Here is a 57,671-nt window from a genome sequence, read left to right as displayed (position 1 = left end):
GCCGCCGGTCTTCAGATGCTGCCGGTCCAGCACGCTCAGCTCGTCGTGGATCGCCCGGACGACCGTCCAGCTGCGGAACTCGTGGATGCCCTTGACCGCGTCGAGGGGGACCAGCTCCTCCGCGAGATGCCAGGCGCCCCAGCGGGTACCCATCCCGAGGATGCCCTTCGGACCTGCGTAGAAGACGGAGTTGGACTGCTGCTCGGCGCTGAGCCGGGCCAGGGACTGCCGCAGCTGCTCGGCCGCGGCCTGGTCCGGGCTGGTCGGCACCGCCTCGGGGACCTTCGCGCCGACGCTGCCGCCGGAGAGCAGATCGCCCCAGCGCCCGCGCAGGTCCTGCGCGGTGCCCTCGCAGATCCGCTTGGCCAGGAACCAGCCGGCGACCGGGACCACGGCGCAGCCGCGCGCGTACCACTGCCAGAAGCCGGTGAACGGCGTCCGGATCAGGAAGATCACCGTGCCGACGCCGACGACGGCCAGCAGGAGCGTGCCGAGGCCCGAGACCCGCTTGTTGTCGTTCTTCAGCATCAGGGCCCGGAGCTGGAAGACGAGCAGCCACACCAGCAGGCCGGGCAGGAAGAGCAGGCCGCACAGCACCATGAGGGCGGTCAGCTTCGTGTCCCGCTCCCGGCGGATGCGGTTGGCCGCGAGACAGTGCTCGACGACCACCTGCGGCTCGCAGCCGAAGGACTGGATGAGCGGCTTCCTGTCGACGCCCAGCATGCGGTCGATCACCGCCTGGGCGTACGCCTCACCGAAGTTGGGCCGGAAGATCTTCGCCCACGAGCGGTGCTCGGTGACCGTCGACTGGTGCCATTCGTTGTCGGCCTTCTTGATCTCCTCCATCGGCGTGTCCCGATACGCTGCCGAGGCCAGGGCGAAGGTCGGAGCCTGCTCACCGCCGCCCGGCCTGGGCACCTGTGGCCCGAAGAAGTCCTCGAAGCTCATTCCCGCCCCCACTTGCCGCCGTCCCGCTCCTGCGGCCTTCCCGACTTCCGTACTCCGCACACCTGTTGATCAGGTCATCAGCGTATCCTCAGCCACCGACATACGGGGGCGGACGGCCGAAGCCGTCCGCCCGATCGGGGTGCGCCCCGCCGTGAACTACACCGTCTCGTCCGCCAGTTCGCGGATCCGCTCGGCGATCTGCGGCGGCATCGGCTCGTGCCGGACGTAGCTCCGGTCGAAGCGGGCCGTGCCGTGGGAGAGCGAGCGCAGATCGACGGCGTACCGGCCGATCTCGAACTCGGGCACCTCGGCCCGGACCAGGGTCCGCCCGGCGCCGACCTGCTCGGTGCCGAGCACCCGGCCGCGCCGGCCCGACAGGTCGCTCATCACCGCGCCCACGTAGTCGTCGCCGACCAGCACCGACACCTCGGCCACCGGCTCCAGCAGATGGATCCTCGTGTCGGCCGCGGCCTCCCGCAGCGCGAGCGCGCCCGCCGTCTGGAAGGCGGCGTCGGAGGAGTCCACCGAGTGCGCCTTGCCGTCCAGCAGGGTGATCCGCACGTCCACCAGCGGATATCCGGCGGCGACACCCTTGGCGGCCTGCGCCCGTACGCCCTTCTCGACGGACGGGATGAACTGGCGCGGTACGGCGCCGCCGACCACCTTGTCCACGAACTCGATGCCCGAGCCGCCCGGCAGCGGCTCCACCTCGATCTCGCAGATCGCGTACTGCCCGTGCCCGCCGGACTGCTTCACGTGCCGCCCGCGCCCGGACGCCTTGTGCGCGAACGTCTCCCGGAGGGAGACCCGGTGCGGGACGACGTCGACCTGGACGCCGTAGCGGTTGCGCAGCCGCTCCAGGGCCACGTCCGCGTGGGCCTCGCCCAGGCACCACAGGACCACCTGGTGGGTGTCCTGGTTCTGCTCCAGACGCATCGTCGGATCCTCGGCGACCAGCCGGGCAAGGCCCTGGGAGAGCTTGTCCTCGTCGGGCTTGCTGTGTGCCTGGATGGCGAGCGGCAGCAGCGGGTCGGGCATCCGCCAGGGCTCCATCAGCAGCGGGTCGTCCTTCGCGGAGAGCGTGTCCCCGGTCTCGGCGCGGCCCAGCTTGGCCACGCACACCAGGTCACCGGCGACGGCGTGGGTCACCGGGCGCTGCTGTTTGCCGAAGGGCATCGACAGGGCGCCGACCTTCTCGTCGACGTCGTGGTCCTCGTGCCCGCGGTCGGCCAGCCCGTGCCCGGAGACGTGCACCGTCTGGTCGGGGCGCAGGGTGCCGGAGAAGACGCGGACGAGGGAGACGCGGCCGACGTAGGGGTCGGAGGCGGTCTTGACGACCTCGGCGACCAGGGGGCCGTCGGTGTCGCACGGCGTCAGCTCGCGCCGTTTGCCGTCGATGGTGCTGACCTCGGGCAGCGCGTGCTCGAACGGAGTCGGACAGCCGCCGGTCACCAGCTCCAGCAGCTCGACCGTGCCGAGCCCCTGCTTCGCGCCCTCGGCGGCGGGGGCGGCCGCCAGGACGGGGAAGAACGAGCCGCGGGCGACGGCCCGCTCCAGGTCGTCGATCAGGGTCTTGACGTCGATCCGCTCACCACCGAGATAGCGGTCCATGAGGGTCTCGTCCTCGCTCTCGGCGATGATCCCCTCGATGAGCCGGTTGCGGGCCTCCTCGATGTCCGGCAGCTGGTCCGCACCGGGTTCGGACTCCTTGCGCTCCCCGGTCGTGTAGTCGAACAGCTTCTGCGTCAGCAGCCCGACCAGCCCGGTCACGGGCGCGTGCCCGTCGGGTCCCTCCGGGCCGCGCAGCGGCAGGTACAGCGGCAGCACGGCGTCGGGGTCGTCCCCGCCGAAGGCCTCCGCGCAGGTCCGGGTCATCTCCTCGAAGTCCGCGCGCGCGGACTCCAGGTGCGTGATCACGATCGCGCGGGGCATGCCGACGGCAGCGCACTCCTCCCAGACCATCCGGGTCGAGCCGTCCACCCCGTCCGAGGCGGAGACGACGAAGAGGGCCGCGTCCGCCGCCCGCAGACCGGCCCGCAGCTCCCCGACGAAGTCGGCGTACCCGGGGGTGTCGAGGAGGTTGATCTTGATGCCGTTCCATTCGACGGGCACCAGCGAGAGCTGTACGGAGCGTTGCTGCCGGTGCTCGATCTCGTCGTAGTCCGAGACGGTGCCGCCGTCCTCGACGCGGCCCGCCCGGTTCACCGCCCCCGTGGTCAGCGCGAGAGCCTCCACCAGGGTCGTCTTCCCCGAACCGGAGTGGCCGACCAGCACCACGTTCCGTACGGACGCGGGCCGGTCGGCCTCAAGAGCCCTGCCGGCGGCCCCGGGGTGGTGTGCTTGTGCCTTGTCGCCCATGATCCTGCCTCCCGTGCACGGTGAGGTCACTGTGGGCGCGGACACGCGGGATCCGCGTGTGGTGGCGGCTCCGGCGACGCCCGCGGTTATTCGAGCTTTCCACTCCCGTCACGTCGCGTCCATACGAAGGACGGCCGCGGAGGCCGATCGTGCCACGCACGCCCCGCGCACGGCGGTGCACGCCGGTTCGCGCCACGGGCTGCGGGTGCCCGCCCGCCGGGCACGCGCGCGCGTGACTACGATGGGCCAGCCGGAGGCCACCGGGGCCGCGGCGACACCGACCGTCGGGAAGGCCATGCTGAACAAGTACGCGCGTGCATTCTTCACGCGTGTCCTCACACCGTTCGCCGCGTTTCTCATCCGGCGGGGGGTGAGCCCCGACACGGTCACGCTCATCGGCACGGCCGGTGTGGTGGCGGGCGCGCTGGTCTTCTACCCCAGGGGCGAGTTCTTCTGGGGCACGGTCGCCATCACCCTGTTCGTCTTCTCCGACCTGGTCGACGGCAACATGGCCCGCCAGCTGGGCCGCACCAGCCGCTGGGGCGCCTTCCTGGACTCCACTCTGGACCGGGTCGCCGACGGCGCGATCTTCGGCGGCTTCGCGCTCTGGTACGCGGGCAACGGGAACGACAACGTCCTGTGCGCCGTCTCGATCTTCTGCCTGGCCAGCGGCCAGGTGGTGTCGTACACCAAGGCGCGCGGCGAGTCGATCGGGCTGCCGGTCGCCGTCAACGGGCTGGTCGAGCGCGCCGAGCGGCTGGTGATCTCGCTGGTCGCGGCCGGTCTCGCGGGCCTGCACACGTTCGGTGTGCCGGGCGTCCAGTGGCTGCTGCCGGTCGCCCTGTGGATCGTCGCCGCCGGCAGCCTGGTCACCCTGGTCCAGCGGGTCGTCACCGTCCGCCGCGAGTCCGCCGAGGCGGAGGCGGCGGCCGGGCACGACACCACCGAGGCGGCGAAGTGAGCACCGCCGACCGGCTCAGCGACGCGCTGTACGGCCTCGGCTGGAGCACCGTCAAGAAGCTCCCCGAACCGGCCGCGGTCCGGCTCGGCCGCGCCCTCGCCGACCTCACCTGGAAGCAGCGCGGCAAGGGCGTCCAGCGGCTGGAGAGCAACTACGCGCGCGTGGTGCCCGGCGCCACGCCGGAGCGCCTCGCCGAGCTGTCCCGCGCGGGCATGCGCTCGTACCTGCGCTACTGGATGGAGTCCTTCCGGCTGCCGGCCTGGAGCCGCGAGCGCGTGCGGACCGGGTTCGACCCCAAGGACATCCACCACCTCACCGACGGCCTCGCCTCCGGCCGGGGCGTGGTCCTCGCGCTGCCGCACATGGCCAACTACGACCTGGCCGGCGCCTGGGTCACCACGAAGCTGGAGACGCCGTTCACGACGGTCGCCGAGCGGCTGAAGCCCGAGACGCTCTACGACCGTTTCGTCGCCTACCGCGAGGGCCTCGGCATGGAGGTACTGCCGCACAGCGGCGGCTCGGCGTTCGGCACCCTGGCCCGGCGGCTGCGCGACGGCGGCCTGGTCTGCCTGGTCGCCGACCGTGACCTGTCCGCCTCCGGCGTCGAGGTCGACTTCTTCGGCGAGCGCACCCGGATGCCCGCGGGCCCGGCCCTACTCGCCCAGCAGACCGGCGCGCTGCTGCTGCCGGTCACCCTCTGGTACGACGAATCGCCGATCATGAAGGGGCAGGTGCATCCCCCGATAGAGGTACCCGAGTCAGGCACGCGCGCGGAGAAGACGTCCGTGATGACACAGGCGCTGGCCGACGCCTTCGCCACCGGGATCGCCGACCATCCGGAGGACTGGCACATGCTCCAGCGCTTGTGGCTCGCCGACCTCGACCCGGCGAAGGGGCCGTCGTGAGAATCGGGATCGTCTGCCCGTACTCCTGGGACGTGCCCGGGGGCGTCCAGTTCCACATCCGCGACCTCGCCGAGTACTTCATCCGGCTCGGCCACGAGGTGTCCGTGCTCGCCCCGGCCGACGACGACACCCCGCTGCCGCAGTACGTCGTCTCGGCCGGCCGCGCGGTCCCGGTGCCCTACAACGGTTCCGTGGCCCGGCTGAACTTCGGCTTCCTGTCGGCCGCGCGCGTACGGCGCTGGCTGCACGAGGGCAACTTCGACGTGGTCCACATCCACGAACCGACCTCGCCCTCGCTCGGGCTGCTGACCTGCTGGGCGGCGCAGGGCCCGATCGTCGCGACCTTCCACACCTCCAACCCGCGCTCGCGCGCGATGATCGCCGCGTACTCCATCCTGCAGGCCGCGCTGGAGAAGATCAGCGCGCGGATCGCGGTCAGCGAGTACGCCCGGCGCACCCTGGTCGAGCACCTCGGCGGGGACGCGGTGGTCATCCCCAACGGCGTCGACGTGGAATTCTTCGCCAAGGCCGAGCCGAAGCCGGAGTGGCAGGGCGACACGATCGGCTTCATCGGCCGCATCGACGAGCCCCGCAAGGGCCTGCCGGTCCTGATGAAGGCCCTGCCGGGCATCCTGGCGGCCCGCCCGCGGACCCGCCTGCTCGTCGCCGGGCGGGGCGACGAGGAAGCGGCCGTGGAGGACCTCCCGGAGGAGGCACGCGCGCGCGTGGAGTTCCTCGGCATGATCAGCGACGAGGACAAGGCGCGTCTCCTGCGCAGTGTCGACCTGTACGTCGCGCCGAACACCGGGGGCGAGAGCTTCGGCATCATCCTGGTCGAGGCGATGTCGGCGGGCGCCCCCGTCCTCGCCTCCGACCTGGACGCCTTCGTCCAGGTCCTCGACCAGGGCGAGGCGGGCGCGGTGTTCGCCAACGAGAACGCCGACGCGCTCGCCGAGGCGGCCGTACGGCTGCTGTCGGACCCGGCCCGTCTGGCGGAGCTGCGCGAGCGGGGCAGCGCCCACGTCCGGCGCTTCGACTGGTCGACGGTCGGCGCGGACATCCTGTCGGTGTACGAGACCGTGACGGCCGGCGCGGCGGCGGTCGCGGCGGACGAGCGCACGACGGGACTGCGGGCGCGGTTCGGGCTGGCGCGGGACTGACGGTTCCGGCCGGTCGGAGACGGGCACCGAGGGCGTCGGTGCGCAGCCGATAGCCTTCCGGCGTGACCCCAACCCTCATCTGGATCCTCGTCGTCCTCGTCGCGATCGGCGTGTACCTCAGCTGGACGGCCGGGCGGCTGGACCGGCTGCACGTGCGGATGGACGCCGCGCGGGCCGCCCTGGACGCCCAGTTGCTGCGGCGGGCCTCCGTGACCCAGGAGCTGGCCACCTCCGGTGTGCTGGACCCGGCCGCCTCGATCGTGCTGTACGAGGCGGCGCACGCGTCCCGGCAGGCCGAGGAGGAGCAGCGCGAGGTCGCGGAGAGCGAGCTGAGCCAGGCGCTGCGCGCGGTCTTCGCCGACCCGGCCCAGGTGGAGGCCGTACGGGAGGCCCCGGGCGGCGAGGCGGCGGCCCATGAGCTGGCCGAGGCCGTGCGCCGGGTCCCGATGGCCCGCCGCTTCCACAACGACGCCGTGGGCGCCGCGCGCAGGCTCCGCGAACACCGCAAGGTCCGCTGGTTCCGCCTCGCCGGCCACGCCCCGTTCCCACTGGCCTTCGAGATGGACGACGAGCCGCCCGCGGCCCTCGTGGAGCGCGACGCCTGAGCACGCCGGCTGAACCCCGGGTGAACCAAAAGGATCCACCGGCTTCCCATTGGCCCTTGCTGTGGCCTGGTCCATTCGCGTTTCCTCGGTGGGGCAGCAACCCTCTTCCCTTCAGTGAGGTCACCCGTGTCCACCACCGAGAACCAGGCTCCCGAGACCGGCACCGCGCGCGTGAAGCGCGGCATGGCCGAGCAGCTCAAGGGCGGCGTGATCATGGACGTCGTCACGCCGGAGCAGGCGAAGATCGCCGAGGACGCGGGCGCGGTCGCCGTCATGGCGCTGGAGCGGGTCCCGGCCGACATCCGCAAGGACGGCGGCGTGGCCCGCATGTCCGACCCGGACATGATCGAGGGCATCATCGACGCCGTCTCCATCCCGGTCATGGCCAAGTCCCGCATCGGTCACTTCGTCGAGGCCCAGGTCCTCCAGTCCCTCGGTGTCGACTACATCGACGAGTCCGAGGTCCTGACCCCGGCCGACGAGGTCAACCACTCCGACAAGTGGGCCTTCACGACGCCGTTCGTCTGTGGTGCCACCAACCTGGGCGAGGCCCTGCGCCGTATCGCCGAGGGTGCCGCGATGATCCGCTCCAAGGGCGAGGCCGGCACCGGCAACGTCGTCGAGGCCGTCCGCCACCTGCGCCAGATCAAGGGTGAGATCGCCAAGCTGCGCGGCTGCGACAACAACGAGATCTACGCCGCCGCCAAGGAGCTGCGCGCCCCGTTCGAGCTGGTCAAGGAGGTCGCCGAGCTCGGCAAGCTCCCGGTGGTCCTCTTCTCCGCCGGCGGCGTGGCCACCCCGGCCGACGCGGCCCTGATGCGCCAGCTCGGCGCCGAGGGCGTCTTCGTCGGCTCCGGCATCTTCAAGTCCGGCGACCCGGCCAAGCGCGCCGCCGCCATCGTGAAGGCCACGACCTTCTACGACGACCCGAAGATCATCGCGGACGCCTCCCGCAACCTCGGCGAGGCCATGGTCGGCATCAACTGCGACACCCTCCCCGAGGCCGAGCGCTACGCGAACCGCGGCTGGTAAGGCACCGACACACATGAACACCCCCGTCATAGGCGTCCTGGCACTCCAGGGCGACGTACGGGAGCACCTCATCGCCCTGGCCGCGGCAGACGCCGTGGCCAGGCCGGTGCGGCGCCCCGAGGAACTCGCCGAGGTCGACGCCCTCGTGCTGCCCGGCGGCGAGTCCACCACCATCTCCAAGCTGGCCGTCCTCTTCGGAGTGATGGAGCCCCTCCGCGCGCGCGTGCGGGACGGCATGCCCGTCTACGGCACCTGCGCGGGCATGATCATGCTCGCCGACAAGATCCTCGACCCCCGCTCGGGCCAGGAGACCATCGGCGGCATCGACATGATCGTGCGCCGCAACGCCTTCGGCCGCCAGAACGAGTCCTTCGAGGCCGCGGTCGACGTGCGGGGCATCGCGGGCGATCCTGTGGAGGGCGTCTTCATCCGCGCTCCCTGGGTGGAGTCGGTGGGCGCCGGTGCCGAGGTGCTCGCCGAGCACGACGGCCACATCGTCGCCGTCCGCCAGGGCAACGTGCTCGCCACGTCGTTCCACCCGGAACTGACCGGCGACCACCGCGTGCACTCCCTGTTCGTGGACATGGTGCGCGCGAACCGTACGGCCGAGTCCTTGTAGGATCTCTGGCGTTCGTTATGTAGAGGGTTACGCGAAGGAGACAGGCAGATGTCCGGCCACTCTAAATGGGCTACGACGAAGCACAAGAAGGCCGTGATCGACGCCAAGCGCGGCAAGCTCTTCGCGAAGCTGATCAAGAACATCGAGGTCGCCGCTCGCATGGGCGGCGTCGACCTCGACGGCAACCCGACGCTCTACGACGCCGTCCAGAAGGCGAAGAAGCAGTCGGTCCCGAACAAGAACATCGACTCCGCGATCAAGCGCGGTGGCGGTCTCGAGGCCGGCGGCGCCGACTACGAGACGATCATGTACGAGGGGTACGGGCCGAACGGCGTCGCGGTGCTCATCGAGTGCCTCACCGACAACCGTAACCGCGCCGCCTCGGACGTCCGCGTCGCGATGACCCGCAACGGCGGCAACATGGCGGACCCGGGCTCGGTGTCGTACCTGTTCAACCGCAAGGGTGTCGTGATCGTCCCCAAGGGCGAGCTGACCGAGGACGACGTGCTCGGCGCCGTGCTGGACGCGGGCGCCGAGGAGGTCAACGACCTCGGCGAGTCCTTCGAGGTGCTCAGCGAGGCCACCGACCTGGTCGCGGTCCGCACCGCCCTCCAGGACGCCGGGATCGACTACGACTCCGCCGAGGCCAACTTCGTCCCGACCATGCAGGTCGAGCTGGACGAGGAGGGCGCCAAGAAGATCTTCAAGCTGATCGACGCCCTGGAGGACAGCGACGACGTGCAGAACGTCTTCGCCAACTTCGACGTCAGCGACGAGGTCATGGAGAAGGTCGACGCGTAAGCGCCGCCGCGGGCTTCACCGGCCTCGCAGGTTTCACGGGCCGACGGGACACCCCGTCGGCCCGTCGCCGTACCGGGCGCCGGTGCGGGGCGTTGTCAGTGGCAACCGATAGCCTGCACAAACAGCTGATCGAGTCGGCGGAGGGAGGGGGCGCGGTGCGCGTACTGGGGGTGGACCCCGGGCTGACCCGGTGCGGTGTCGGCGTCGTCGAGGGGGTCGCGGGCCGTCCGCTCACCATGGCCGGCGTGGGCGTCGTACGCACGCCCGCGGACGCGGATCCGAGCCACCGGCTGCTCGCCGTCGAAGAGGGCATCGAGCAGTGGCTGGACGCGTACCGGCCCGAGTGCGTCGCCGTCGAGCGCGTCTTCAGCCAGCACAACGTGCGCACCGTGATGGGCACCGCCCAGGCCAGCGCCGTCGCCATGCTGTGCGCCGCCCGCCGCGGCATCCCCGTCGCCCTGCACACCCCGAGCGAGGTCAAGGCGGCCGTCACCGGCAGCGGACGGGCCGACAAGGCGCAGGTCGGCGCCATGGTCACCCGACTGCTCCGGCTCGCCGCGCCGCCGAAGCCGGCCGACGCCGCCGACGCCCTCGCGCTCGCCATCTGCCACATCTGGCGCGCCCCCGCACAGAACCGGCTCCAGCAGGCGGTCGCCCGCCACTCCGTCCACGCGCCAAGAACCCAGGCAACGAAAGGCCGTACGGCATGATCGCCTTCGTCAGCGGCACGGTCGCCGCGCTCGCCCCCGACGCCGCGGTCGTCGAGGTCGGCGGCGTCGGTATGGCCGTCCAGTGCACGCCGAACACCCTGTCCACGCTCCGCACGGGCCAGCCCGCCAAGCTGCACACCTCCCTCGTGGTCCGCGAGGACTCGCTGACCCTGTACGGCTTCGCCGCCGACGACGAGCGCCAGGTCTTCGAGCTGCTCCAGACCGCGAGCGGTGTCGGCCCGCGGCTGGCCCAGGCGATGCTCGCCGTGCACACCCCGGACGCGCTGCGCCGTGCCGTGGCCACCGGTGACGAGAAGGCCCTGACCGCCGTCCCCGGCATCGGCAAGAAGGGCGCGCAGAAGCTGTTGCTGGAGCTGAAGGACCGGCTCGGCGAGCCGATCGGCGCCCCCGCGGTCGGCGCGCCGGTCACCCAGGGCTGGCGCGACCAGCTGCACGCGGCCCTCATCGGCCTCGGCTACGCCACCCGCGAGGCCGACGAGGCCGTCGCCGCCGTGGCCCCGCAGGCCGAGGCCGCGGGCGGCGCCCCGCAGGTCGGCCTGCTGCTGAAGTCCGCCCTCCAGACCCTGAACCGCGCCCGCTGACCCACGGCGCCGACCCACGACGATCGAGGCACACGCATATGAACTGGGACGACACCACCGACACCCCCGCCCCCGAGCGGCTGGTCGGTGCGTCCGCCGACGGGGAGGACCAGGCCGTCGAGGCCGCCCTGCGCCCGAAGGACCTCGGTGAGTTCATCGGCCAGGAGAAGGTCCGCGAACAGCTCGACCTCGTGCTGCGCGCCGCACGCGCGCGTGGAGCCACCGCCGACCACGTGCTGCTCTCCGGCGCGCCCGGCCTCGGCAAGACCACGCTGTCGATGATCATCGCGGCCGAGATGGGCGCCCCCATCCGCATCACCTCGGGTCCCGCCATCCAGCATGCCGGCGACCTCGCGGCGATCCTCTCCTCCCTCCAGGAGGGCGAGGTCCTCTTCCTCGACGAGATCCACCGCATGTCCCGGCCCGCCGAGGAGATGCTCTACATGGCGATGGAGGACTTCCGCGTCGACGTCATCGTCGGCAAGGGCCCCGGCGCCACCGCCATCCCGCTCGAACTGCCCCCCTTCACCCTGGTCGGCGCCACCACGCGCGCGGGCCTGCTGCCGCCCCCGCTGCGCGACCGCTTCGGTTTCACCGCGCACATGGAGTTCTACGAGCCGCGCGAGCTGGAGCGCGTCGTGCACCGCTCGGCCGGTCTGCTCGACGTGGAGATCGAGCCGGACGGCGCCGCCGAGATCGCCGGGCGCTCCCGCGGGACGCCCCGCATCGCCAACCGCCTGCTGCGCCGCGTCCGCGACTACGCCCAGGTCAAGGCGGACGGCCTGATCACGCGGGAGATCGCCGGGGCCGCCCTCGCCGTGTACGAGGTCGACGCGCGCGGCCTCGACCGGCTGGACCGCGCCGTGCTCGAAGCCCTGCTGAAGCTGTTCGGCGGCGGCCCGGTCGGGCTGTCCACCCTCGCCGTCGCGGTGGGGGAGGAGCGGGAGACCGTCGAAGAGGTCGCCGAGCCGTTCCTGGTCCGGGAGGGTCTGCTCGCCCGCACCCCGCGCGGCCGGGTCGCCACGCCCGCCGCCTGGGCGCACCTCGGCCTGACCCCGCCGCGCGGGCCGGCCGGGGGAAAGGGACAACAGGACCTGTTCGGGACCTGACGCCCCGCTGACGGCGCCGCCGGGGCGCCGTAGGGGCTGTGCACTCGGTGACGGCGGGAGCACGGCGAGGGCATTGTGGCCGTGGCAGGAACCCAGGTGCCATGCTGAGCGTTGTTCCATGCACGCGGACTCGCTTAGACTCCGCCGATGCCGCCCTTGTGGGTGGCGCCGACCACACCCCCGTCAACAGGCCGCTCTCCGTCGCGGTCGCGCGAAGGAAATTCCGTCCCGTGAATGCCTTTACCCTTCTCCCTTTCATCGTGCTCATCGCGGCCATGTTCCTGATGACACGTTCGGCCAAGAAGAAGCAGCAGCAGGCCGCCAGCATGCGGAACGAGATGCAGCCCGGCTCCGGTGTCCGCACGATCGGGGGGATGTACGCGACGGTCAAGGAGGTCCATGAGGACACGGTCCTCCTCGACGCCGGTCCCGGTGTCGAGCTCCTCTTCGCCAAGAACGCGATCGGCGCCGTCCTCACCGACGACGAGTACAACCGCATCGTCCACGGCATCGAGCACGACCTGAAGTCCGACGCCGACATCGTCCCGGACGACGTGTCCTCTCTCACCGAGACCGACGAGGCCGACTCGCCCGCTGCCGCCGCCTCCGACGACAAGGCCGTCGACCTCGGTAAGAAGGACGTTGCCGAGGAAGGCACCGAGGCGGCCGAGGCCGCCGAGGCCAAGGCCGACGACGAGCCGAAGAAGACCGACGGCGACTCCGACGCGAAGTAGTCACGCCCCGGTGGTGCGCCACACGGCATAGTCACGCCGCGCACCACCGGGCGCGTCTGTTTCACGGGAGCCCGACACCATGTCATGGCCGACCGCGCCGACCGGGCGCGGGACGGCCCGAGAGGGAGTACGAGAAGGTGGCAGCACCTAAGAGGGGCCGGAGCGCGAGCGCCCAGAGCAAGCCAGGGCGCTCGCTGGCCCTCATCCTGATCGCCATCGTGGCGCTCACCGGAGGCATGTTCCTGTCCGGGAACACCACTCCGCGTCTCGGCATCGACCTCGCCGGTGGTACGAGCATCACGCTCAAGGCGAAGGCCGACCAGGGGTCCGCGATCAACAAGGCCAATATGGACACCGCGGTCGACATCATGAACCGCCGCGTCAACGGCCTCGGCGTCTCCGAAGCGGAGGTGCAGACCCAGGGGAACGACAACATCATCGTCAACATCCCCAAGGGCACCAACTCCAAGGAGGCCCAGCAGCAGGTCGGCACCACGGCCAAGCTGTACTTCCGGCCGGTCCTGGCCAGCGAGCCCAGCGCCGCCACGCCGAGCCCCTCGCCGAGCACGTCCTCCAGCGGCGGCTCCTCGCCGAAGCCGGGCGCGAGCGCCAGCCCCTCCGCGAGCTCCTCGTCGAAGGAGAAGGCCTCCTCCGGCTCCTCCGCGTCCCCGACGTCCTCCGCGACCTCCCAGGGCCGCGCCGTCACCGACGCGCTGAAGGCCGGCTCCACTCCCCCGCCCAGCACGTCCGCCTCCGGCAGCCCCAAGGCGTCGGCCACTCCCTCGGCCACCCCCTCCGCCTCGGCGAGCGGCGCCGCCGCGGACGCCGCCAAGCTCCAGGCCCGGTACGCGGCGCTGAACTGCACCAAGCCCGCGGACCGCGCCAACGCCGGCAAGAACGCCAAGCCGGGCGACCCCACTCTGGCCTGCGGCCAGATCCGCGGCACCTGGTACAAGTACGTGCTCGGCCCGGTCGCCGTGGACGGCACCGAGGTCTCGAAGGCGCAGGCCGTCTTCGACACCCAGGGCGCCTCCGGCTGGCAGGTGCAGATGACCTTCACCTCCAGCGGTTCCAAGAAGTTCGCGAACGTCACCGGCACGCTGGCCAAGAACCAGTCCCCGCAGAACGAGTTCGCCATCGTGCTGGACGGCGACGTCGTCTCCAGCCCGTTCGTGCAGTCGGCCATCACCGGCGGCCAGGCGGAGATCTCCGGCAGCTTCACCCAGCAGGAGGCCCAGAGCCTCGCCAACATGCTGTCCTACGGCGCCCTGCCGCTGTCCTTCCAGGAGCAGTCGGTCACGACCGTCACCGCCGCCCTCGGCGGTGAGCAGCTGCACGCCGGTCTGCTCGCCGGTGCGATCGGTCTCGCGCTGGTCGTGCTCTACCTGGTGGTCTACTACCGCGGTCTGTCGCTCGTCGCGATGGCCTCGCTGCTGGTCTCCGCGATCCTCACCTACGTGATCATGTCGCTGCTCGGCCCGGCCATCCACTTCGCGCTGAACCTGCCGGCCGTCTGCGGTGCCATCGTCGCCATCGGTATCACCGCCGACTCGTTCATCGTGTTCTTCGAACGCATCCGGGACGAGATCCGCGAGGGCCGCTCGCTGCGCCCCGCCGTCGAGCGGGCCTGGCCGCGCGCCCGGCGCACCATCCTCGTCTCCGACTTCGTGTCGTTCCTCGCCGCCGCCGTCCTGTTCATCGTCACCGTCGGCAAGGTGCAGGGCTTCGCCTTCACGCTCGGCCTGACCACCGTGCTCGACGTCGTGGTGGTCTTCTTCTTCACCAAGCCGCTGATGACGCTCCTCGCACGCCGCACGTTCTTCGCGAGCGGTCACAAGTGGTCCGGTCTCGACCCCAAGGGCCTGGGGGCCAAGCCGCCCCTGCGCCGTACCCGCCGTCCCGCCGGTCCCGCCGCCGGCTCTGTCGACCCGAAGGAGGCCTGAGCGATGTCGAAACTCGGTAACCTCGGCGCTCGACTGCACCGCGGCGAGATCTCGTACGACTTCGTCGGCAAGCGCAAGATCTGGTACGGCGTCTCCATCCTGATCACCATCACGGCCATCCTCGGCCTGGCGGTGCGCGGGCTGAACATGAGCATCGACTTCCAGGGCGGCGCGGTCTTCACCACGCCGACCGGGATGAGCACGTCCGTCGCCCAGGCGGAGACGTACGCCCATGACGCCTCCGGGCGGGAAGCCGTCGTCCAGAAGCTCGGCAACGGCAGCCTGCGCATCCAGGTCGCCGGCATCGACACCGGCAAGGCCGACCAGATCAAGACGAAGCTGGCCGACGACCTGAAGATCAACCCCGAGAAGCTCGCCGCCGACCTGGTCGGCCCGAGCTGGGGCCAGGAGATCGCCAACAAGGCCTGGGAGGGCCTGGCGATCTTCATGGTGCTCGTGGTGATCTACCTGGCGATCGCCTTCGAGTGGCGCATGGCGGTCGCGGCCCTCGTCGCGCTGATCCACGACATCACCATCACGACCGGCATCTACGCCCTCGTCGGCTTCCAGGTCTCGCCCGGCACGGTCATCGGTCTGCTCACCATCCTCGGTTACTCGCTCTACGACACGGTCGTCGTCTTCGACAGCCTCAAGGAGCAGACGAAGGACATCACCAAGCAGACCCGCTTCACCTACAGCGACATCGCCAACCAGTCGATCAACGGCACCCTGGTCCGCTCCGTCAACACCACGGTCGTCGCCCTGCTGCCGGTCGCCGGCCTGCTGTTCATCGGTGGCGGCTTCCTCGGCGCCGGTGACCTCAACGACATCTCGCTGTCGCTGTTCGTCGGCCTCGCGGCCGGTGCCTACTCCTCGATCTTCATCGCCACGCCGCTCGTCGCCGACCTCAAGGAGCGCGAGCCCGCGATGAAGGCCCTCAGGAAGCGGGTCCTGGCCAAGCGCGCCCAGGCCGCCGCCGAGGAGGACCTCGCGGCCGACCGCGCCGCCGGGGCGGACGACGACTCCGAGGACACCCCGGCCGTCGTGGGTCCCCGCAACCAGCCCGCGTCCCGCACCCGCGGCCGCGGCCGATCCTCCGGGAAGCGACGATGACCGACATTCAGGAACTGCTGCTCAGCCGTATCCGCGACGTCGCCGACTACCCCGAGCCGGGCGTGATGTTCAAGGACATCACACCGCTCCTCGCGGACCCGGCCGCCTTCACGGCGCTCACGGACGCGCTGGCCGAGATCGCGGCCGACACCGGCGCGACCAAGATCGTCGGCCTGGAGGCCCGGGGCTTCATCCTCGGCGCCCCGGTCGCCGTCCGCGCGGGCCTCGGCTTCATCCCGGTCCGCAAGGCGGGCAAGCTGCCCGGCGCGACCCTGCGCCAGGCCTACGACCTGGAGTACGGCTCGGCCGAGATCGAGGTGCACGCCGAGGACCTGACCGCCGGCGACCGCGTCCTGATCGTGGACGACGTCCTCGCGACCGGCGGTACGGCGGAGGCGGCGATCCACCTCATCCAGCGGGCCGGCGCCCAGGTCTCGGGTCTGGCGGTCCTCATGGAGCTGGGCTTCCTCGGCGCCCGCGCCCGCCTGGCGCCGACGCTCGCGGGGGCCCCGCTGGAGGCACTGCTCCAGGTCTGACAGGCCCTGCCCCGTTCGTCGTACGGCCGTCCCGGCACCGCTCCGGGACGGCCGTACGCATGCGGCGGGCGCCCGCGACGACCACGTTCCGGTCACCCTGCGCACGCCCCCCGCACACCCGCGATCCACCTCCCGGAATCCAGCGCCGGCCTCCGTTGTTTGCCTGGTAGACGGTCCTCACAGCCGACTGAAGGCGATGACCAGCCGCAGGATCGCTACCATGGGGTCTCCGGAGCCTGACCGGGGGACCCGGATCGCGCACGAGGAGTCCTCTTGCCAGACGAGGCCCAGCCACTGACCGCCGCCAAGCCCGAGCCCGCCTCGGCGCCCGCGGCCAAGCCCGCGCCGCACGCGTCCGACGCGAAGAACGACACCCGCGGGCCGATCGAGCACGCCCAGTCCGCGCCCGTCGAGAAGGCTGCCGAGGCCACCCGTCCCAAGCCGGCCCCGCCCGAGCGTCCGGTGCAGCCGCCCGTGGTGCGCCAGCCCGCCGTGCAGAGCGCGCGCACCGGCTCCTCCAACCGCGTCCGCGCCCGCCTGGCCCGCCTCGGCGTCCAGCGCGCCAACCCGTACAACCCGGTCCTGGAGCCGCTGCTGCGGATAGTGCGCAGCAACGACCCCAAGATCGAGAACGCCACACTCCGGCAGATCGAGCGCGCCTACCAGGTCGCCGAGCGTTGGCACCGCGGCCAGAAGCGCAAGAGCGGCGACCCGTACATCACGCACCCCCTCGCCGTGACCACGATCCTCGCGGAGCTGGGCATGGACCCGGCCACGCTGATGGCCGGCCTGCTGCACGACACCGTTGAGGACACCGAGTACGGCCTGGAGGACCTGCGCCGCGACTTCGGCGACGTGGTCACGCTGCTCGTCGACGGCGTCACCAAGCTGGACAAGGTCAAGTTCGGCGAGGCCGCGCAGGCCGAGACCGTGCGCAAGATGGTCGTGGCGATGGCCAAGGACCCGCGCGTCCTGGTCATCAAGCTCGCCGACCGCCTGCACAACATGCGCACCATGCGCTACCTCAAGCGCGAGAAGCAGGAGAAGAAGGCGCGCGAGACGCTGGAGATCTACGCTCCGCTCGCCCATCGCCTCGGCATGAACACCATCAAGTGGGAGCTGGAGGACCTCGCGTTCGCGATCCTCTACCCCAAGATGTACGACGAGATCGTGCGTCTGGTGGCCGAGCGGGCGCCGAAGCGCGACGAATACCTCGCGATAGTGACCGACGAGGTCCAGGCCGACCTGCGCGCCGCCCGCATCAAGGCGACCGTCACCGGCCGCCCGAAGCACTACTACAGCGTCTACCAGAAGATGATCGTCCGCGGCCGTGACTTCGCGGAGATCTACGACCTGGTGGGCATTCGTGTCCTGGTCGACACGGTCCGCGACTGCTACGCGGCCCTCGGCACCGTGCACGCGCGATGGAACCCGGTCCCGGGCCGGTTCAAGGACTACATCGCGATGCCCAAGTTCAACATGTACCAGTCGCTGCACACGACGGTCATCGGACCCAACGGCAAGCCGGTCGAGCTGCAGATCCGCACCTTCGACATGCACCGCCGCGCCGAGTACGGCATCGCCGCGCACTGGAAGTACAAGCAGGAGGCCGTGGCCGGCGCCTCCAAGGTGCGCACCGACGTGCCCAAGGCCGGCAAGGGCAAGGACGACCACCTCAACGACATGGCGTGGCTGCGGCAGTTGCTGGACTGGCAGAAGGAGACCGAGGACCCCGGCGAGTTCCTGGAGTCCCTGCGCTTCGACCTGTCCCGCAACGAGGTCTTCGTCTTCACCCCCAAGGGCGACGTCATAGCGCTCCCGGCCGGGGCCACCCCGGTCGACTTCGCGTACGCCGTCCACACCGAGGTCGGCCACCGCACCATAGGAGCACGGGTCAACGGCAGGCTCGTACCGCTCGAATCCACTCTGGACAACGGCGACTTGGTGGAGGTCTTCACCTCCAAGGCACCGGGCGCCGCGCCGTCCCGCGACTGGCTGGGCTTCGTCAAGTCGCCCCGCGCCCGCAACAAGATCCGCGCCTGGTTCTCCAAGGAGCGCCGGGACGAGGCGATCGAGCAGGGCAAGGACGCCATCGTCCGGGCGATGCGCAAGCAGAACCTGCCGATCCAGCGCATCCTCACCGGCGACTCCCTGGTCACGCTCGCGCACGAGATGCGCTACTCCGACATCTCCGCGCTGTACGCGGCCATCGGCGAGGGGCATGTCTCCGCGCAGAACATCGTGCAGAAGCTCGTCCAGGCCCTCGGCGGCGAGGAGGCGGCCACCGAGGAGATCGACGAGGCGGTCCCGCCGTCCCGCAGCCGCGGCCGCAAGCGCCGCTCCAGCGCCGACCCGGGTGTCGTCGTCAAGGGCGTCGACGACGTGTGGGTCAAGCTGGCCCGCTGCTGCACCCCCGTGCCCGGCGACCCGATCATCGGCTTCGTCACGCGCGGCAGCGGCGTATCGGTGCACCGCAGCGACTGCGTCAACGTCGAGTCGCTCTCGCGTGAACCGGAGCGCATCCTCGACGTCGAGTGGGCGCCCACCCAGTCCTCGGTGTTCCTGGTCGCCATACAGGTCGAGGCACTGGACCGCTCCCGGCTGCTGTCGGACGTCACGCGCGTCCTGTCCGACCAGCACGTCAACATCCTCTCCGCGGCCGTCCAGACCTCCCGCGACCGGGTGGCCACCTCCCGGTTCACCTTCGAGATGGGCGACCCGAAGCACCTCGGCCACGTCCTGAAGGCCGTACGGGGCGTGGAGGGCGTGTACGACGTGTACCGCGTGACGTCGGGACGCAGCAGGTCGTAGCCGGCCGGTCGTCGTCACGATCACGGATTCACGAATTCGCGGGTTTGCGGATTCACCGACAGACGAAAGGGCCCCGTACGCGCGTACGGGGCCCTTTCACGTTAAGCAGCGGGGATTCAGCCGCCGAACTCCTGGAGGCCCTTCAGGGCCTGGTCCAGGAGCGCCTGGCGGCCCTCCAGCTCACGCTCCAGCTTGTCGGCCTTGGAGCTGTTGCCCTGGGCGCGGGCCTGCTCGATCTGCGCCTTCAGCTTGTCGACGGCGGCCTGGAGCTGACCGGTCAGCCCCGCGGCACGCGCGCGTGCCTCCGGGTTCGTCCGGCGCCACTCGGTCTCCTCGGCGTCCTGGATCGCCCGCTCGACGGCGTGCATCCGGCCCTCGACCTTCGGCCGCGCGTCCCGCGGGACATGGCCGATGGCCTCCCAGCGCTCGTTGATCGAGCGGAACGCGGCCCGCACGGACTTCAGGTCGCCGATCGGCAGGAGCTTCTCGGCCTCCCCGGCCAGCTCCTCCTTCAGCTTCAGGTTCTCGGACTGCTCCGCGTCCCGCTCGGCGAACACCGAGCTGCGGGCGGCGAAGAAGACGTCCTGGGCGCCGCGGAAGCGGTTCCACAGGTCGTCCTCGTGCTCGCGCTGGGCGCGGCCCGCGGCCTTCCACTCCGCCATCAGCTCGCGGTAGCGGGCCGCCGTCGGACCCCAGTCCGTCGACCCCGACAGCGCCTCGGCCTCGGCGACCAGCCGTTCCTTGGTCTGGCGGGCCTCCTCGCGCTGCGCGTCCAGCTGCGCGAAGTGCGCCTTGCGCCGCTTGGAGAACGCCGACCGCGCGTGCGAGAAGCGATGCCACAGCTCGTCGTCGGACTTGCGGTCCAGACGCGGCAGGCCCTTCCAGGTGTCCACCAGGGACCGCAGCCGCTCACCGGCGGCCCGCCACTGGTCGGACTGTGCCAGCTGCTCCGCCTCGACGACCAGGTCCTCCTTGGCCTTGCGGGCCTCGTCGGACTGCTTGGCACGCTGCTGCTTGCGCTCCTCGCGACGCGACTCGACGGTCTTCACGAGCTTGTCCAGCCGCTCGCGCAGGGCGGCCAGGTCGCCGACCGCGTGGTGCGCGTCCACCTGCTCGCGCAGGTGGTCGATCGCGGTCTGGGCGTCCTTCGCCGACAGGTCGGTGGTCTGCACTCGCTTCTCGAGGAGGCCGATCTCGACAACCAGGCCCTCGTACTTGCGCTCGAAGTAGGCAAGCGCCTCCTCAGGGGAGCCTGCCGCCCAGGAACCGACGACCTGCTCGCCGTCGGCCGTACGCACGTACACGGTCCCCGTCTCGTCGACGCGGCCCCACGGGTCGCTGCTCACAGCGCCTCCTCCACATGATGCCTGGCGGGGGGTTCGGGCCCCGGGCATCGTCCACAGTTTCGTCACGGCCAACATAGGCGACCGGCGGGGATGCTGTCCGCATCCAGCGCGACCGAAATTTGGCAGCCGACAGGTCAGTCCTTCTTCACCGTCACGGTCTGGACCTTCACGGTCTTCTTCGGAGCACCGTCGCTCGGGCTCTGACCGCCGGAGGCCACACCGTTCTTGGCGATGTCCTCGACGGCCTTCAGTCCGGCCGCGTCCATCTTGCCGAACGGCGTGTACGACGGAGGCAGCTTGCTGTCCTTGTAGACGAGGAAGAACTGGCTGCCGCCGGTGTGGGGCTGACCGGTGTTCGCCATCGCCACGGTTCCGGCCGGGTACGTGACCGAGCCGTCCGAGCCGGCCTTGCCGAGCCCGTTCAGGTTCTCGTCCGGGATCGTGTAGCCGGGGCCGCCCGCGCCGGTGCCCTGGGGGTCGCCGCACTGCAGCACGTAGATGCCCTCGGTGGTGAGCCGATGACACTTCGTGTTGTTGAAGAAGCCCTTGTCGGCGAGGTACTTGAACGAATTGACGGTGTGCGGCGTCTTGGCCGCGTCCATGGCGATGTTCACATCGCCCTGGTTCGTCTTGATCGTCATCGTGTACGTGGCCTTCGCGTCGATGGCCATCTTCGGCTCGGGCTTCTCCGTGGAGGAGACGCTCGGGCTCGGGCTCGCCGTGGAGGCCGCCGACGTGTCCTTCTTGTCGTCGCTCTTGAAGGCCCCGGCGGCGTACGCGCCACCAGCGCCCAGGACGGCCACCGTGAGTACGGAGGCGATCACGGTGTTGCGCATACGAGCCTTGCGGCGCGCCTGGGTGCGCCGCTGCTGCTGCCGCAAGAACTTCTCCCGGGCGAGCTGACGCCGCCGCTGCTCCTGGCTGACCACCGGGTTCTCTCCTCATGCGTGTCGTGTGTCGACCGGTACGCGTGCGGCTGCGTGACTCTCGTGGGCCGACCGCCGCGTGTAGCCCCGTACCGTATATGGGTTCGCTGAGGAATCGGCAGCGCCGGTAGGCTCTGACTGCGGTTGACGCCGCCGGCAAGCCTCCCGCGAGCCGTCCGCAAGCCGTACCCCATCGACACAACGAAGGACGATCGTGCTCATTGCCGGGTTCCCCGCCGGGGCCTGGGGGACGAACTGTTATCTCGTCGCCCCCGCCCCCGGTGAGGAGTGCGTGATCATCGACCCGGGCCACCAGGCCGCCGAAGGCGTCGAGGAAGCACTGAAGAAGCATCGGCTCAAGCCCGTCGCCGTCGTCCTCACCCACGGCCACATCGATCACGTGGCCTCGGTCGTCCCTGTCTGCGGGGCCCACGACGTACCGGCCTGGATCCACCCCGAGGACCGGTTCATGATGAGCGACCCCGAGAAGGCGCTCGGCCGGTCCATCGGCATGCCGCTGATGGGCGAGCTGACCGTGGGGGAGCCGGACGACGTCCGCGAGCTGGCCAACGGCACCACCCTCGACCTGGCCGGAATGGAGTTCTCCGTCGCGCACGCGCCGGGCCATACCAAGGGGTCGGTGACCTTCCGGATGCCCGAGACCGCTGACATCCCGTCGGTGTTCTTCTCCGGGGATCTGCTGTTCGCCGGCTCCGTCGGACGCACCGACCTGCCGGGCGGATCCATGGCGGACATGCTCGAGTCGCTGGCCCGCGTGTGCCTGCCCCTCGACGACTCCACCGTGGTGCTGTCCGGCCACGGCCCCCAGACGACCATCGGCCAGGAGCGCGCCGCCAACCCGTATCTGCGGCAGCTGGCGGCGGACCGTTCAGATCACCGCGTGGATCCGAACACCGCTCCCCGACGAGGAATGTGACGAGAATTTCCGTGAGCACTTTCAAGGCCCCCAAGGGCACGTACGACCTGCTGCCGCCGGACAGCGCCAAGTTCCTGGCCGTCCGCGAGGCGATCGCCGCACCGCTCAGGAACTCCGGCTACGGCTACATCGAGACGCCCGGCTTCGAGAACGTGGAGCTGTTCGCGCGCGGCGTCGGCGAGTCGACCGACATCGTGACGAAGGAGATGTACGCCTTCGAGACCAAGGGCGGCGACAAGCTGGCCCTGCGTCCGGAGACGACCGCTCCCGTGCTGCGCGCGGTGCTGGAGGCCAACCTGTACAAGACGGGCAACCTCCCGGTGAAGGTCTGGTACTCGGGCTCGCAGTACCGCTACGAGCGCCCCCAGAAGGGCCGTTACCGGCACTTCTCGCAGGTCGGCGCCGAGGCGATCGGCGCCGAGGACGCGGCGCTGGACGCCGAGCTGATCATCCTCGCCGACCAGGCGTACCGCTCGCTGGGCCTCAGCAACTTCCGCATCCTGCTGAACAGCCTGGGCGACAAGGAGTGCCGACCGGTGTACCGGAGCGCGCTCCAGGACTTCCTGCGCGGCCTGGACCTCGACGAGGACACCCTGCACCGCGCGGAGATCAACCCGCTGCGCGTCCTCGACGACAAGCGCGAGTCGGTCCAGAAGCAGCTCACGGGCGCCCCGCTGCTGCGCGACTACCTCTGCGACGCCTGCAAGGCGTACCACGAGGAAGTCCGCGAACTGCTGACCGACGCGGGCGTGGCCTTCGAGGACGACCCGAAGCTGGTGCGCGGCCTGGACTACTACACCCGCACCACGTTCGAGTTCGTGCACGACGGTCTGGGCTCGCAATCCGCGGTGGGCGGCGGCGGCCGCTACGACGGTCTGTCCGAGATGATCGGCGGCCCCGAGCTGCCCTCGGTCGGCTGGGCCCTGGGCGTCGACCGCACGGTCCTCGCCCTGGAGGCGGAGGGCGTGGAGCTGGCCCTGCCATCCACCACGTCGGTCTACGCCGTCCCGCTCGGCGAGGAGGCCCGCCGGCTGCTGTTCGCGAAGGTCACCGAGCTGCGCAAGGCCGGCATCTCCGCGGACTTCTCGTACGGCGGCAAAGGCCTGAAGGGCGCCATGAAGAGCGCCAACCGCAGCGGCGCCCGCTACGCCCTCGTCGCCGGCGAGCGCGACCTCGCCGAGGGCGTCGTCCAGCTCAAGGACATGGAGTCCGGCGAGCAGACGGCGATCGCCGTGGACGCGATCCTGGCCGAACTGCGGTCCCGGCTCGGCTAGTCGAACGGTGAGAGGGGCGCCGGAGATATCTCCGGCGCCCCTCTCGCTTCACTGCTCCAGCAGGCCGTGCCGCAGCGCGCGGATCGCCGCCGCCGTCCGGTCGGCCACCACCGTACGAGCGGCTCCGCACCGGAGCGGTCCGGCATGCGCAGGTCCATGAGCACGATGTCCGGGCGCGGTTCCGCCGCCAGTGCCTCCGCCCGCGCTCCGCTCGCCGCGTCGCCGACCACCTCCCGGTCCGGTTCGGCGCTGAGCATGGCCCGCGGCCCCTCCCATACGACGGGGTGGCGTTGGTCAGCGCCTCCTGGCAGGCGTGCAGGGCCGGGGCAGACGTCCTCCAGCGCGGGGCGGATCAGGTCCCGGAACCGGCGGCAAGCGGCCGGGGCGGAGCTGGTGGCCGGTCGTCCAGGAGCAGCGGCTCCGGGCCGCCGATCACGCCGAGAGCCACGTCCAGGCGGCGCCGCTCATCGCCGGACAGGGTCTTGGTCCGGCTGTCCGTCCCGGTCTCCAGGCCGACCAGGCCGATGACCTCCTCGGGGTCGCGCGGGCGCGGGTGGTAGCGCGGACCGTCAACTCCGCGGGCGCCGATTCGTCCTGCCGGACGATTCCCACCCGGGATCTCCACGCGCGCGTGCCCGTCGCCGGGTCCGTGCCGCGGACGGAGACCTCGCCGCCGTCCCGGGACCGGTTGCCCTGAGGATCTCCACCGCGGTGCACTTGCCGGCGCCGTTGTGCCCGGGCAGGCCGAACACCTCACCGCGCAGGATTCCCAGGTCGGGACCGTCGACGACGGTCATGTCCCCGCACCGCTTGCGCAGCCCCGGACGTCCACCGCGCGTTCGTTCGCGTGTGCTGTCGTGTCCCCGGGCTTCGGCCGGAACCGAACGGTCCGTGACCACCGCGCGTACCTCCTTATGTCCTTCGAACGGTGGACACACACGCGCGTGCGGCACAATGACCCGTGCCCGAAGATGGTCCAACTCTCAAGCGACGGAATCGGCGGATGAGCAAGACGACAGTCAACGACGTCTCCACAGAGCCCGGGTCCGAGCCTCCCGCCGACGCCCCCCGCACGGCGGGCGGCAGCCGCGCCTTCGCCCTGCTGCTGGTGATCACCGGTGCGGCCGGCCTGCTGGCGGCCTGGGTCATCACGCTCGACAAGAACAAGATCCTCGAAGCGAAGATCGCGGGGAAGACGTTCACGCCGGGCTGCAGTGTCAACCCGATCGTGTCCTGCGGCAGCGTCATGGAGAGCAAGCAGGCCGCGGCCTTCGGCTTCCCGAACCCGTGGCTCGGCCTGGTCTGCTACGGCATCGTCGTCTGCGTCGGCATGAGCCTGCTGGGCCGCGCCCGCTTCCCGCGCTGGTACTGGCTGACCTTCGACTTCGGCACGCTCTTCGGTGTCTGCTTCGTCACCTGGCTCCAGTTCGAGTCCCTGTACCGGATCAACGCCCTGTGCCTGTGGTGCTCGCTCGCCTGGGTCGCCACGATCACCATGTTCTGGTACGTGACCTCGTTCAACGTCCGCAACGGCTTCCTGCCGGCGCCGGGCTGGCTGAAGCGCTTCCTCGGCGAGTTCACCTGGGTCCTGCCGGTGACCCACTGCGGCGTCATCGCCATGCTGATCCTGACCCGCTGGGGCAGCCAGCTCTGGGCCTGACCCGGCCCGACCTGCGGCCGGAGCCGGGTTGTCAGTGCGGTGATTTAGGGTTTTGGGCGTGGAACCCGACCTCTTCACCGCAGCGGCGGAAGAACGCCAGGAGAAGGACCCGGCAGGCAGCCCCCTGGCGGTGCGGATGCGCCCGCGCACCCTCGACGAGGTCGTGGGCCAGCAGCATCTGCTGAAACCTGGCTCCCCGCTGCGCCGGCTGGTCGGCGAGGGGTCCGGCGGCCCCGCCGGACCCTCCTCCGTGATCCTCTGGGGCCCGCCCGGCACGGGCAAGACGACGCTCGCGTACGTCGTCTCCAAGGCGACGAACAAGCGCTTCGTGGAGCTGTCCGCGATCACCGCGGGCGTCAAGGAGGTCCGCGCGGTCATCGACGGCGCCCGCCGCGCCACCGGCGGCTTCGGCAAGGAGACCGTCCTCTTCCTGGACGAGATCCACCGCTTCAGCAAGGCCCAGCAGGACTCCCTGCTCCCGGCCGTCGAGAACCGCTGGGTGACCCTGATCGCGGCCACGACGGAGAATCCCTACTTCTCGGTGATCTCCCCGCTGCTCTCCCGCTCCCTCCTGCTCACGCTCGAACCGCTCACCGGCGACGACATCCGGGCGCTGCTGGGCCGCGCCCTGAGCGACGACCGCGGCCTGAAGGACGCCGTCGCCCTGCCCGACGACACCGCGGAGCACCTGCTGCGCATCGCCGGCGGTGACGCCCGCCGGGCCCTGACCGCCCTGGAGGCCGCCGCCGGCGCCGCCCTCGACAAGGGCGAGGGCGAGATCAGCCTGCAGACGCTGGAGCAGACCGTCGACCGCGCGGCGGTGACGTACGACCGCGACGGCGACCAGCACTACGACGTCGCCAGCGCCCTCATCAAGTCCATCCGGGGCTCCGACGTCGACGCGGCCCTGCACTACCTGGCCCGCATGATCGAGGCCGGCGAGGACCCCCGCTTCATCGCCCGCCGCCTGATGATCTCCGCGAGCGAGGACATCGGCCTCGCCGACCCGGGGGCCCTGCCCCTCGCGGTCGCCGCCGCCCAGGCCGTCGCCATGATCGGCTTCCCCGAGGCCGCCCTCACCCTCAGCCACGCCACCATCGCGCTCGCCCTCGCCCCCAAGTCCAACGCCGCGACCACCGCGATCGGCGCAGCGATGGAGGACGTCCGGGCGGGCCTGGCCGGCCCGGTCCCGGCCCACCTGCGCGACGGGCACTACAAGGGAGCGGCCAAGCTCGGCCACGCGCAGGGGTACGTGTACCCGCACGACCTGCCCGAGGGCATCGCCGAGCAGCAGTACGCCCCGGACGCCCTGAAGGACCGCACGTACTACACCCCGACCCGGCACGGGACCGAGGCCAGATACGCCGACGCCGTCGAGTGGACCAGGAAACACCTCGGTCGCAAGCGATCCTGAGCACCCTGTAGACTGCCCGAAGTGCTGAGTCCCGCGCTGTCAGAGCGGGACAGCCAGCCGGAGATCCAGTCCCGCGCGGACTGACTCCAGGAGCGTCGCGCACCGTCGATCGGTGTCGCGGGCAGCCCACCACCACTCGGAGTCCCGGGACGGTCGGTGGGCCACTCGCGTGCTGCACGTATGTGCCCAGACCAGGGAAGCGGCTGCCCGGCAGGTCCCCTCGGGGATCCGACGGGTTTTCCCGGCTGCGGATGCGACCTCCCTAACCCTGACGAGCCGAACACTACGAAAGAGATTGAGACAGTGGCGAACCAGTCCCGCCCCAAGGTCAAGAAGTCGCGTGCCCTCGGCATCGCGCTGACCCCGAAGGCCGTCAAGTACTTCGAGGCCCGCCCCTACCCGCCGGGTGAGCACGGCCGTGGCCGCAAGCAGAACTCGGACTACAAGGTCCGTCTGCTGGAGAAGCAGCGTCTGCGCGCGCAGTACGACATCTCCGAGCGTCAGCTGGTCCGCGCCTACGAGCGTGCGTCCAAGGTCCAGGGCAAGACCGGTGAGGCCCTGATCGTGGAGCTCGAGCGCCGTCTCGACGCCCTGGTCCTGCGTTCGGGCATCGCCCGCACCATCTACCAGGCCCGTCAGATGGTCGTCCACGGCCACATCCAGGTCAACGGCCAGAAGGTCGACAAGCCGTCCTTCCGTGTCCGTCCGGACGACGTCGTGCAGGTCCGCGACCGCTCCAAGGAGAAGACGCTCTTCACGATCGCCCGTGAGGGTGGCTTCGCCCCCGAGGGCGAGACCCCGCGCTACCTCCAGGTGAACCTCAAGGCCCTGGCGTTCCGCCTGGACCGCGAGCCGAACCGCAAGGAGATCCCGGTGATCTGCGACGAGCAGCTCGTCGTCGAGTACTACGCCCGCTGATCCCAGCCCCGGCGTACGTTCTCAGCCCGCCGTCTCCCTGCCCGGTCCTGCCGGGCGGGCGAGGCGGCGGGTTTGCGTTTCCCGCCGTCCGGACGGCGCCGACCGGTGGGGGCCGAGCGCGCGGTTCCCGGCGCCCTCCGCCGGGCGCTCGTGCCCCAGCGCACGCGCCACCGCCGTGGCCCGGTCGAGCCGGGCCCCTTCCCGCACGCACTCCTCGTACCGCACGTCGCCCAGCTCCTGCCGGGCCAGCCCCGCGCAGCGCTCGTGCGGGGCGTTGAAGTAGGCCGAGCCGAACAGCGGCAGCCCCACCGACGGCCACCGCCGGGCCGCCGCGCCCTGGAGCACGGCCGCCTCGGCCGCGTCGCCCTCGGCCACCGTCACCAGTGCCAGCAGCTCCAGCGTCAGCACCTCGGCGAGCAGATCACGAAACGTGTGCGCATGGCCGAGGCAGTCCGCCAGCAGCTCCCGCGCGCGGGCCGGTTCGCCGTCCAGCCAGGCGGCGTACGCCAGCACGTACAGCGCGTACGAGCGTGCCCAGCGCTCCCCGTGGTCCTCGCACACCTGCCGTACGTCCTCGCACAGTCGCACCGCGTCCGGCAGATCGCCCTGGAAGGCCCGGGTCATCGCCAGCTCGACCTGGGCCATCAGGACGTTGCTGTTCAGCTCGCCGATCTCCTGATAGCGCTCCAGCGCCGACCGCAGCAGCGTTTCTGCGCGCGCCATGTCATCGCCGACCAGGGCCAGACAGCCGGAGCGGTGCTCGGCGTACGCCACCGCCGTCGCGTCCGCGGCCCGCTCCGCCCGCTCCCGGCACTCCCGCAGCGCCGCCAGCGCCGGCACGGTCTCGCCCTGCAGGATCGCGACATAGCCGAGCACCCACAGCGCCTTCAGCCGGGACTGCTCGTACTCCGACTCCAGCTCCACGCTGCGCTCCAGCCAGCGCCGCCCCTCCGCGAGCCGCCCGCACCCGACCCAGCAGAACCACAGCGACCCCGCCAGGCACTGGCCCAGATGCGCCTCGTCCGGCTCGGTCAGACAGAACTCCAGCGCCGCCCGCAGATTCGGCAGCTCCGCCTCGACCCGCCGGGCGATCTCGTGCTGCCGGGGCGAGAACCAGTCCAGCTCGCACCAGGTCGCGAGGCCCAGGTACCAGTCCCGGTGCAGCCTGCGCAGCCTGCCCGCGTCCCCGGCGGCCTCCAGCCAGTCGGCGCCGTAGGCCCGGACCGTGTCCAGCATCCGGTAGCGGGGGCCGGCCGGGGTGTCCTCGCGGGTCACGACGGACTGGACCAGCAGCGCCGACAGCACGTCGAGCACGTCCTCGGCGGGCAGCCCGTCCCCGCTGCACACGTACTCGGCCGCCTCCAGGTCGAAGGTCTGCGCGAACACCGACAGCCGCGCCCACAGCAGCCGTTCGGCCGGGGTGCACAGCTCGTGGCTCCAGCCGATCGCCGTGCGCAGCGTCTGATGCCGGGCGGGCGGCCCGCCGGGCACCGGGTGGGCGCCGTCGCCGCGGGCGTCGGCGACCAGCAGCCGGAACCGGTCGTCCAGCCGCTGCGCCAACTGCGCGGGGGACAGGGCCCGCACCCGCCCGGCCGCCAGCTCCAGCGCGAGCGGGATCCCCTCCAGCCGGCGGCACAGCTCGCGCACCTCGGGACCGTCGGGCACCGTCAGCCCCTGCTCCCGGGCCCGGTCCGTGAACAGCTCCACCGCCTCGTCCGCGCCGAGCGGCGCCAGCGGGAACAGCCGCTCGCCCGCCAGCCCCAGCGGGCGTCGGCCCGCGGCCAGCACCCTCAGCTCCGGCAGCCTGCGCAGCAGCTCCGCCGTCAGTTCGGCACAGGCCGCCGCCAGATGCTCGAACCCGTCCAGCACCAGCAGCACCGGGCGGCCGGCGAGATGCTCCAGCAGGGTCTCGCGGGGCGGCCGGGCGGTGTGGTCGGTCAGACCCAGCGCCTCCACCACCGCGTACTCCACGAACTGCGGATCCCGCACCGCCGCCAGTTCGACGCGCCCGGCCCCGGCACCCGGTCCGGCACCCGCGCCCGCGCCCCATCCGGCGGCGGCCCGCGCGGCCAGCCGGGACTTGCCGACCCCGCCGACCCCGGTCACGGTCACCAGCCGCGCCTCGCCGAGCGCCGCCGCCAGCCCGGCGAGTTCGGCCGAGCGCCCGACGAAAGTGGTCAGTTCCAGGGGCGGATCCCCGTCGGGGAGGGGGTCTGGGCGCTGAGGACCTCGCATGGGACACGGAGCGTACTGAAGTGTGTTCATTCCGTACAATCGCTTCCCGCAACTCCGTGCGCACCGACCGGTAATCCGGTACGGAGCCCCGGCCCCGGCGCGATAGGCTCGGGACACTGGTTTTTCGATGTTTTCGATGTTGAGGCACGTTTCAGGGAGCGGGTGCGCACAGTGTCCGGTGGAGAGGTGGCCGGGATCCTGGTGGCCGTCTTCTGGGCGATCCTGGTCTCCTTCCTCGCGGTGGCACTCGCGAGGCTGGCCCAGACGCTCAAGGCGACGACCAAGCTCGTGGCGGACGTGACCGACCAGGCCGTCCCGCTGCTCGCCGACGCCTCCCAGGCGGTGCGCTCCGCGCAGACCCAGATCGACCGCGTCGACGCGATCGCCACGGACGTCCAGGAGGTCACGTCGAACGCCTCCGCGCTGTCGACCACCGTCGCCTCCACCTTCGGCGGCCCGCTGGTCAAGGTCGCGGCCTTCGGCTACGGCGTGCGCCGGGCGCTGGGCGGCCGCAAGGAGGACGTGCCCGCGAAGGCGCCCCGGCGTACCGTGATCGTGGGCCGCACGGTCCCCGCCGCGCGACGCAAGCGGAAGTAAGGACTGAGACCGAGCGATGTTCCGCCGTACGTTCTGGTTCACCACCGGCGTCGCCGCCGGGGTGTGGGCAACCACCAAGGTCAACCGCAAGCTGAAGCAGCTGACCCCCGAGAGCCTGGCCGTCACCGCGGCCAACAAGGCCCTGGAGACCGGTCACCGGCTGAAGGACCGCGCGGTGGGGTTCGCGCTCGACGTCCGTGACGGCATGGCACAGCGGGAGGCCGAGCTGGGCGAGGCGCTGGGCATCGACCGGGCGCCCGAACTCCCCGCCCCGCGGCACCTCGCCGCCATCGAGAACGACCACAGCACCGACCGCACCACACCGAAGTACATCGAAACCGTGATTTCTTCGCAGACGACGTACTCGTACAACCGGAATGAGGACCACTGATGGAGTCGGCTGAGATCCGCCGCCGCTGGCTGAGCTTCTTCGAGGAGCGCGGGCACACCGTCGTCCCTTCGGCGTCGCTCATCGCGGACGACCCGACTCTGCTCCTCGTCCCCGCCGGCATGGTGCCGTTCAAGCCCTACTTCCTGGGCGAGGTCAAGCCGCCGTTCGACCGCGCCACCAGCGTGCAGAAGTGCGTGCGCACGCCCGACATCGAAGAGGTCGGCAAGACCACGCGCCACGGCACGTTCTTCCAGATGTGCGGCAACTTCTCCTTCGGCGACTACTTCAAGGAAGGCGCCATCACGTACGCCTGGGAGCTGCTCACCAGCCCCCAGGACAAGGGTGGTTACGGCCTGGAGCCGGAGAAGCTCTGGATCACCGTGTACAAGGACGACGACGAGGCCGAGCGCATCTGGCACGAGGTCGTCGGTGTGCCGAAGGAGCGCATCCAGCGCCTCGGCATGAAGGACAACTACTGGTCCATGGGCGTCCCCGGCCCCTGCGGCCCCTGCTCCGAGATCAACTACGACCGCGGTCCCGAGTTCGGCGTCGAGGGCGGCCCGGCCGTCAACGACGAGCGGTACGTGGAGATCTGGAACCTCGTCTTCATGCAGTTCGAGCGTGGCGAGGGCATCGGCAAGGACAACTTCGAGATCCTCGGCGAGCTGCCGAGCAAGAACATCGACACGGGCCTCGGCCTGGAGCGCCTCGCCATGATTCTGCAGGGCGTGCAGAACATGTACGAGATCGACACCTCCATGGCCGTCATCGACAAGGCCACCGAGCTGACCGGTGTCGCGTACGGCGACGCCCATGCCTCGGACGTCTCCCTGCGCGTGGTCACCGACCACATGCGCACGTCCGTGATGCTGATCGGCGACGGCGTCACTCCCGGCAACGAGGGCCGTGGCTACGTCCTGCGCCGCATCATGCGCCGCGCGATCCGCAACATGCGCCTGCTCGGCGCCACCGGTCCGGTCGTCAAGGACCTGATCGACACCGTGATCCACATGATGGGCCAGCAGTACCCCGAGCTGATCACCGACCGCGAGCGCATCGAGAAGGTCGCCCTCGCCGAGGAGAACGCCTTCCTCAAGACGCTGAAGGCCGGCACCAACATCCTCGACACCGCCGTCACCGAGACCAAGCAGTCCGGTGGCACGGTCCTCTCCGGCGACAAGGCCTTCCTGCTCCACGACACCTGGGGCTTCCCGATCGACCTCACCCTCGAAATGGCCGCCGAGCAGGGGCTGTCCGTGGACGAGGACGGCTTCCGCCGCCTGATGAAGGAGCAGCGGGAGCGCGCCAAGGCCGACGCCCAGGCCAAGAAGACCGGGCACGCCGGTGCCGGTGCCTACCGGGAGATCGCCGACAAGGTCGGCGAGACCGACTTCATCGGCTACAGCGACACCGAGGGCGAGTCCACGATCGTCGGCATCCTGGTCGACGGCGCCTCCTCGCCGGCCGCCACCGAGGGCGACGAGGTCGAGATCGTCCTCGACCGCACCCCCTTCTACGCCGAGGGCGGCGGCCAGATCGGCGACACCGGCCGGATCAAGGTCGACTCCGGTGCCGTCATCGAGGTCCGCGACTGCCAGAAGCCGGTCCCGGGGGTGTACGTCCACAAGGGCGTCGTCCAGGTCGGCGAGGTCACCGTCGGCGCCAAGGCCCACGCCTCGATCGACAGCCGCCGCCGCAAGGCCATCGCCCGCGCCCACTCGGCCACCCACCTGACCCACCAGGCCCTGCGCGACGCCCTCGGCCCGACGGCCGCCCAGGCCGGTTCCGAGAACCAGCCCGGCCGCTTCCGCTTCGACTTCGGCTCCCCGTCCGCCGTTCCCACGGCCGTGATGACCGACGTCGAGCAGAAGATCAACGAGGTGCTGGCCCGCGATCTCGACGTGCACGCCGAGATCATGGGCATCGACGAGGCCAAGAAGCAGGGTGCCATCGCCGAGTTCGGCGAGAAGTACGGCGAGCGGGTCCGCGTCGTGACCATCGGCGACTTCTCCAAGGAGCTGTGCGGCGGCACGCACGTGCACAACACCGCCCAGCTGGGCCTGGTGAAGCTGCTCGGCGAGTCGTCGATCGGCTCGGGTGTCCGCCGTATCGAGGCCCTCGTCGGCGTGGACGCCTACCACTTCCTCGCCCGGGAGCACACGGTCGTCGCCCAGCTCCAGGAGCTGGTCAAGGGCCGCCCGGAGGAGCTTCCGGAGAAGGTCTCCGCCATGCTCGGCAAGCTGAAGGACGCCGAGAAGGAGATCGAGAAGTTCCGCGCCGAGAAGGTGCTGCAGGCCGCCGCCGGTCTCGCCGAGTCCGCCAAGGACGTGCGCGGTGTGGCGGTTGTCACCGGTCAGGTCCCGGACGGCACCACGGCGGACGACCTGCGCAAGCTGGTCCTCGACGTGCGCGGCCGCATCCAGGGCGGCCGGGCCGCCGTGGTCGCCCTGTTCACGGTCACGGGCGGCAAGCCGCTGACCGTCATCGCCACCAACGAGGCCGCCCGCGAGCGTGGTCTCAAGGCCGGTGACCTGGTGCGTACGGCCGCCAAGACCCTCGGCGGCGGCGGTGGCGGCAAGCCGGACGTGGCCCAGGGCGGCGGTCAGAACCCGGCCGCGGTCGGCGAGGCCGTGGACGCTGTCGAGCGCCTCGTCGCCGACACCGCCAAGTAACGGGCACGCAAGGAAACGGTCAGATATGCGCAGAGGACGTCGACTCTCGATCGATGTCGGGGACGCCCGGATCGGGGTCGCCTCGTGCGACCCCGATGGGATCCTCGCCACACCGGTGGAGACGGTCCCCGGCCGGGACGTCCCCGCCGCCCACCGCCGGCTGCGGCAGCTGGTGGAGGAGTACGAACCGATCGAGGTCGTCGTCGGACTCCCTCGCTCCCTCAAGGGGGGCGAGGGCCCGGCCGCGGTCAAGGTCCGAGCCTTCGCCCAGGAGCTGGCCAAGGGCATCGATCCGGTGCCGGTCCGCCTGGTGGACGAGCGGATGACGACCGTGACGGCCAGTCAGGGACTGCGTGCTTCGGGGGTGAAATCGAAGAAGGGCCGCTCCGTCATCGACCAGGCCGCCGCTGTGATCATCCTCCAGCAAGCCCTCGAATCCGAACGGGTGTCAGGTAAAGCCCCGGGGGAGGGCGTCGAAGTGGTCATCTGATCGCGATACGGTAACGTTCCGCGCGATGTGCCGGTGTTCGAACAGCCGGGACACAAGCAGAGGCGGAACGGAAACCGGCCCACCGGTCACGTGACCGCTCGGCCTCGCGGCTCTAGGGGATCGATGACTGAGTATGGCCGGGGCCAGGGCTCCGAACCGTGGCATCCGCACGACCCGTTGTACGGGGACGGCGGATGGGGAGGGCAGCAGCCGCACGACGGCTCGCAGCCCTACGGCGGCCAGCCGCAGCACTACTCCCAGCAGCCGCAGCAGCAGTACGGCGACTGGAGCCAGGGACAGCAGCCCGGATACGGCCACGGGCAGTACCCGTACTACGACGAGCAGGGGCAGCAGCAGTACGCCGGTCACGCCCAGCAGCAGTACCAGCAGCAGGGTGCCTGGGACGCGACCGGCGCCCACGGCCAGGTCCCGTACGCGCCCGACCCCGGCGACCCCTACGGCCAACAGCCCGGTGCCTACGGCGGGGAACAGCCCGACCTCTACGGCACCGACGACGCCTACCCGCCGCCGGAGCCGCCCGGCCGCAGGCGCCCGGAGCCGGATCCGGAGCTTGACCCCGACGCCGTGCCCGAGGAGGAGACCCACCCCTTCTTCACGGGCGCCGACGATGACGACGACGATGAGCACGAACTCGCCGACCGGTCGACGAAGCGCGGCAAGGGCAAGAAACCGGCCAAGGGCAAGAAGCGCCGCACCGGCTGCGCCTGCATGGTGGTCGTCCTGGTCTTCGGCGGCGGCCTCGGCGGAGTCGGGTATTACGGCTACAAGTTCTACCAGAACCGTTTCGGCACAGCCCCGGACTACGCGGGCAGCGGGAACGGCGAACAGATCACGGTCGTCATCCCCAAGGGCGCCGGCGGCTGGACGATCGGCGACAAGCTGAAGGAGGCGGGCGTCGTCGAGAGCGCGGCCGCGTTCGTCTCCGCGATGCAGGCGAATCCGGACGGCAAGTCGCTCCAGGACGGCGTCTACACGCTGGAGAAGCACATGTCCGCCGCGAGCGCCGTGCAGATGATGCTCAGCCCGAAGAGCCGCAGCAACCTGATCATCGCCGAGGGCCTGCGCAACACGGCGGTCTACAACCTCATCGACACGCGTCTCGGCGTCGCGGCGGGAACCACGGCGGGCATCGCGAAGAAGGACTACAAGCAGTTGGGCCTGCCCGCCTGGGCGCTGAACCACCCGAACCTCAAGGACCCGCTGGAAGGCTTCCTCTACCCGTCCAGCTACGCGGTGACCAAGGGCCAGAAGCCCGAGGACGTCCTCAAGGGCATGGTGTCCCAGGCCAGCGCCAAGTACCAGGAACTGGGCCTGGCGGACAAGGCCAGGGCACTGGGCCTCGACAGTCCCTGGCAGTTGCTCACCGTGGCGAGCCTGGCGCAGGCCGAGGGCACGAGCCACGACGACTTCCGCAAGATGGCCGAGGTCGTCTACAACCGCCTCCAGCCCGCGAACCCGCAGACGTACGGGCGGCTGGAATTCGACTCCACGTACAACTACGTGAAGAACCAGAGCAAGATCGACCTGAGCGTCACCGAGCTGCGCAAGTACGACAACCCGTACAACACGTACTTCGTCAAGGGCCTGCCGCCGGGCCCCATCGACAATCCTGGTGAGGAGGCCATCCAGGGGGCGCTCAACCCGACGCACGACGGCTGGTACTACTTCATCTCGATGGACGGCAAGACCAGCCAGTTCACCAAGACGCTCGCCGAACACGAGAAGTTGGTCAACGAGTGGAACGCGTCCAGGAACAAGGGCTGAGCGCAGTGAAGACGACCGACGCCCGCCGGGCGGCCGTTCTCGGCAAGCCCGTCGGGCACTCCCTCTCCCCGGTGCTGCACCGGGCGGCGTACGCCGAGCTCGGGCTCACCGGGTGGTCGTACGAGCGCTTCGAGGTCGACGAGGCCGCACTGCCCGGCTTCTTCGACACGCTCGGGCCGCAGTGGGCGGGCCTGTCCCTGACCATGCCGCTCAAGCGGGCGGTCATCCCGCTGCTGGACGAGATCAGCGAGACGGCCGCCTCGGTCGACGCGGTCAACACCGTCGTGTTCACCGAGGACGGCCGCCGCCGCGGCGACAACACCGATGTCCCGGGCATGGTGGCCGCCCTGCGCGAGCACGGCATCGCGCAGGTCGACTCCGCCGCGATCCTCGGCGCCGGCGCCACCGCCTCCTCCGCCCTCGCCGCCCTCGCCCGGATCTGCACCGGCGAGATCACCGTGTACGTCCGCAGCGAGGCCCGCGCCGCCGAGATGCGGCAGTGGGGCGAGCGGCTCGACGTGGACGTCCGGACGGCGCACTGGGCCGACGCCGGGCAGGCGCTGCACGCCCCGCTGGTCATCGCCACCACGCCCGCCGGCACCACCGACGCCCTGGCCACCGCCGTCCCCGAGCGCCCCACGACCCTCTTCGACGTGCTCTACGACCCCTGGCCCACCGAGCTGGCGGCCCGCTGGTCCATGTTCGGCGGCGCCGTCGTCAGCGGCCTCGACCTGCTGGTCCACCAGGCCGTCCTCCAGGTCGAGCAGATGACCGGCCGCTCCCCGGCGCCCCTGGAGGCCATGCGGCACGCCGGCGAGAAGGCGCTCGCCGCGCACTGAGTGCCCGCCCGCGCGTCCGCTTGCTGGACCGGCGGCCGGACAACCGCGCCGGACGTGGGAGGATCAGAGGTGGCGTACCGGGGTCGCGCACCCGGTGACGCCGTCGCCGTACGCGAGGACACGCGTGCGCAGGGCAGTACCGGGCGCGAGCACTGAGGAGCAGACCGTTGAGCAGGCTGCGTTGGCTGACCGCGGGGGAGTCCCACGGTCCCGCACTTGTCGCGACGCTGGAGGGCCTTCCCGCCGGCGTGCCGATCACCACGGAGATGGTGGCGGACCACCTCGCGCGGCGGCGGCTCGGTTATGGCCGCGGTGCGCGCATGAAGTTCGAGCGGGACGAGGTCACCTTCCTGGGCGGCGTCCGGCACGGTCTGACGCTGGGTTCCCCGGTCGCGATCATGGTGGGCAACACCGAGTGGCCCAAGTGGGAGCAGGTCATGGCGGCCGACCCGGTCGACCCCGAGATCCTGGCGGGCCTGGCCCGCAACGCGCCGCTGACCCGGCCCCGCCCCGGTCACGCCGACCTCGCCGGCATGCAGAAGTACGGCTTCGACGAGGCCCGCCCGATCCTGGAGCGCGCCTCCGCCCGCGAGACCGCCGCCCGGGTGGCGCTCGGCGCGGTCGCCCGGTCGTACCTGAAGGAGACGGCGGGCATCGAGATCGTCTCGCACGTGGTCGAGCTGGCCTCCGCCAAGGCCCCGCAGGGCGTCTACCCGACCCCGGCCGACGTCGAGAAGCTGGACGCCGACCCGGTGCGCTGCCTCGACCCGGACGCCTCGAAGGCGATGGTCGCGGAGATCGACCAGGCCCACAAGGACGGCGACACCCTCGGCGGCGTGGTGGAGATCCTGGCCTACGGCGTGCCGGTGGGCCTCGGCTCGCACGTGCACTGGGACCGCAAGCTGGACGCCCGCCTCGCGGGCGCCCTCATGGGCATCCAGGCGATCAAGGGCGTCGAGATCGGCGACGGCTTCGAGCTGGCGCGGGTACCGGGGTCGCAGGCCCACGACGAGATCGTCAGGACCGACGAGAGCATCAGGCGGGTCTCCGGCCGCTCCGGCGGTACGGAGGGCGGCCTGAGCACCGGCGAGCTGCTGCGCGTGCGCGCCGCGATGAAGCCGATCGCGACCGTGCCGCGCGCCCTGAAGACGGTCGACGTGTCCACCGGCGAGGCCACCCAGGCCCACCACCAGCGCTCCGACGTCTCCGCCGTGCCGGCCGCCGGCATCGTCGCCGAGGCCATGGTCGCTCTGGTGCTGGCCGACGCGGTCGCGGAGAAGTTCGGCGGCGACAGCGTGGCCGAGACCAGCCGCAACGTCCGGTCGTACCTCGACAATCTCCACATCCGGTGAGCACCGTGCCTGCGATCGTGCTGGTCGGCCCGATGGGCGTCGGCAAGTCCACCGTCGGGCAGCTGCTCGCCGAGTGCCTCGGCCTCGGCTACCGGGACACCGACGACGACATCGTCGCCGCCGAGGGCCGTGCCATCGCCGAGATCTTCGTCGACGAGGGGGAGTCCGCCTTCCGGGCGATCGAGAAGCGGGCGGTCGCCACCGCCCTCGCCGAGCACGAGGGCGTCCTCGCGCTCGGCGGCGGCGCCGTCCTCGACGCGGACACCCGCGCGCTGCTCACCGGGCAGCGCGTGGTCTACCTGTCGATGGACGTGGAGGAGGCGGTCAAGCGCACCGGCCTGAACGCCGCCCGCCCGCTGCTCGCGGTCAACCCGCGCAAGCAGTGGCGCGAGCTGATGGAGGCCCGGCGGCACCTGTACGAGGAGGTGGCCTCCGCCGTCGTCGCCACGGACGGCCGCACCCCCGAAGAGGTCACGCAAGCGGCCCTGGACGCACTGGAGTTGAAGAACGCATGAGCGAGGCAGTCACCCGGATCCAGGTCGCCGGCACGGCGGGCACCGAGCCGTACGAGGTGCTGGTCGGCCGCCAACTGCTGGGCGAGCTGGGCGGGCTGGTCGGCGCCGGGGCCAAGCGGGTCGCGGTGATCCACCCGGAGGCGCTGGCCGAGACCGGTGACGCGCTCCGCGCCGACCTGGCCGAGCAGGGCTACGAGGCGATCGCCGTCCAGGTGCCGAACGCGGAGGAGGCGAAGACCGCCGAGGTCGCCGCCTACTGCTGGAAGGCGCTCGGCCAGTCGAACTTCACCCGCACCGACGTGATCGTCGGCGTCGGCGGCGGCGCGACGACCGACCTCGCCGGATTCGTCGCCGCCACCTGGCTGCGCGGAGTGCGCTGGATCGCGATCCCCACCACGGTCCTCGCCATGGTGGACGCGGCGGTCGGGGGCAAGACCGGCATCAACACCGCCGAGGGCAAGAACCTCGTCGGCGCCTTCCACCCGCCGGCCGGCGTGCTGTGCGACCTCGCCGCGCTGGACTCGCTCACGGTCAACGACTACGTCTCCGGGCTCGCTGAGGTCATCAAGGCCGGCTTCATCGCCGACCCGGTGATCCTGGACCTGATCGAGTCCGACCCCGAGGGCGCCCGCAGCCCGGCGGGGCCGCACACCGCCGAGCTGATCGAGCGCGCGATCCGGGTGAAGGCCGAGGTCGTCTCCTCCGACCTGAAGGAGTCGGGCCTGCGGGAGATCCTCAACTACGGCCACACGCTCGCCCACGCCATCGAGAAGAACGAGCGCTACACCTGGCGGCACGGCGCCGCGGTCGCCGTCGGCATGCACTTCGCCGCCGAACTGGGCCGTCTGGCGGGCCGGTTGGACGACGCCACGGCGGACCGCCACCGCACGGTCCTCGAAGCCGTCGGCCTTCCGCTGCACTACCGCTACGACCAGTGGCCCAAGCTGCTGGAGACGATGAAGGTCGACAAGAAGTCCCGCGGCGACCGCTTGCGCTTCATCGTCCTCGACGGCCTGGCCAAGCCGACGGTGATGGAGAGCCCGGACCCTGCCGTCCTGCTCGCCGCCTACGGCGAGGTCGGGCAGTAAGTACCCGACTGTTCCGTCCGTCCCTTTCCCGACCTCGACTTCCTTTGCGGAATGGGCACTTCGGGCCGCCCCCGGCCGTTTCACCAAACGACGGCCGGGGACGGTACCGTTCGGTGAAACAACGCGGGCGCACCCCCGCGACCAGCACCGATGGCCTGTCGCTCGCCTGTCGTGCGTGAGCGGCGGCCGAGCCGAGGACGACGAGACGGAGTGGCAACGGATGCAGCACGCAGTGGGATCTCCGCTGCCGCCGCCCCACCGGCCGGAGCAGGGGCCGCACGCCGGCTGGGCGTCGGCCGCACACCCCCACCCGGGTCCGCGCCCGGGAGCCGCCCCCGTGCCCGCGCCACCGGGCTTCCCGGCCCCGGCCGGCGCCGTCCCGCCCACACCCCCGCAGCCTCCCGCGCCCCGGCCCCCGGTCGTGCACCCCCCGGCCCCGCAGCACACCGCCGCGCCGCCCGCCCCCGAGACCACCGGCCATGTGCCGCTGCCGCCCGGCGGACCGGTCGGCGTGCCCACGGCACCCCCGGCGCAGGCCGCGGTACCCGACCCGACGACCACCACCCTGGCCGTCCTGCTCATCGGCCCGGCGGGCGCGGGCAAGACCAGCGTCGCCAAGTTCTGGGCGGACCACCGCCGGGTGCCCACCGCGCACATCAGCCTGGACGACGTCCGCGAATGGGTCCGCTCGGGCTTCGCCGACCCCCAGTCCGGCTGGAACGACAACTCCGAGGCCCAGTACCGCCTCGCCCGCCGCACCTGCGGCTTCGCCGCCCGCAACTTCCTCGCCAACGGCATCTCCTGCATCCTGGACGACGCGGTGTTCCCGGACCGCCCGGTCGTGGGCCTCGGCGGCTGGAAGCGGCACGTCGGCCCCGGCCTGCTCCCGGTCGTCCTGCTGCCGGGCCTGGACATCGTCCTGGAGCGCAACGCCGAGCGCTCCGGCAACCGCCGTCTCACCGACGAGGAGGTGGCCCGCATCCACGGCCGCATGGCCGGCTGGTACGGCTCGGGACTGCCGATCATCGACAACTCCCAGCTGGACGTCCCGGGCACGGCCCGCGTGCTGGACGAGGTCCTGGCGCGAGCGATCGCGAGCCCGCCGAGCTGGTAGGCCTCCCGCGCAGGGCCCCGCACCCCACTCGGCCGTTCTCGAATCGGCACAACCGCCGCAAAACTTCTACGCTCGTCTCATGTCAGAGGTGTACGCGACCCGCCGATCCCGGCTGAGGGACCACTTCACCGCGGCCGGCACCGCGGCCGCGCTCGTCACCCGTCCGGCGAACGTGCGCTATCTCGCCGCCGCGGCCCCGCGGGGCTGCGCACTGCTGCTCGGCAGACGCGAGGACCTCCTCGTCTGCGCCTGCCCGCCCGACGACCGCGTGGGCGACGGCCGCCCGGACGAGAGCCTGCGCCTGTACGTCCTCCCGCCGAACGGGGCCCGGGCCGGCGGCGACGCGGCGGTCGGGGCGGCGGAACTCGCCGTGGGCCAGGACGCCGACTCCCTGGCCGTGGAGGAGCACCACCTCACGGTGGCCCGGCACCGGGCCATCTCCTCCGTCGCACCCGCACTGCGCCTCACCGACCTCGGCGGAGCCGTCGAGCAGCTCAGGGTGGTCAAGGACGAGGAGGAGATCTCCTGTCTGCGCATCGGCGCCGAGATCGCCGACCAGGCCCTCGGCGAGCTGCTGGAATCCATCCTGGTCGGCCGTACCGAACGGCATCTCGCGCTGGAGCTGGAGCGCCGGCTGGTCGACCACGGGGCCGACGGCCCGGCCTTCCCCACCTCCGTGGCCACCGGCCCCCACTCCGGCCGACGCGGGCACCGGCCCACCGACCGGCGTGTGGAGGAGGGCGATTTCCTCACCGTGTGCCTGGGCGCGGCCTATCGCGGCTACCGCTGCGAGATCGGCCGTACGTTCGTGATCGGCACGTCGCCCGCCGACTGGCAGGTGGAGCTGTACGACCTGGTCTTCTCCGCCCAGCGCGCCGGGCGCGAGGCCCTGGCGCCCGGCGCCGCCTGCAGCGACGTGGACCGCGCGGCACGCCACGTACTGGACTCGGCCGGCTATGCGGAGGCCCTTTCTCCGCTCACCGGACACGGCGTCGGACTCGAAATCGACGAGGACCCGCAGTTGGCGCCCTCGGCCATGGGTAAACTGGACGCTTGCGTGCCGGTCACCGTCGAACCGGGGGTCCACCTCCCGGGCCGGGGCGGTGTCCGGATCGATGACACGCTCGTCGTGCGCCCCGAGGCGGACGGCGGACCCGAGCTACTCACCATCACGACCAAGGAGCTGCTCGCGCTGTAGCGCGTGCCCCGGGGTCGTACGTCAGTCCAGGAGATTCCGCAACCGTGGCTTCCACGAACGACCTCAAGAACGGTTTGGTGCTCAAGCTCGAAGGCGGCCAGCTCTGGTCCGTCGTCGAGTTCCAGCACGTCAAGCCCGGCAAGGGCCCGGCCTTCGTGCGCACCAAGCTGAAGAACGTGCTGTCCGGCAAGGTCGTCGACAAGACCTTCAACGCCGGCGTCAAGGTCGAGACCGCCACTGTCGACAAGCGCGACATGCAGTTCTCGTACATGGACGGCGAGTACTTCGTCTTCATGGACATGCAGACCTATGACCAGCTCATGATCGACCGGAAGGCCGTCGGCGACGCCGCCAACTTCCTGATCGAGGGCTTCGAGGCCACCGTCGCCACGCACGAGGGCGAGGTGCTCTTCGTCGAGCTGCCGGCCGCCGTCGAGCTGGTCATCGAGCACACCGAGCCGGGCGTCCAGGGCGACCGCTCCACCGGCGGCTCCAAGCCCGCCAAGCTGGAGACCGGCTACGAGATCCAGGTCCCGCTCTTCATCACCACCGGTGAGAAGATCAAGGTCGACACCCGCACGGGCGACTACCTCGGCCGGGTGAACAGCTAACCGTGGCTGCCCGCAACACGGCCCGCAAGCGCGCCTTCCAGATCCTCTTCGAGGGCGACCAGCGCGGCGCCGACGTCCTGACGGTCCTCGCCGACTGGGTCCGGCTGTCCCGGTCCGACACCCGGCAGCCGCCGGTCAGCGAGTACACGATGCAGCTGGTCGAGGGCTACGCCGTGCACGCGAAGCGCATCGACGAGCTGATCGCCCAGTACGCGGTCGGCTGGACGCTCGACCGGATGCCGGTCGTGGACCGCAACATCCTGCGGCTGGGCGCGTACGAGCTGATCTGGGTCGACGGGACCCCGGACGCCGTCGTCCTCGACGAGATGGTGCAGCTGGCGAAGGAGTTCTCCACGGACGAGTCGCCCTCGTTCGTGAACGGCCTGCTGGGCCGTCTGAAGGAGCTCAAGCCGTCCCTGCGCCGGGACGAGGCGTAACCCCCGCACGACAACGCCGGAGGGCCCACAGCGCGCCGCTGTGGGCCCTCCGGCGTTCCTGTGCGCCCGCAGCCCGCAGCCCTGCAGCCCGGACACGCGAAACGCCGTCGGGGCAGCCGGAACCGCGAAGTTCCGGCCACCCCGACGGCACGTTTCTGCGCAGGTGCGAAGCGGCTCAGGCCTCTTCGTGCGAAGCCACCGCGCGGCGCGCGTCCGCGTCCAGCACACCCCAGCTGATCAGCTGCTCGGTCAGGACCGAGGGGGACTGGTCGTAGATGACGGCGAGTGTGCGCAGGTCGTCCTGGCGGATCGAGAGCACCTTGCCGTTGTAGTCACCGCGCTGGGACTGGATCGTCGCCGCGTAGCGCTGGAGCGGGCCCGCCTTCTCGGCCGGCACGGTGGCCAGCCGCTCCAGGTCCAGGACCAGCTTCGGCGGGGGCTCGGCGGCGCCGCCCGGCGTCGTACCCGGCAGGAGCTCCTGGACCGGGACACCGTAGAAATCGGCCAGCTCGGCGAGCCGCTGTACGGTCACCGCGCGGTCGCCACGCTCGTAGGACCCGACCACCACGGCCTTCCAGCGCCCCTGGGACTTCTCCTCGACACCGTGGAGGGAAAGGCCCTGCTGGGTGCGGATGGCCCGGAGCTTGGCCCCGAGCTGTTTGGCGTATTCGCTGGACATATAGCTCCCCGGACACTGTGTCGACGCGGCCGACTGGGTTGTCCACCGCGCGGCTGGTAACTCACTGTGAGGTTACGCAGCGTGACTCTCGCGCGTCAAGCCGAATGGTCCACACCGACTCTTCCGTGCTCGCGGCACCCTGTTGGGCCAAGCGGGTGAACGAGGGGGTGATCGGGGCCCTCCCCATGACCTGCTAGGGTAGATGGCGCAATTCCGACGTCCTTTAAGATCCGTCCCGTGAGGCGGAGAAGGGGGTCCGTTTCGTATGGACAAGCACGACTCGCCCGCCACCGCGCAGGCCTCCGATGCCCGGCCCGTTCTCGAGGGCCCCGACATCGCGCGGGTGCTGACCCGCATCGCCCACGAGATCGTCGAGCGCGCCAAGGGCGCCGACGACGTGGTGCTCCTCGGCATCCCCACCCGCGGCGTCTTCCTCGCCCGGCGGCTCGCCGTCAAGCTGGCGCAGATCACCGAGCGCACGGTCCCGGTCGGCTCGCTCGACATCACCATGTACCGCGACGACCTGCGCATGCACCCGCCGCGCGCGCTGGCCCGCACGGAGATCCCCGGTGACGGCCTCGACGGCAAGCTGGTCGTCCTCGTCGACGACGTGCTCTTCTCCGGCCGTACGATCCGCGCCGCCCTCGACGCCCTGAACGACATCGGGCGCCCCCGCGCGGTGCAGCTCGCGGTCCTGGTCGACCGGGGCCACCGCGAACTGCCGATCCGCGCGGACTACGTCGGCAAGAACCTCCCCACGTCGCTGCGGGAGACGGTCAAGGTCCAGCTCGCCGAGGAGGACGGTCGCGACACCGTGCTGCTCGGTGTGAAGCCGACCGACCAGTAGCACGTCAGGCGCGCACGCCCGCTTCGGCGTACCCGCGCACGCGCCCGACTGCCCCAATCCTCCCGATTGAACTGCCTTACGGAGCCTGACAGATGCAGCGTCATCTCATCTCGGCCGCCGACCTCACCCGCGACGACGCCGTCCTGATCCTCGACACCGCCGAGGAGATGGCCCGGGTCGCCGACCGGCCGATCAAGAAACTGCCGACCCTGCGCGGCCGCACGGTCTGCAACCTCTTCTTCGAGGACTCGACCCGGACCCGGATCTCCTTCGAGGCCGCCGAGAAGCGGCTCTCCGCCGACGTGATCAACTTCGCGGCCAAGGGCTCGAGCGTCTCCAAGGGCGAGTCCCTCAAGGACACCGCGCAGACGCTGGAGGCGATGGGCGTGGACGCCGTCGTCATCCGGCACAGCGCCTCCGGCGCCCCGTACCGCCTCGCGAACTCCGGCTGGATCGACGCGCCCGTCATCAACGCCGGCGACGGCACCCACCAGCACCCCACCCAGGCCCTGCTGGACGCGTTCACCATGCGCCGCCGTCTGATCGGCCGTGACGCCGGTCTCGGCAAGGACCTCGCGGGCAAGCGCGTCACCGTCGTCGGCGACGTCCTGCACAGCCGCGTCGCCCGCTCCAACGTCGACCTGCTGCACACCCTCGGCGCCGAGGTCACCCTGGTCGCCCCGCCCACCCTGGTGCCGGTCGGCGTCGAGACCTGGCCCTGCGAGGTGTCCTACGACCTCGACGCCGTCCTGCCGAAGTCCGACGCGGTGATGATGCTCCGCGTCCAGCGCGAGCGGATGAACGCCGCCTTCTTCCCCACCGAGCGCGAGTACTCGCGGCGCTACGGCCTCGACGGCGAGCGCATGGCGAGGATGCCCGAGCACGCCATCGTGATGCACCCCGGCCCGATGGTCCGCGGCATGGAGATCACCGCCGAGGTCGCCGACTCCGACCGCTGCACCGTCGTCGAGCAGGTCGCAAACGGCGTCTCGATCCGGATGGCCGTCCTGTACCTGCTGCTCGGCGGCAACGAGCCCGCCGTCACCCACGCCCGCACCACCGAGGAGAAGTAAGAACCATGAGCAAGATCCTGATCCGTGGTGCGAAGGTGCTCGGCGGCGAGCCGCAGGACGTGCTGATCGACGGCGAGGTCATCGAGGCGGTCGGCACCGGCCTGTCCGCCGAGGGCGCGGAGGTCGTGGAGGCCGGCGGCAAGGTGCTGCTGCCGGGCCTGGTCGACCTGCACACTCACCTGCGCGAGCCTGGCCGCGAGGACTCCGAGACGGTGCTGACCGGCACGCGCGCGGCCGCCTCCGGCGGCTACACGGCCGTGTTCGCCATGGCCAACACCTTCCCGGTCGCCGACACCGCCGGTGTCGTCGAGCAGGTCTACCGGCTCGGCCGCGAGCACGGCTACTGCGACGTCCAGCCCATCGGCGCCGTCACCGTCGGCCTGGAGGGCAGGAAGCTCGCCGAGCTCGGCGCCATGCACGAGTCGGCCGCCGGGGTCACCGTCTTCTCCGACGACGGCAAGTGCGTGGACGACGCCGTGATCATGCGCCGCGCCCTGGAATACGTGAAGGCCTTCGGCGGGGTCGTCGCCCAGCACGCGCAGGAGCCGCGCCTCACCGAGGGCGCCCAGATGAACGAGGGTGTCGTCTCCGCCGAGCTGGGGCTCGGGGGCTGGCCGGCGGTGGCCGAGGAATCGATCATCGCCCGGGACGTCCTGCTCGCCGAGCACGTCGGCTCCCGCGTCCACATCTGCCACCTGTCGACCGCCGGCAGCGTCGAGATCGTCCGCTGGGCCAAGTCCCGCGGCATCGACGTCACCGCCGAGGTCACCCCGCACCACCTCCTCCTCACCGACGAGCTGGTCCGCACGTACAACCCGGTCTACAAGGTCAACCCGCCGCTGCGCACCGAGCGGGACGTGCACGCCCTGCGCGAGGCCCTGGCCGACGGCACGATCGACATCGTCGCCACCGACCACGCCCCGCACCCGCACGAGGACAAGGACTGCGAGTGGGCCGCGGCCGCCATGGGGATGGTGGGGCTGGAGACCGCGTTGTCGGTGGTCCAGGAGACCATGGTCGACACGGGCCTGCTGGACTGGGCCGGCGTCGCCGACCGGATGTCCGCCAAGCCCGCGCAGATCGGACAGGCCACCGGGCACGGCCGTCCCGTCTCGGCCGGTGAGCCCGCCAACCTCACCCTCGTCGACACGGAATACCGTGGTCAGGTGGACCCCGCGGGCTTCGCCTCGCGCAGCCGCAACACCCCCTACCAGGGGCGTGAGCTGCCGGGCCGTGTGACGCACACGTGGCTGCGGGGCAAGGCCACGCTCGTCGACGGGAAGCTCACGTGACACCTCTCATCCTGCTGGCCGAGGCCAGGAAGTCGGCCGACGTCACCGACTGGCCGGCCCGCATCGGCTGGCTCGTCGGACTCGTCCTGTTCATCGCGCTGGTCTACTGGCTGATGCGCGAGGGCTGGAAGTGGCGCGGCACGCTCCAGAGCGACCTTCCGGAGCCGCCCGGCGCGCCGGAGGAGACGGGCCCGGCCAAACTGAAGCTGAGCGGCCGCTACCACGGCTCCACCACCGCCGGGCAGTGGCTGGACCGGATCGTGGCCCACGGCCTGGGCACCCGCAGCCGGGCCGAGCTGACCCTGACCGAGGCGGGCCTGGAGGTGGAGCGCCCCGGAGCGTCCGACTTCTTCGTCCCCACCGCCGCACTGCGCGGGGCCCGGCTGGAGGCGGCCATCGCCGGCAAGGTCCTGCCCGAGGGCGGCCTGCTGGTGGTGACCTGGGCGCTCGGCGACAAGCTGATCGACTCCGGCTTCCGCTCCGACCGGGCGGCCGAGCACGCGGAGTGGGTCGACACCCTGAACCACATGATCAACGACACGGAAGGCGCACGATGACGACCTCCACCAGGGGAGCCGCCAAGGTTCCCGCCGTACTCGTCCTGGAGGACGGCCGGATCTTCCGCGGCCGTGCCTACGGGGCCGTGGGGGAGACCTTCGGCGAGGCCGTGTTCTCCACCGGCATGACCGGCTACCAGGAAACCCTGACCGACCCGTCGTACGACCGCCAGATCGTCGTCGCGACCGCCCCGCAGATCGGCAACACGGGCTGGAACGATGAGGACGACGAGTCGAGCCGCATCTGGGTCTCCGGCTACGTCGTGCGCGACCCCGCGCGCGTGCCGTCCAACTGGCGGGCCAAGCGCTCCCTGGACGACGAGCTGGAGCGCCAGGGCGTGGTCGGCATCTCCGGCATCGACACCCGCGCGCTCACCCGCCACCTGCGCGAGCGCGGCTCGATGCGCGCAGGCGTCTTCTCCGGCGCGGCGATCGCCGCCGAGGCGGAGCTCCTCGCGCGCGTGCAGGCCCAGCCGCACATGAAGGGCGCCTCGCTGTACGAAGAGGTCGCCACCAAGGAGGCCTACGTCGTCCCGGCCGTCGGTGCGAAGAAGTTCACCGTCGCCGCGATCGACCTCGGCATCAAGGGCATGACCCCGCACCGCATGGCCGAGCGCGGCATCGAGGTGCACGTCCTGCCCGCCACCGCCACGCCCGACGACGTCTACGCCGTCGAGCCGGACGGCGTGTTCTTCTCCAACGGCCCCGGCGACCCGGCCACGGCCGACGGCCCGGTGGCGCTCATGACCGCCGTACTGGAGCGCAGGACGCCGTTGTTCGGCATCTGCTTCGGCAACCAGATCCTCGGCCGCGCCCTCGGCTTCGGCACCTACAAGCTGAAGTACGGCCACCGGGGCATCAACCAGCCGGTCCAGGACCGCACGACCGGCAAGGTCGAGGTCACCGCGCACAACCACGGCTTCGCCGTGGACGCGCCGCTCGACCGGGTCAGCGAGACGAGGTTCGGCCGCGCCGAGGTCTCGCACGTCTGCCTGAACGACGACGTCGTGGAGGGGCTGCAGCTGCTCGACCAGCCGGCCTTCTCCGTCCAGTACCACCCTGAAGCGGCAGCGGGCCCGCACGACGCCGCCTACCTGTTCGACCGCTTCGTTTCCCTGATGGAGGGCCAGCGTGCCTAAGCGCACCGATATCCAGTCCGTCCTGGTCATCGGCTCCGGCCCGATCGTCATCGGCCAGGCCGCCGAGTTCGACTACTCCGGCACCCAGGCGTGCCGCGTGCTCAGGGCCGAGGGCCTGCGCGTCGTCCTCGTCAACTCCAACCCGGCGACGATCATGACCGACCCGGAGATCGCCGACGCGACCTACGTCGAGCCGATCACCCCCGAGTTCGTCGAGAAGATCATCGCCAAGGAGCGCCCCGACGCCTTGCTGCCCACCCTGGGCGGCCAGACGGCCCTGAACACCGCGATCTCGCTGCACGACAACGGTGTACTGGAGAAGTACGGCGTCGAGCTGATCGGCGCCAAGCCCGAGGCGATCCACAAGGGCGAGGACCGCGACCTGTTCAAGGACGTCGTGGAGGAGGTCCGGCGCAAGACCGGCCACGGCGAGTCCGCCCGCTCGGTCATCTGCCACTCCATGGAGGACGTCCTCCAGGGGGTCGAGACCCTCGGCGGCTACCCGGTCGTCGTCCGCCCGTCCTTCACCATGGGCGGCGCCGGTTCCGGCTTCGCGCACGACGAGGAGGAGCTGCGCCGCATCGCCGGCCAGGGCCTCACGCTCTCCCCGACCACCGAGGTGCTCCTGGAGGAGTCCATCCTCGGCTGGAAGGAGTACGAGCTGGAGCTGATGCGCGACAAGAACGACAACGTCGTGGTCGTCTGCTCCATCGAGAACTTCGACCCGATGGGCGTGCACACCGGTGACTCGATCACCGTCGCGCCCGCGATGACGCTGACCGACCGCGAGTACCAGATCCTGCGCGACATCGGCATCGCCGTGATCCGCGAGGTCGGCGTCGACACCGGCGGCTGCAACATCCAGTTCGCGGTGAACCCCGAGGACGGTCGCGTGATCGTCATCGAGATGAACCCGCGGGTGTCCCGCTCGTCCGCCCTCGCCTCCAAGGCCACCGGCTTCCCGATCGCGAAGATCGCCGCCAAGCTGGCCGTCGGCTACACGCTGGACGAGATCCCGAACGACATCACGCAGGAGACCCCGGCCTCCTTCGAGCCCACGCTCGACTACGTCGTCGTCAAGGCCCCGCGCTTCGCGTTCGAGAAGTTCCCGCAGGCCGACTCCACACTGACCACGACCATGAAGTCGGTCGGCGAGGCCATGGCCATCGGCCGCAACTTCACCGAGGCCTTCCAGAAGGCGCTGCGCTCGCTGGAGAAGAAGGGCAGCCAGTTCACCTTCGTCGGCGAGACGGGTGACAAGGCGGCGCTCCTGGCGGAGTCCGTACGGCCCACCGACGGCCGGATCAACACGGTCATGCAGGCCATCCGCGCGGGCGCCACGCCCGAGGAGGTCTTCGCGTACACGAAGATCGACCCCTGGTTCGTGGACCAGCTCTTCCTGATCAAGGAGGTCGCGGACGAGCTGGCCGAGGCGCCCGAGCTGACCGGCGAGCTGCTCGCCGAGGCCAAGCGCCACGGCTTCTCCGACCAGCAGATCGCCGAGATCCGCGGCCTGCGCGAGGACGTCGTCCGCGAGGTGCGGCACGCCCTCGGCATCCGCCCGGTCTACAAGACGGTCGACACCTGCGCCGCCGAGTTCGCCGCGAAGACGCCGTACTTCTACTCCTCCTACGACGAGGAGTCCGAGGTCGCGCCCCGCGAGAAGCCGGCCGTCATCATCCTGGGCTCCGGCCCGAACCGCATCGGCCAGGGCATCGAGTTCGACTACTCCTGCGTCCACGCCTCCTTCGCGCTGAGCGACGCGGGCTACGAGACGGTGATGGTCAACTGCAACCCGGAGACCGTCTCCACGGACTACGACACCTCCGACCGCCTGTACTTCGAGCCGCTGACGCTGGAGGACGTGCTGGAGATCGTCCACGCCGAGCAGCAGGCCGGCCCGGTGGCGGGCGTGATCGTGCAGCTGGGCGGCCAGACCCCGCTGGGCCTCGCCCAGGCCCTGAAGGACAACGGCGTACCGGTCGTCGGCACCTCGCCGGAGGCCATCCACGCCGCCGAGGACCGCGGCGCCTTCGGCCGGGTCCTCGCCGAGGCGGGCCTGCCCGCCCCGAAGCACGGCACGGCCACCACCTTCGAGGGCGCCAAGGCCATCGCCGACGAGATCGGCTACCCGGTGCTCGTCCGGCCCTCGTACGTCCTCGGCGGCCGGGGCATGGAGATCGTCTACGACGAGACCCGCCTCGCGGCCTACATCGCCGAGTCGACCGAGATCAGCCCCTCCCGGCCGGTGCTCGTCGACCGCTTCCTGGACGACGCGATCGAGATCGACGTCGACGCCCTCTACGACGGCGAGGAGCTGTACCTCGGCGGCGTCATGGAGCACATCGAGGAGGCCGGCATCCACTCCGGCGACTCCGCCTGTGCCCTGCCCCCGATCACCCTGGGCGGCTACGACATCAAGCGCCTGCGGGCCTCGACGGAGGCCATCGCCAAGGGCGTCGGCGTGCGCGGCCTGATCAACATCCAGTTCGCGATGGCCGGCGACATCCTCTACGTCCTGGAGGCCAACCCGCGCGCCTCGCGCACCGTGCCCTTCACCTCGAAGGCGACCGCGGTGCCGCTGGCCAAGGCCGCCGCCCGGATCTCGCTGGGCGCGACCGTCGCCGAACTGCGCGCCGAGGGCCTGCTCCCGGCGAACGGCGACGGCGGCGAACTGCCGCTGGACGCGCCGATCTCCGTCAAGGAGGCCGTCATGCCGTGGTCGCGCTTCCGCGACATCCAGGGCCGCGGCGTCGACACGGTCCTCGGCCCGGAGATGCGTTCCACGGGTGAGGTCATGGGCATCGACTCGGTCTTCGGCACGGCGTACGCCAAGTCCCAGGCCGGCGCCTACGGCCCGCTGCCCACCAAGGGCCGCGCGTTCATCTCGGTCGCCAACCGCGACAAGCGCTCGATGATCTTCCCGGCGCGCGAACTGGTCGCGCACGGCTTCGAGTTGCTCGCCACGTCCGGCACCGCCGAGGTCCTCAAGCGCAACGGCATCAACGCCACCGTGGTGCGCAAGCAGTCCGAGGGCGTCGGCCCGAACGGCGAGAGGACCGTCGTCCAGCTCATCCACGACGGCGAGGTCGACCTCATCGTCAACACCCCGTACGGCACCGGCGGTCGCCTCGACGGCTACGACATCCGTACGGCGGCGGTGGCCCGTTCGGTGCCGTGCCTGACGACGGTCCAGGCCCTCGCCGCGGCCGTCCAGGGCATCGACGCCCTCAACCACGGTGACGTGGGCGTCCGTTCGCTCCAGGAACACGCGGAACACCTGACCGCGGCCCGCGACTAGGGGGTGTCGTTTGGATCAGGTCGGCCGTGACGAACGGTGCGGACCGGCGGACCCGAGCGGGGTCTGGTGCGTGCAGATGCAGGGCGGAGGAGGGAGTCGACGCGGTGGGGGCCCCTCCCGCGCTGGGGGCCCCTCCCGCTCGAGCGAAGCCGAGAGTGGGGGAGAAGCCGAGCGTGGGGGAGTCGGCGAGTGACGACAACGCCGCAGATGTGCGTGCCAGACCCCGCGACGCCGGGATGATCCAAACGACACCCCCTAGCAGCCCTGAGGGGGACACCGGAAACGGTGTCCCCCTCTGTACGAGGACCCCCGAGGACTTTTCCGAGATGTACAAGCTCTTCTTCCGTCTGGTGTTCCGGCGGATGGACGCCGAGAAGGCCCACTACATGGCCTTCCGCTGGATCCGTCTGGCCGTGCGCGTCCCCGTGCTGCGCACCTTCGTCGCCGCCGCCCTCGCCCCCCGTCACAAGGAACTGCGCACCGAGGCCCTCGGGCTGCGCATGCACGGCCCCTTCGGGCTCGCCGCGGGCTTCGACAAGAACGCCGTCGCGATCGACGGCATGTCGATGCTGGGCTTCGACCACGTCGAGATCGGCACGGTGACGGGGGAGCCGCAGCCCGGCAACCCCAAGAAGCGGCTGTTCCGCCTCGTCGCGGACCGCGCGCTGATCAACCGCATGGGCTTCAACAACGACGGCTCCCTGGCCGTGGCGGCCCGCCTCGCGACCCGCAGGCCGGTCTTCAGGACCGTCGTGGGCGTCAACATCGGCAAGACCAAGGTCGTCCCGGAGGCGGAGGCCGTCGGCGACTACGTGAAGTCCGCCGAGCGGCTCGCGCCGTACGCCGACTACCTGGTCGTCAACGTCTCCTCGCCGAACACGCCCGGCCTGCGCAACCTCCAGGCCACCGAGTCGCTGCGCCCGCTGCTGACCGCCGTGCGCGCGGCCGCCGACCGCACGGTCGCCGACCGCCGCGTCCCGCTGCTGGTGAAGATCGCCCCGGACCTCGCCGACGAGGACGTCGACGCCGTCGCCGACCTGGCCGTGGAGCTGGGCCTGGACGGCATCATCGCCACCAACACCACCATCGCGCGCGAGGGCCTCGGCCTGCGCTCCGCGCCCGCGCTCGTGCAGGAGACCGGCGGTCTGTCCGGCGCTCCGCTCAAGGAGCGCTCCCTGGAGGTCCTGCGCCGCCTGTACGCGCGCGTGGGCGACCGGATCACCCTCGTGGGCGTCGGCGGCATCGAGACCGCCGAGGACGCCTGGCAGCGCATCCTGGCCGGCGCCACGCTGGTACAGGGCTACAGCGCCTTCATCTACGAGGGGCCCTTCTGGTCCCGCGCGATCCACAAGGGCCTCGCCGCGCGCCTGCGCACCAGCCCCTACGCCACCCTCGCCGACGCGGTCGGCGCCGACGTGAGGAAGCCCGCATGACCTCGATGGAGCCCTTCGGTGCCCGGCTGCGCCGCGTCATGGACGAGCGCGGCCCGCTGTGCGTCGGCATCGATCCGCACGCCTCGCTGCTCGCCGGCTGGGGTCTGAACGACGACGTGGCCGGTCTGGAGCGGTTCAGCCGCACGGTCGTCGAGGCCGTGGCCGACCGGGTCGCCGTGATGAAGCCGCAGAGCGCCTTCTTCGAGCGCTTCGGCTCGCGCGGCGTCGCCGTCCTGGAGACGGTCGTCCGGGAGGCGCGCGCGGCCGGCGCGCTGGTCGTGATGGACGCCAAGCGCGGCGACATCGGCTCCACCATGGCCGGGTACGCGGAGGCGTACCTGCACCAGGGCGCCCCGCTGTTCTCGGACGCCCTGACGGTCTCGCCGTACCTCGGCTACGGCTCGCTCAGCCCGGCCGTGGCCCTCGCCCGCGAGAGCGGCGCCGGCCTGTTCGTGCTGGCGCTGACCTCGAACCCGGAGGGCCCCGAGGTGCAGCACGCGGTGCGCGCCGACGGCCGCAGCGTGGGCGCGACCATGCTCGCCCACCTGGCCGCCGAGAACGCCGGGGAGGAGCCGCTGGGCTCCTTCGGCGCGGTCGTCGGCGCGACGGTCGGCGACCTGTCGTCGTACGACCTCGCGATCAACGGCCCGCTCCTCGCGCCCGGCGTCGGCGCGCAGGGGGCGACGGCGGCCGACCTTCCGAAGGTCTTCGGCCCGGCGCTGCGCAACGTGGTGCCGAACGTGAGTCGGGGTGTTCTGCGTCACGGTCCCGACACGGGGGCGCTGCGCGCGGCCGCGGAACGGTTCGCCGGGGAGATTCAGGCCGTCGTCGCAGGTTCCTGAGCCCTCCGGTGTACGGCCGGGCAGGCGGCGGGCCGGCGACTTGAGTGTGAATACATCCTCAAATCGGGGGCATTATGTCTGAAATGTCCGGCCTGACGGAGGCTGACCAGGACTTTTCCGCTGTTCTCGCTGACTCTGGCGGACTTGCCCGCTAGTCTCCGAGCAGTGGGGGCCCTTCCCACGCCCTTCAGGCAGTGGGGGAGAACGGGCAGCGTGTTGCTCGTGGCTCCCCAGGTGTGGGGCGACTAGGTTCCTCACCGGTCCGTATCCGACAGTTCGACATCCGAGGTGACGTAGGCGTGGCTCTTCCGCCCCTTACCCCTGAACAGCGCGCAGCCGCGCTCGAAAAGGCCGCCGCGGCTCGCCGGGAGCGGGCCGAGGTCAAGAATCGACTCAAGCACTCCGGTGCCTCCCTGCACGAGGTGATCAAGCAGGGCCAGGAGAACGACGTCATCGGCAAGATGAAGGTCTCCGCGCTGCTCGAGTCGCTGCCCGGCGTGGGCAAGGTCCGCGCCAAGCAGATCATGGAGCGTCTGGGCATCTCCGAGAGCCGCCGCGTGCGGGGTCTCGGTTCCAACCAGATCGCCTCCCTGGAGCGTGAGTTCGGCAGCACCGGCTCCTGAGCCCGGCTCCCCGGTCCACGGGGAGCAGGCCGGGCGTCCCGGGCACCCCGGGATTGCTGGAATAATCGCTGCATGAGTGAACGTCCGCGGCTGACCGTGCTCTCCGGCCCCTCGGGGGTCGGCAAGAGCACGGTCGTCGCCCATATGCGCAAGGAACACCCCGAGGTCTGGCTCTCGGTGTCGGCCACCACCCGCAAGCCCCGTCCCGGCGAGCGGCACGGAGTCCACTACTTCTTCGTCACCGACGAGGAGATGGACAAGCTGATCGCCAACGGCGAGCTGCTGGAGTGGGCCGAGTTCGCCGGGAACCGCTACGGCACGCCGCGCGCGGCCGTGCTGGAGCGGCTGGAGAACGGCGAGGCCGTTCTGCTGGAGATCGATCTCCAGGGCGCCCGACAGGTCCGGGAGTCGATGTCCGACGCCCGGCTGGTGTTCCTGGCTCCTCCCTCCTGGGAGGAGCTGGTGCGCAGGCTGACCGGCCGGGGCACCGAGTCGCCCGAGGTCATCGAGCGCCGCCTGGAGGCGGCCAGGACCGAGTTGGCGGCCGAGCCGGAGTTCGACATGACCTTGGTCAACACCTCCGTCGAGGACGTGGCGCGCGAGCTGCTAGCCTTGATGGACGTTGTGTGATCGTTCTCGATCTTTTTCCCTCTTTCGGAAGGTAGAGCGTGTCCTCTTCCATCACCGCGCCCGAGGGCATCATCAACCCGCCGATCGACGAGTTGCTTGAGGCCACCGACTCGAAGTACAGCCTCGTGATCTACGCCGCCAAGCGGGCCCGTCAGATCAACGCGTACTACTCCCAGCTGGGCGAGGGTCTCCTCGAGTACGTCGGTCCCCTCGTCGACACCCACGTGCACGAGAAGCCGCTCTCGATCGCCCTGCGTGAGATCAACGCGGGTCTGCTGACGTCCGAGGCCATCGAGGGCCCCGCGCAGTAGTGCTTTCAGATCGCGACTGACTTATCCACAGGCCCGGCAGTCACGCTGCCGGGCCTGTGGTGTGTGATGGTCCCGTAGGTTCCGAGCCGGGGAGAGACGGTGGACAAGCCGAAGGTCGTTCTGGGGGTCAGCGGCGGAATCGCCGCGTACAAGGCCTGTGAGCTGCTGCGCAGACTGACGGAGTCGGGTCATGACGTGCGCGTCGTCCCCACCGGCTCGGCGCTGCACTTCGTCGGCGCCGCCACCTGGTCCGCGCTGTCGGGCAACCCCGTCTCGACGGAGGTCTGGGACGACGTCCACGAGGTCCCGCACGTCCGTATCGGCCAGGGCGCCGACCTCGTCGTCGTCGCGCCCGCCACGGCCGACACGCTCGCCAAGGCCGCCCACGGCCTCGCCGACGACCTGCTGACCAACACGCTCCTGACCGCCCGCTGTCCGGTCGTCTTCGCGCCCGCCATGCACACCGAGATGTGGGAGCACCCGGCCACCCAGGAGAACGTGGCCACGCTGCGCCGCCGCGGCGCCGTCGTCATCGAGCCCGCCGTCGGCCGGCTCACCGGCGTCGACACCGGCAAGGGCCGGCTGCCCGACCCGGCCGAGATCTTCGAGGTCTGCCGCCGGGTGCTGGCCCGGGGCGTCACCGAGCCCGACCTGAGGGGCCGCCACGTGGTCGTGTCGGCCGGCGGCACCCGTGAGCCCCTCGACCCGGTCCGCTTCCTCGGCAACCGCTCCTCCGGCAAGCAGGGCTACGCCCTCGCCCGCACCGCCGCCGCCCGGGGCGCCCGGGTCACGCTGGTCGCGGCCAACACCGGCCTGCCCGACCCGGCGGGCGTGGACGTCGTCCCGGTCGGCACGGCGGTCCAACTGCGCGAGGCAGTCGTGAAGGCGGCGGCGGACGCCGACGCGGTCGTCATGGCCGCCGCCGTCGCGGACTTCCGACCGGCCGTCTACGCCGCCGGGAAGATCAAGAAGAAGGACGGCCAGGAGCCCGAGCCGATCGTCCTGGTGCGGAATCCGGACATTCTTGCGGAGATTTCCGCCGATCGTGCCCGGCCGGGACAGGTGGTCGTCGGCTTCGCCGCCGAGACCGACGACGTCCTCGCCAACGGCCGCACCAAGCTGGCCCGCAAGGGCTGTGACCTGCTCGTCGTCAACGAGGTGGGGGAGCGCAAGACCTTCGGCGCCGAGGAGAACGAGGCCGTCGTGCTGGGCGCCGACGGCAGCGAGACCCCCGTGCCGCACGGACCCAAGGAAGCCCTGGCCGACACCGTGTGGGACCTGGTCGCCGAGCGCCTGCGCTGAGCCCCGGCGCGCCCCCGCGCACGCCCGCTGGGGGCGCGCACGAGGACTTCTCGATCACCCCTCGATTCGTGTGTGGCGACCCTGGCCAATGCCACCGGGCATTGGGCAGAATGCGCGTGCCGCAGGTCACAGCGCTCCCGAGAGGTGAGACTGTGGCCCATCGGCCGAGTGCGACCGATAAACTGTTCCAGGTCGGCATCAGGCGCAGCCCTCGTGCCGACAGTAAATGATCAGCCAGCAGCCGCTGCAACCACAGGGAGCGTTGTGTCCCGTCGCCTGTTCACCTCGGAGTCCGTGACCGAGGGCCACCCCGACAAGATCGCTGACCAGATCAGCGACACGATTCTCGACGCGCTTCTGCGCGAGGACCCGACCTCCCGGGTCGCCGTCGAGACGCTGATCACCACCGGCCTGGTGCACGTGGCCGGCGAGGTCACGACCAAGGCGTACGCGGACATCGCGACCCTGGTCCGCAACAAGATCCTGGAGATCGGCTACGACTCCTCCAAGAAGGGCTTCGACGGCGCCTCCTGCGGCGTGTCGGTGTCCATCGGCGCGCAGTCCCCGGACATCGCGCAGGGCGTCGACACGGCCTACGAGAACCGGGTCGAGGGCGACGACGACGAGCTGGACCGGCAGGGCGCGGGCGACCAGGGCCTGATGTTCGGCTACGCGTCCGACGAGACGCCGACGCTGATGCCGCTGCCGGTCTTCCTGGCGCACCGCCTGTCGAAGCGGCTGTCCGAGGTCCGCAAGAACGGCACGATCCCCTACCTGCGCCCGGACGGCAAGACGCAGGTCACCATCGAGTACGACGGTGACAAGGCCGTGCGTCTGGACACGGTCGTCGTGTCCTCGCAGCACGCCTCCGACATCGACCTGGAGTCGCTGCTGGC

54 protein-coding genes (1 of these 54 running past the window's edge) are annotated in these 57,671 nt (G+C 71.0%); 46 read left to right on the top strand and 8 right to left on the bottom strand.

Annotated elements, in window-relative coordinates:
• Both BIV23_RS13060 and BIV23_RS13055 read right to left on the bottom strand, forming a co-directional pair.
• On the bottom strand, window positions 1–948 hold the 5' portion of the coding sequence (locus BIV23_RS13060; RefSeq protein ID WP_071380979.1) for a hypothetical protein. Its footprint begins 705 nt before the window's first position; the window shows 948 of its 1,653 coding nt (coding positions 1–948); the start codon lies at window positions 946–948; its stop codon lies off the left edge, out of view.
• A gap of 156 nt (window positions 949–1,104) precedes the next feature.
• Entirely contained in the window at window positions 1,105–3,306 is a 2,202-nt protein-coding gene (locus tag BIV23_RS13055; RefSeq protein ID WP_071380978.1) for an elongation factor G-like protein EF-G2, read from the bottom strand.
• A gap of 241 nt (window positions 3,307–3,547) precedes the next feature.
• On the opposite strand from BIV23_RS13055, the gene pgsA reads away from it, so the two are divergent.
• From pgsA to relA, 15 genes are all read left to right on the top strand, one after another.
• Window positions 3,548–4,267 carry a phosphatidylinositol phosphate synthase gene (pgsA, locus tag BIV23_RS13050; RefSeq protein ID WP_071380977.1) on the top strand — a complete coding sequence of 240 codons (720 nt, stop codon included), beginning with the start codon at window positions 3,548–3,550 and terminating at the stop codon, window positions 4,265–4,267.
• Window positions 4,264–5,172: a phosphatidylinositol mannoside acyltransferase gene (locus BIV23_RS13045; RefSeq protein ID WP_071380976.1), complete on the top strand. Its 909-nt coding sequence runs from the start codon at window positions 4,264–4,266 to the stop codon at window positions 5,170–5,172. Before pgsA ends, BIV23_RS13045 begins: the two co-directional genes overlap by 4 nt.
• Entirely contained in the window at window positions 5,169–6,332 is a 1,164-nt protein-coding gene (locus tag BIV23_RS13040; RefSeq protein ID WP_071380975.1) for a glycosyltransferase family 4 protein, read from the top strand. The genes BIV23_RS13045 and BIV23_RS13040 overlap by 4 nt, the downstream gene beginning before the upstream one ends.
• 62 nt (window positions 6,333–6,394) lie before the next feature.
• Window positions 6,395–6,937 carry a LemA family protein gene (locus tag BIV23_RS13035; protein ID WP_071380974.1) on the top strand — a complete coding sequence of 181 codons (543 nt, stop codon included), beginning with the start codon at window positions 6,395–6,397 and terminating at the stop codon, window positions 6,935–6,937.
• 126 nt (window positions 6,938–7,063) lie between these two features.
• Window positions 7,064–7,969 (top strand): pyridoxal 5'-phosphate synthase lyase subunit PdxS, encoded by a 906-nt coding sequence (gene pdxS / locus BIV23_RS13030; RefSeq protein ID WP_071378264.1) that lies wholly within the window; start codon window positions 7,064–7,066, stop codon window positions 7,967–7,969.
• A gap of 13 nt (window positions 7,970–7,982) precedes the next feature.
• Complete coding sequence (gene pdxT / locus BIV23_RS13025) at window positions 7,983–8,588, top strand: pyridoxal 5'-phosphate synthase glutaminase subunit PdxT (protein WP_071380973.1); 606 nt, start codon at window positions 7,983–7,985, stop codon at window positions 8,586–8,588.
• 48 nt (window positions 8,589–8,636) lie between these two features.
• On the top strand, window positions 8,637–9,389 hold the full coding sequence (locus BIV23_RS13020; protein WP_071380972.1) for a YebC/PmpR family DNA-binding transcriptional regulator: 753 nt from the start codon (window positions 8,637–8,639) through the stop codon (window positions 9,387–9,389).
• Window positions 9,390–9,544: 155 nt separating this feature from the next.
• A complete protein-coding gene (gene ruvC, locus BIV23_RS13015; protein ID WP_071380971.1) occupies window positions 9,545–10,099 on the top strand; it encodes a crossover junction endodeoxyribonuclease RuvC in 555 nt (184 codons plus the stop codon).
• A complete protein-coding gene (ruvA, locus tag BIV23_RS13010) occupies window positions 10,096–10,701 on the top strand; it encodes a Holliday junction branch migration protein RuvA (RefSeq protein WP_071380970.1) in 606 nt (201 codons plus the stop codon). Before ruvC ends, ruvA begins: the two co-directional genes overlap by 4 nt.
• Window positions 10,702–10,739: 38 nt before the next feature.
• Window positions 10,740–11,810 carry a Holliday junction branch migration DNA helicase RuvB gene (gene ruvB, locus BIV23_RS13005; RefSeq protein WP_071380969.1) on the top strand — a complete coding sequence of 357 codons (1,071 nt, stop codon included), beginning with the start codon at window positions 10,740–10,742 and terminating at the stop codon, window positions 11,808–11,810.
• A gap of 230 nt (window positions 11,811–12,040) precedes the next feature.
• Window positions 12,041–12,544, top strand: a complete 504-nt coding sequence (yajC, locus tag BIV23_RS13000; RefSeq protein WP_071380968.1) for a preprotein translocase subunit YajC — start codon at window positions 12,041–12,043, stop codon at window positions 12,542–12,544.
• Between the two features lie 137 nt (window positions 12,545–12,681).
• A complete protein-coding gene (gene secD / locus BIV23_RS12995; RefSeq protein WP_177239879.1) occupies window positions 12,682–14,487 on the top strand; it encodes a protein translocase subunit SecD in 1,806 nt (601 codons plus the stop codon).
• Between the two features lie 3 nt (window positions 14,488–14,490).
• Window positions 14,491–15,600 (top strand): protein translocase subunit SecF, encoded by a 1,110-nt coding sequence (gene secF / locus BIV23_RS12990; RefSeq protein WP_071380966.1) that lies wholly within the window; start codon window positions 14,491–14,493, stop codon window positions 15,598–15,600.
• Window positions 15,597–16,136 (top strand): adenine phosphoribosyltransferase, encoded by a 540-nt coding sequence (locus BIV23_RS12985; protein ID WP_071380965.1) that lies wholly within the window; start codon window positions 15,597–15,599, stop codon window positions 16,134–16,136. The genes secF and BIV23_RS12985 overlap by 4 nt, the downstream gene beginning before the upstream one ends.
• Window positions 16,137–16,409: 273 nt before the next feature.
• Window positions 16,410–18,947: a GTP pyrophosphokinase gene (relA, locus tag BIV23_RS12980; protein WP_071380964.1), complete on the top strand. Its 2,538-nt coding sequence runs from the start codon at window positions 16,410–16,412 to the stop codon at window positions 18,945–18,947.
• A gap of 116 nt (window positions 18,948–19,063) precedes the next feature.
• Here the strand turns inward: relA and BIV23_RS12975 are convergent, their stop codons facing one another.
• Entirely contained in the window at window positions 19,064–20,293 is a 1,230-nt protein-coding gene (locus BIV23_RS12975) for a DUF349 domain-containing protein (RefSeq protein WP_071380963.1), read from the bottom strand.
• Window positions 20,294–20,427: 134 nt separating this feature from the next.
• A complete protein-coding gene (locus BIV23_RS12970) occupies window positions 20,428–21,222 on the bottom strand; it encodes a peptidylprolyl isomerase (RefSeq protein WP_071380962.1) in 795 nt (264 codons plus the stop codon).
• A 211-nt stretch (window positions 21,223–21,433) separates the two neighbouring features.
• Between BIV23_RS12970 and BIV23_RS12965 the strand changes: the two genes are divergently transcribed.
• Window positions 21,434–22,156: an MBL fold metallo-hydrolase gene (locus BIV23_RS12965; RefSeq protein ID WP_071380961.1), complete on the top strand. Its 723-nt coding sequence runs from the start codon at window positions 21,434–21,436 to the stop codon at window positions 22,154–22,156.
• 11 nt (window positions 22,157–22,167) lie between these two features.
• Window positions 22,168–23,430 carry a histidine--tRNA ligase gene (gene hisS, locus BIV23_RS12960; RefSeq protein ID WP_071380960.1) on the top strand — a complete coding sequence of 421 codons (1,263 nt, stop codon included), beginning with the start codon at window positions 22,168–22,170 and terminating at the stop codon, window positions 23,428–23,430.
• Here hisS and BIV23_RS53920 read toward each other — a convergent pair.
• Together BIV23_RS53920 and BIV23_RS51760 are read right to left on the bottom strand one after the other, a co-directional pair.
• Window positions 23,427–23,687, bottom strand: coding sequence for a response regulator (locus BIV23_RS53920; RefSeq protein ID WP_079173122.1), 261 nt, complete (start codon window positions 23,685–23,687; stop codon window positions 23,427–23,429). The genes hisS and BIV23_RS53920 overlap by 4 nt on opposite strands.
• 95 nt (window positions 23,688–23,782) lie before the next feature.
• The gene (locus tag BIV23_RS51760) at window positions 23,783–24,055 is read right to left on the bottom strand and encodes an ATP-binding cassette domain-containing protein (protein ID WP_245790506.1); all 273 of its coding nucleotides are present in this window, start codon (window positions 24,053–24,055) and stop codon (window positions 23,783–23,785) included.
• A 378-nt stretch (window positions 24,056–24,433) separates the two neighbouring features.
• On the opposite strand from BIV23_RS51760, the gene BIV23_RS12950 reads away from it, so the two are divergent.
• From BIV23_RS12950 to rpsD, 3 genes are all read left to right on the top strand, one after another.
• Window positions 24,434–25,090, top strand: a complete 657-nt coding sequence (locus BIV23_RS12950) for a vitamin K epoxide reductase family protein (RefSeq protein WP_071380959.1) — start codon at window positions 24,434–24,436, stop codon at window positions 25,088–25,090.
• A 58-nt stretch (window positions 25,091–25,148) separates the two neighbouring features.
• A complete protein-coding gene (locus BIV23_RS12945; protein ID WP_071380995.1) occupies window positions 25,149–26,504 on the top strand; it encodes a replication-associated recombination protein A in 1,356 nt (451 codons plus the stop codon).
• Between the two features lie 303 nt (window positions 26,505–26,807).
• On the top strand, window positions 26,808–27,422 hold the full coding sequence (rpsD, locus tag BIV23_RS12940) for a 30S ribosomal protein S4 (protein WP_031161776.1): 615 nt from the start codon (window positions 26,808–26,810) through the stop codon (window positions 27,420–27,422).
• Window positions 27,423–27,443: 21 nt separating this feature from the next.
• Here the strand turns inward: rpsD and BIV23_RS12935 are convergent, their stop codons facing one another.
• A complete protein-coding gene (locus BIV23_RS12935; protein WP_245790505.1) occupies window positions 27,444–29,657 on the bottom strand; it encodes an ATP-binding protein in 2,214 nt (737 codons plus the stop codon).
• A gap of 162 nt (window positions 29,658–29,819) precedes the next feature.
• On the opposite strand from BIV23_RS12935, the gene BIV23_RS12930 reads away from it, so the two are divergent.
• The 13 genes from BIV23_RS12930 (at window position 29,820) to nusB (ending at window position 42,746) form a co-directional block, all read left to right on the top strand.
• Window positions 29,820–30,254, top strand: a complete 435-nt coding sequence (locus BIV23_RS12930; RefSeq protein WP_177235645.1) for a DUF948 domain-containing protein — start codon at window positions 29,820–29,822, stop codon at window positions 30,252–30,254.
• A gap of 16 nt (window positions 30,255–30,270) precedes the next feature.
• Entirely contained in the window at window positions 30,271–30,645 is a 375-nt protein-coding gene (locus BIV23_RS12925) for a hypothetical protein (protein ID WP_071380958.1), read from the top strand.
• On the top strand, window positions 30,645–33,317 hold the full coding sequence (gene alaS, locus BIV23_RS12920; protein WP_071380957.1) for an alanine--tRNA ligase: 2,673 nt from the start codon (window positions 30,645–30,647) through the stop codon (window positions 33,315–33,317). Before BIV23_RS12925 ends, alaS begins: the two co-directional genes overlap by 1 nt.
• A 25-nt stretch (window positions 33,318–33,342) precedes the next feature.
• On the top strand, window positions 33,343–33,807 hold the full coding sequence (gene ruvX / locus BIV23_RS12915) for a Holliday junction resolvase RuvX (protein ID WP_071380956.1): 465 nt from the start codon (window positions 33,343–33,345) through the stop codon (window positions 33,805–33,807).
• 123 nt (window positions 33,808–33,930) lie between these two features.
• Window positions 33,931–35,592, top strand: a complete 1,662-nt coding sequence (gene mltG / locus BIV23_RS12910; protein ID WP_177239878.1) for an endolytic transglycosylase MltG — start codon at window positions 33,931–33,933, stop codon at window positions 35,590–35,592.
• Between the two features lie 5 nt (window positions 35,593–35,597).
• Window positions 35,598–36,431, top strand: a complete 834-nt coding sequence (locus BIV23_RS12905) for a shikimate dehydrogenase (RefSeq protein WP_071380955.1) — start codon at window positions 35,598–35,600, stop codon at window positions 36,429–36,431.
• A gap of 167 nt (window positions 36,432–36,598) precedes the next feature.
• On the top strand, window positions 36,599–37,783 hold the full coding sequence (gene aroC / locus BIV23_RS12900; RefSeq protein WP_071380954.1) for a chorismate synthase: 1,185 nt from the start codon (window positions 36,599–36,601) through the stop codon (window positions 37,781–37,783).
• Window positions 37,784–37,815: 32 nt separating this feature from the next.
• On the top strand, window positions 37,816–38,298 hold the full coding sequence (locus tag BIV23_RS12895; protein ID WP_107471152.1) for a shikimate kinase: 483 nt from the start codon (window positions 37,816–37,818) through the stop codon (window positions 38,296–38,298).
• Window positions 38,295–39,386 (top strand): 3-dehydroquinate synthase, encoded by a 1,092-nt coding sequence (gene aroB, locus BIV23_RS12890; protein ID WP_071380952.1) that lies wholly within the window; start codon window positions 38,295–38,297, stop codon window positions 39,384–39,386. The genes BIV23_RS12895 and aroB overlap by 4 nt, the downstream gene beginning before the upstream one ends.
• A gap of 220 nt (window positions 39,387–39,606) precedes the next feature.
• Entirely contained in the window at window positions 39,607–40,500 is an 894-nt protein-coding gene (locus BIV23_RS12885) for a Pro-rich N-terminal domain-containing protein (protein ID WP_079173119.1), read from the top strand.
• Between the two features lie 79 nt (window positions 40,501–40,579).
• Complete coding sequence (locus BIV23_RS12880; RefSeq protein WP_071380950.1) at window positions 40,580–41,698, top strand: aminopeptidase P family protein; 1,119 nt, start codon at window positions 40,580–40,582, stop codon at window positions 41,696–41,698.
• Window positions 41,699–41,742: 44 nt separating this feature from the next.
• Window positions 41,743–42,309: an elongation factor P gene (gene efp / locus BIV23_RS12875; protein WP_071378290.1), complete on the top strand. Its 567-nt coding sequence runs from the start codon at window positions 41,743–41,745 to the stop codon at window positions 42,307–42,309.
• 2 nt (window positions 42,310–42,311) lie between these two features.
• The gene (nusB, locus tag BIV23_RS12870) at window positions 42,312–42,746 is read left to right on the top strand and encodes a transcription antitermination factor NusB (RefSeq protein ID WP_071380949.1); all 435 of its coding nucleotides are present in this window, start codon (window positions 42,312–42,314) and stop codon (window positions 42,744–42,746) included.
• Window positions 42,747–42,921: 175 nt separating this feature from the next.
• Here nusB and bldD read toward each other — a convergent pair whose 3' ends face one another.
• A complete protein-coding gene (gene bldD, locus BIV23_RS12865; RefSeq protein WP_018570201.1) occupies window positions 42,922–43,425 on the bottom strand; it encodes a transcriptional regulator BldD in 504 nt (167 codons plus the stop codon).
• 265 nt (window positions 43,426–43,690) lie between these two features.
• On the opposite strand from bldD, the gene pyrR reads away from it, so the two are divergent.
• The 13 genes from pyrR to BIV23_RS12800 form a co-directional block, all read left to right on the top strand.
• Window positions 43,691–44,272 carry a bifunctional pyr operon transcriptional regulator/uracil phosphoribosyltransferase PyrR gene (gene pyrR, locus BIV23_RS12860; RefSeq protein ID WP_071380948.1) on the top strand — a complete coding sequence of 194 codons (582 nt, stop codon included), beginning with the start codon at window positions 43,691–43,693 and terminating at the stop codon, window positions 44,270–44,272.
• Window positions 44,273–44,364: 92 nt separating this feature from the next.
• Window positions 44,365–45,345, top strand: a complete 981-nt coding sequence (locus BIV23_RS12855; RefSeq protein WP_071380947.1) for an aspartate carbamoyltransferase catalytic subunit — start codon at window positions 44,365–44,367, stop codon at window positions 45,343–45,345.
• Between the two features lie 5 nt (window positions 45,346–45,350).
• Window positions 45,351–46,637: a dihydroorotase gene (locus BIV23_RS12850; RefSeq protein ID WP_071380946.1), complete on the top strand. Its 1,287-nt coding sequence runs from the start codon at window positions 45,351–45,353 to the stop codon at window positions 46,635–46,637.
• Window positions 46,634–47,194, top strand: coding sequence for a PH-like domain-containing protein (locus tag BIV23_RS12845; protein ID WP_071380945.1), 561 nt, complete (start codon window positions 46,634–46,636; stop codon window positions 47,192–47,194). The genes BIV23_RS12850 and BIV23_RS12845 overlap by 4 nt, the downstream gene beginning before the upstream one ends.
• Window positions 47,191–48,333: a glutamine-hydrolyzing carbamoyl-phosphate synthase small subunit gene (gene carA / locus BIV23_RS12840; RefSeq protein ID WP_071380944.1), complete on the top strand. Its 1,143-nt coding sequence runs from the start codon at window positions 47,191–47,193 to the stop codon at window positions 48,331–48,333. The genes BIV23_RS12845 and carA overlap by 4 nt, the downstream gene beginning before the upstream one ends.
• Window positions 48,326–51,634 carry a carbamoyl-phosphate synthase large subunit gene (carB, locus tag BIV23_RS12835; protein ID WP_071380943.1) on the top strand — a complete coding sequence of 1,103 codons (3,309 nt, stop codon included), beginning with the start codon at window positions 48,326–48,328 and terminating at the stop codon, window positions 51,632–51,634. Before carA ends, carB begins: the two co-directional genes overlap by 8 nt.
• Before the next feature lie 326 nt (window positions 51,635–51,960).
• Window positions 51,961–53,067, top strand: coding sequence for a quinone-dependent dihydroorotate dehydrogenase (locus tag BIV23_RS12830; RefSeq protein WP_071380942.1), 1,107 nt, complete (start codon window positions 51,961–51,963; stop codon window positions 53,065–53,067).
• Window positions 53,064–53,909 (top strand): orotidine-5'-phosphate decarboxylase, encoded by an 846-nt coding sequence (gene pyrF / locus BIV23_RS12825; protein WP_071380941.1) that lies wholly within the window; start codon window positions 53,064–53,066, stop codon window positions 53,907–53,909. Before BIV23_RS12830 ends, pyrF begins: the two co-directional genes overlap by 4 nt.
• A 299-nt stretch (window positions 53,910–54,208) precedes the next feature.
• Window positions 54,209–54,532, top strand: a complete 324-nt coding sequence (locus tag BIV23_RS12820) for an integration host factor (RefSeq protein WP_003977346.1) — start codon at window positions 54,209–54,211, stop codon at window positions 54,530–54,532.
• Window positions 54,533–54,604: 72 nt separating this feature from the next.
• Window positions 54,605–55,162 (top strand): guanylate kinase, encoded by a 558-nt coding sequence (gmk, locus tag BIV23_RS12815; RefSeq protein ID WP_071380940.1) that lies wholly within the window; start codon window positions 54,605–54,607, stop codon window positions 55,160–55,162.
• Window positions 55,163–55,200: 38 nt separating this feature from the next.
• Entirely contained in the window at window positions 55,201–55,473 is a 273-nt protein-coding gene (gene rpoZ, locus BIV23_RS12810) for a DNA-directed RNA polymerase subunit omega (protein WP_005319902.1), read from the top strand.
• Window positions 55,474–55,572: 99 nt separating this feature from the next.
• Window positions 55,573–56,775: a bifunctional phosphopantothenoylcysteine decarboxylase/phosphopantothenate--cysteine ligase CoaBC gene (gene coaBC / locus BIV23_RS12805; protein WP_071380939.1), complete on the top strand. Its 1,203-nt coding sequence runs from the start codon at window positions 55,573–55,575 to the stop codon at window positions 56,773–56,775.
• A 264-nt stretch (window positions 56,776–57,039) separates the two neighbouring features.
• Window positions 57,040–57,671, top strand: a 632-nt coding sequence (locus BIV23_RS12800; protein ID WP_281250142.1) for an S-adenosylmethionine synthetase N-terminal domain-containing protein, incomplete at its 3' end; no start/stop codon positions are given.

It is taken from the genome of Streptomyces monashensis (genome assembly GCF_001866665.1).
Taxonomy (GTDB): Bacteria; Actinomycetota; Actinomycetes; order Streptomycetales; family Streptomycetaceae; genus Streptomyces; species Streptomyces monashensis.
Note: the sequence above shows the minus strand (reverse complement) of the source record. Positions and strands in the feature narration are given on the sequence as shown.

Bases quoted from the DNA above. Each gene is read 5' to 3' on its own strand.
- BIV23_RS13055 (WP_071380978.1), bottom strand. From the start codon at position 3,306: ATGGGCGACAAGGCACAAGCACACCACCCCGGGGCCGCCGGCAGGGCT.
- pgsA (WP_071380977.1), top strand. From the start codon at position 3,548: ATGGGCCAGCCGGAGGCCACCGGGGCCGCGGCGACACCGACCGTCGGG.
- pdxT (WP_071380973.1), top strand. From the start codon at position 7,983: ATGAACACCCCCGTCATAGGCGTCCTGGCACTCCAGGGCGACGTACGG.
- BIV23_RS13020 (WP_071380972.1), top strand. From the start codon at position 8,637: ATGTCCGGCCACTCTAAATGGGCTACGACGAAGCACAAGAAGGCCGTG.
- ruvA (WP_071380970.1), top strand. From the start codon at position 10,096: ATGATCGCCTTCGTCAGCGGCACGGTCGCCGCGCTCGCCCCCGACGCC.
- ruvB (WP_071380969.1), top strand. From the start codon at position 10,740: ATGAACTGGGACGACACCACCGACACCCCCGCCCCCGAGCGGCTGGTC.
- secF (WP_071380966.1), top strand. From the start codon at position 14,491: ATGTCGAAACTCGGTAACCTCGGCGCTCGACTGCACCGCGGCGAGATC.
- BIV23_RS12985 (WP_071380965.1), top strand. From the start codon at position 15,597: ATGACCGACATTCAGGAACTGCTGCTCAGCCGTATCCGCGACGTCGCC.
- BIV23_RS53920 (WP_079173122.1), bottom strand. From the start codon at position 23,687: ATGCTCAGCGCCGAACCGGACCGGGAGGTGGTCGGCGACGCGGCGAGC.
- BIV23_RS12950 (WP_071380959.1), top strand. From the start codon at position 24,434: ATGAGCAAGACGACAGTCAACGACGTCTCCACAGAGCCCGGGTCCGAG.
- BIV23_RS12935 (WP_245790505.1), bottom strand. From the start codon at position 29,657: ATGCGAGGTCCTCAGCGCCCAGACCCCCTCCCCGACGGGGATCCGCCC.
- BIV23_RS12925 (WP_071380958.1), top strand. From the start codon at position 30,271: ATGTTCCGCCGTACGTTCTGGTTCACCACCGGCGTCGCCGCCGGGGTG.
- alaS (WP_071380957.1), top strand. From the start codon at position 30,645: ATGGAGTCGGCTGAGATCCGCCGCCGCTGGCTGAGCTTCTTCGAGGAG.
- ruvX (WP_071380956.1), top strand. From the start codon at position 33,343: ATGCGCAGAGGACGTCGACTCTCGATCGATGTCGGGGACGCCCGGATC.
- mltG (WP_177239878.1), top strand. From the start codon at position 33,931: ATGACTGAGTATGGCCGGGGCCAGGGCTCCGAACCGTGGCATCCGCAC.
- BIV23_RS12895 (WP_107471152.1), top strand. From the start codon at position 37,816: ATGGGCGTCGGCAAGTCCACCGTCGGGCAGCTGCTCGCCGAGTGCCTC.
- aroB (WP_071380952.1), top strand. From the start codon at position 38,295: ATGAGCGAGGCAGTCACCCGGATCCAGGTCGCCGGCACGGCGGGCACC.
- BIV23_RS12885 (WP_079173119.1), top strand. From the start codon at position 39,607: ATGCAGCACGCAGTGGGATCTCCGCTGCCGCCGCCCCACCGGCCGGAG.
- BIV23_RS12880 (WP_071380950.1), top strand. From the start codon at position 40,580: ATGTCAGAGGTGTACGCGACCCGCCGATCCCGGCTGAGGGACCACTTC.
- bldD (WP_018570201.1), bottom strand. From the start codon at position 43,425: ATGTCCAGCGAATACGCCAAACAGCTCGGGGCCAAGCTCCGGGCCATC.
- pyrR (WP_071380948.1), top strand. From the start codon at position 43,691: ATGGACAAGCACGACTCGCCCGCCACCGCGCAGGCCTCCGATGCCCGG.
- BIV23_RS12855 (WP_071380947.1), top strand. From the start codon at position 44,365: ATGCAGCGTCATCTCATCTCGGCCGCCGACCTCACCCGCGACGACGCC.
- BIV23_RS12850 (WP_071380946.1), top strand. From the start codon at position 45,351: ATGAGCAAGATCCTGATCCGTGGTGCGAAGGTGCTCGGCGGCGAGCCG.
- carA (WP_071380944.1), top strand. From the start codon at position 47,191: ATGACGACCTCCACCAGGGGAGCCGCCAAGGTTCCCGCCGTACTCGTC.
- BIV23_RS12830 (WP_071380942.1), top strand. From the start codon at position 51,961: ATGTACAAGCTCTTCTTCCGTCTGGTGTTCCGGCGGATGGACGCCGAG.
- pyrF (WP_071380941.1), top strand. From the start codon at position 53,064: ATGACCTCGATGGAGCCCTTCGGTGCCCGGCTGCGCCGCGTCATGGAC.
- gmk (WP_071380940.1), top strand. From the start codon at position 54,605: ATGAGTGAACGTCCGCGGCTGACCGTGCTCTCCGGCCCCTCGGGGGTC.